The organism is Microvirga zambiensis WSM3693 (assembly GCF_016735695.1).
GTDB lineage: Bacteria > Pseudomonadota > Alphaproteobacteria > Rhizobiales > Beijerinckiaceae > Microvirga > Microvirga zambiensis.
This window is the reverse complement of record NZ_JAERQD010000048.1, coordinates 1-44,449: the sequence shown is the minus strand read 5'-3', so window position 1 is coordinate 44,449 and position 44,449 is coordinate 1. Positions and strand designations below refer to the sequence as shown.

General features: G+C 60.3%; 22 protein-coding genes and 6 pseudogenes. 17 read left to right on the top strand and 11 right to left on the bottom strand.

Annotated elements, in window-relative coordinates; translation table 11 throughout:
- Positions 1-228: 228 nt before the first annotated feature.
- A pseudogene (locus JKL46_RS26205) lies at positions 229-777 on the bottom strand (DDE-type integrase/transposase/recombinase); the annotation flags it as partial.
- 64 nt (positions 778-841) lie between these two features.
- On the opposite strand from JKL46_RS26205, the gene JKL46_RS26200 reads away from it, so the two are divergent.
- The gene (locus JKL46_RS26200; protein ID WP_425493304.1) at positions 842-1,891 is read left to right on the top strand and encodes an IS110 family RNA-guided transposase; all 1,050 of its coding nucleotides are present in this window, start codon (positions 842-844) and stop codon (positions 1,889-1,891) included.
- A 235-nt stretch (positions 1,892-2,126) separates the two neighbouring features.
- On the opposite strand, the pseudogene JKL46_RS26195 reads toward JKL46_RS26200, so the two are convergent.
- Together JKL46_RS26195 and JKL46_RS26190 are read right to left on the bottom strand one after the other, a co-directional pair.
- Positions 2,127-2,390 (bottom strand): annotated as a pseudogene (locus JKL46_RS26195) (transposase); the annotation flags it as partial.
- A 67-nt stretch (positions 2,391-2,457) separates the two neighbouring features.
- Positions 2,458-2,678 (bottom strand): annotated as a pseudogene (locus tag JKL46_RS26190) (IS6 family transposase); the annotation flags it as partial.
- 301 nt (positions 2,679-2,979) lie between these two features.
- Here JKL46_RS26190 and JKL46_RS26185 point away from each other — a divergent pair.
- The 7 genes from JKL46_RS26185 (at position 2,980) to JKL46_RS26155 (ending at position 27,893) form a co-directional block, all read left to right on the top strand.
- The gene (locus JKL46_RS26185) at positions 2,980-14,643 is read left to right on the top strand and encodes a hypothetical protein (protein ID WP_201838805.1); all 11,664 of its coding nucleotides are present in this window, start codon (positions 2,980-2,982) and stop codon (positions 14,641-14,643) included.
- Positions 14,640-22,127, top strand: coding sequence for a hypothetical protein (locus JKL46_RS26180; protein ID WP_201838803.1), 7,488 nt, complete (start codon positions 14,640-14,642; stop codon positions 22,125-22,127). The genes JKL46_RS26185 and JKL46_RS26180 overlap by 4 nt, the downstream gene beginning before the upstream one ends.
- Positions 22,128-22,169: 42 nt before the next feature.
- On the top strand, positions 22,170-22,763 hold the full coding sequence (locus tag JKL46_RS26175) for a DUF2778 domain-containing protein (protein WP_201838801.1): 594 nt from the start codon (positions 22,170-22,172) through the stop codon (positions 22,761-22,763).
- A 94-nt stretch (positions 22,764-22,857) separates the two neighbouring features.
- On the top strand, positions 22,858-23,586 hold the full coding sequence (locus JKL46_RS26170) for a hypothetical protein (protein ID WP_201838799.1): 729 nt from the start codon (positions 22,858-22,860) through the stop codon (positions 23,584-23,586).
- A gap of 375 nt (positions 23,587-23,961) precedes the next feature.
- Positions 23,962-24,741 (top strand): hypothetical protein, encoded by a 780-nt coding sequence (locus tag JKL46_RS26165; RefSeq protein ID WP_201838798.1) that lies wholly within the window; start codon positions 23,962-23,964, stop codon positions 24,739-24,741.
- Positions 24,738-26,009, top strand: a complete 1,272-nt coding sequence (locus JKL46_RS26160; protein WP_201838797.1) for a hypothetical protein — start codon at positions 24,738-24,740, stop codon at positions 26,007-26,009. The genes JKL46_RS26165 and JKL46_RS26160 overlap by 4 nt, the downstream gene beginning before the upstream one ends.
- A 537-nt stretch (positions 26,010-26,546) precedes the next feature.
- Positions 26,547-27,893 carry an IS701 family transposase gene (locus JKL46_RS26155; RefSeq protein ID WP_201838796.1) on the top strand — a complete coding sequence of 449 codons (1,347 nt, stop codon included), beginning with the start codon at positions 26,547-26,549 and terminating at the stop codon, positions 27,891-27,893.
- A gap of 301 nt (positions 27,894-28,194) precedes the next feature.
- Here JKL46_RS26155 and JKL46_RS26150 read toward each other — a convergent pair whose 3' ends face one another.
- Positions 28,195-29,076, bottom strand: a complete 882-nt coding sequence (locus JKL46_RS26150) for a lipase family protein (RefSeq protein WP_201838795.1) — start codon at positions 29,074-29,076, stop codon at positions 28,195-28,197.
- A gap of 199 nt (positions 29,077-29,275) precedes the next feature.
- Here JKL46_RS26150 and JKL46_RS26145 point away from each other — a divergent pair.
- Positions 29,276-29,770 (top strand): annotated as a pseudogene (locus JKL46_RS26145) (IS110 family RNA-guided transposase); the annotation flags it as partial.
- A gap of 72 nt (positions 29,771-29,842) precedes the next feature.
- Here the strand turns inward: JKL46_RS26145 and JKL46_RS26140 are convergent.
- Positions 29,843-30,556, bottom strand: a complete 714-nt coding sequence (locus tag JKL46_RS26140) for an IS6 family transposase (RefSeq protein WP_201838794.1) — start codon at positions 30,554-30,556, stop codon at positions 29,843-29,845.
- Positions 30,557-31,208: 652 nt separating this feature from the next.
- On the opposite strand from JKL46_RS26140, the gene JKL46_RS26135 reads away from it, so the two are divergent.
- The 4 genes and pseudogenes from JKL46_RS26135 to JKL46_RS26120 all read left to right on the top strand — a co-directional run bounded on the left by JKL46_RS26135 (position 31,209) and on the right by JKL46_RS26120 (position 33,592).
- Positions 31,209-31,718: a T6SS effector amidase Tae4 family protein gene (locus JKL46_RS26135; protein ID WP_201838793.1), complete on the top strand. Its 510-nt coding sequence runs from the start codon at positions 31,209-31,211 to the stop codon at positions 31,716-31,718.
- A gap of 108 nt (positions 31,719-31,826) precedes the next feature.
- A pseudogene (locus JKL46_RS26130) lies at positions 31,827-32,486 on the top strand (DDE-type integrase/transposase/recombinase); the annotation flags it as partial.
- A 97-nt stretch (positions 32,487-32,583) separates the two neighbouring features.
- Positions 32,584-33,282, top strand: a complete 699-nt coding sequence (locus JKL46_RS26125; protein WP_201838791.1) for an IS6 family transposase — start codon at positions 32,584-32,586, stop codon at positions 33,280-33,282.
- A 121-nt stretch (positions 33,283-33,403) separates the two neighbouring features.
- Positions 33,404-33,592 (top strand): hypothetical protein, encoded by a 189-nt coding sequence (locus JKL46_RS26120; protein ID WP_201838789.1) that lies wholly within the window; start codon positions 33,404-33,406, stop codon positions 33,590-33,592.
- A 94-nt stretch (positions 33,593-33,686) separates the two neighbouring features.
- Here the strand turns inward: JKL46_RS26120 and JKL46_RS26115 are convergent, their stop codons facing one another.
- The 4 genes from JKL46_RS26115 to JKL46_RS26100 all read right to left on the bottom strand — a co-directional run bounded on the left by JKL46_RS26115 (position 33,687) and on the right by JKL46_RS26100 (position 36,898).
- Positions 33,687-35,468 (bottom strand): hypothetical protein, encoded by a 1,782-nt coding sequence (locus tag JKL46_RS26115; RefSeq protein WP_201838787.1) that lies wholly within the window; start codon positions 35,466-35,468, stop codon positions 33,687-33,689.
- 3 nt (positions 35,469-35,471) lie between these two features.
- Positions 35,472-36,050 (bottom strand): hypothetical protein, encoded by a 579-nt coding sequence (locus JKL46_RS26110; protein WP_201838785.1) that lies wholly within the window; start codon positions 36,048-36,050, stop codon positions 35,472-35,474.
- A 150-nt stretch (positions 36,051-36,200) separates the two neighbouring features.
- Positions 36,201-36,383 (bottom strand): hypothetical protein, encoded by a 183-nt coding sequence (locus JKL46_RS26105; protein WP_201838783.1) that lies wholly within the window; start codon positions 36,381-36,383, stop codon positions 36,201-36,203.
- Entirely contained in the window at positions 36,380-36,898 is a 519-nt protein-coding gene (locus tag JKL46_RS26100) for a hypothetical protein (protein ID WP_201838781.1), read from the bottom strand. The genes JKL46_RS26105 and JKL46_RS26100 overlap by 4 nt, the downstream gene beginning before the upstream one ends.
- Positions 36,899-37,594: 696 nt before the next feature.
- On the opposite strand from JKL46_RS26100, the gene JKL46_RS26095 reads away from it, so the two are divergent.
- Positions 37,595-37,993: a PIN domain-containing protein gene (locus tag JKL46_RS26095; protein WP_201838779.1), complete on the top strand. Its 399-nt coding sequence runs from the start codon at positions 37,595-37,597 to the stop codon at positions 37,991-37,993.
- Between the two features lie 60 nt (positions 37,994-38,053).
- A complete protein-coding gene (locus tag JKL46_RS26090; protein ID WP_201838777.1) occupies positions 38,054-38,977 on the top strand; it encodes a recombinase family protein in 924 nt (307 codons plus the stop codon).
- A 149-nt stretch (positions 38,978-39,126) separates the two neighbouring features.
- Here JKL46_RS26090 and JKL46_RS26085 read toward each other — a convergent pair.
- A pseudogene (locus JKL46_RS26085) lies at positions 39,127-40,225 on the bottom strand (P1 family peptidase).
- 130 nt (positions 40,226-40,355) lie between these two features.
- Positions 40,356-40,613 carry a WGR domain-containing protein gene (locus JKL46_RS26080; protein WP_201838775.1) on the bottom strand — a complete coding sequence of 86 codons (258 nt, stop codon included), beginning with the start codon at positions 40,611-40,613 and terminating at the stop codon, positions 40,356-40,358.
- Positions 40,614-41,369: 756 nt separating this feature from the next.
- Between JKL46_RS26080 and repA the strand changes: the two genes are divergently transcribed.
- Complete coding sequence (gene repA, locus JKL46_RS26075) at positions 41,370-42,575, top strand: plasmid partitioning protein RepA (RefSeq protein WP_201838773.1); 1,206 nt, start codon at positions 41,370-41,372, stop codon at positions 42,573-42,575.
- The gene (gene repB / locus JKL46_RS26070) at positions 42,575-43,648 is read left to right on the top strand and encodes a plasmid partitioning protein RepB (protein WP_201838771.1); all 1,074 of its coding nucleotides are present in this window, start codon (positions 42,575-42,577) and stop codon (positions 43,646-43,648) included. Before repA ends, repB begins: the two co-directional genes overlap by 1 nt.
- The last annotated feature ends 801 nt before the right edge of the window (positions 43,649-44,449 follow it).

The window sequence follows — 44,449 nt, the reverse complement described above, 5'->3', positions numbered from 1 at the left end:
CGCAAGCGACCCTGTAGATAATGTTTGGGCCTTCCACCTGGGGTGTATCTCGTATTGAGGACGGTGAGGACCACGGCTGTGACCGCTGGATCCTGTGTTTGCTATGGGAGAGAACAATCCCGTTGACGGTGGAAGCCACCTGGCTCAATCTGACCGAAGCGCCGATCCAGCAAATCGACGCGCTGAGATCTGCTGGCCCAGTGCCCCTGCTGCTCCCCCACATAGGACGTTATCGGAAACAATCATCCCCGGCTTGCCACGTCGCTCGATCAGGGTTGTCAGCTCCCGGGCGACCCGTTTGCCTGAGATCGAGGTGTCGGGGATCGCCGCCAGGCACTCCCGTGTCATGTCATCGACGACGTTCAGGATGCGGAAGCGCCGGCCGTTCGCGAACTGGTCATGGACAAAGTCGAGCGACCAGCGCGCATTGGCCTTCGCCTCCACCAGAATGGGCGCTCGCGTGCCGACCGCCCGCCGACGTGCCTGACGTTTGCGCACGCTCAGGCCCTCCTCGCGGTAGAGGCGGTAGATCCGGTTGAGCCCCGCCGTCTCGCCCTCACGCCGAAGCAGCACGAACAGTCGCCGGTAGCCAAACCGACGCCGTTCCCGCGCCAGGTCGCGCAGGCGGCCGCGCAAGACGGCATCGTCCGGCCGGCATGAGCGGTATCGGATCGTGCTTCGGTCAGCCCCGATCAGGGTACAGGCCCGCCGCTCCGACAGGCCGAAGCCGGCCTGCAGGTGCGCGACGGCTTCGCGCTTCGCGGCGGGCCCTACCACTAATGGGATGACCTGCCTCGCCCTACCTCGTCGAAGGGGCATACGTGAGCACAGGAGGAAGACCGTGGCTAAGAATGAGCAAGTGAATGGCGCCGTCTATGGCGTTGATCTCGGGAAGACCATCTTCCACATCGTCGGGCTCGATGAGCGCGGGGCTGTCGTCCAGCGCTTGAAGTTCCGGCGGGAGAAGCTTCTGGCCTTCTTCGAGCAGACCGAGAAGGCGCTCGTCGGCATGGAGGCTTGTCCGGGTTCACAGTGGTTGGCGCGCAAGCTTCAGGCCATGGGGCACCGGGTGCGGATTATCCCAGCACAGTTCGTGAGGCCCTACGTGAAGTCGAACAAGAACGACACTATCGATGCTGAGGCCATTGCCGAGGCGGTGACACGCCCAACAATGCGCTTTACCCAGGTGCGCTCGACCGAGCAGGTTGACCTCCAGGCCCTCCATCGCATCCGGGACCAGCTGGTCACAAGCCGGACCCGGCTCATCAACCAGGCCCGCGCTTTCTGCATCGAGTACGGGATCGCAATCCGTCAGGGAGCTGGTCTCTTCCGCCGCGACCTGCCGCTGATCTTGGACGACGAGGCGAACGACCTGACCCCAGCCATGCGTCGGATGCTGCGGCAGATCTTCGACGATGTGATCCGGCTTGATCAACGGATCGCCGAGGTGACGCGGGAGGTGGAAGGTCTTGCAGCACGCGATGACCGGGCACGGCGCCTCATGTCCATCCCGGGCATCGGCCCTCTAGCAGCGACCGCCCTCCTGGCTGCCATTGGCGATGGCCGGCAGTTCCGACGCGCCCGCGATCTGGCCGCTTGGTTGGGCCTTGTCCCGCGGGAGCATTCCACTGGAGGCAAGACGACCCTGCTCGGCATCAGCAAACGCGGCAATCGTTATGTCCGACGCCTGCTGATCCATGGCGCCCGATCCTGTGTGATCCATCTTGATCGAGGCCGTGATCGTCTCGGCGGCTGGATCGATGCCCTGCAGGGTAGGATGCACCTGAACAAAGTGACAGTTGCCTTGGCCTCGAAGATCGCCCGAACAGCCTGGGCGATCATCACGCAGCCGGGCGCAATCTACGAGCGGCAAGATCCGGCCGTCGCCTGATCTGACGGTCTACGGAAAGCGAGGTTCGGGAGAGTGATGACGAAACAGTCGATCGGCGGATCGTAAGCCCTGTACAAAAAGGCGTGCTCCTGCACGAACCACTATCTGGGAACGATACGCGCGGATCTCATCATGGCCTGGCTGCAACCGCAGCTCACTTGCGAGAGGCCGGATACATTTAGGCGGACTACCATCGTCAGAACGATCAAGACCCTTGCCCGGGCGAGGCAGGTCATACATTTTTTGAGAGGAGATCGCGCAGAGCCGAGGCATCCAGCATGGATTCGGCTAACAGCTTCTTCAGTCTGGCGTTCTCGTCTTCCAGCGCCTTGAGGCGCTTGGCGTCCGAGACGTCCATACCGCCGTACTTGGCCTTCCAGTTATACAGGGTGGCTTCCGACATGCCGTGCTTGCGGCACAAGTCGGCCGCCTTTGCCCCGGCCTCCTGCTCGCGCAGGATCCCGATGATCTGTTCTTCCGTAAACCGTGAACGCTTCATGGTCCGTCCTTATGATGGGCCGGACTCTAACTCCAATTGGAGGGAAATCTCAGGGGCAGGTCAAGCACCACTGGCCCCGGACTTTGATATAGGTTTCATCAACATGCCATTTGCATGTAACATGCCACTTACGGCGATTGAACTGCTCCAGTAGGAGCGGAGCATAATGCACAGTCCAACGGTGGACGGTCGTGTGATCGACAGAGATGCCGCGCTCGGCCATCATCTCCTCAAGATCGCGCAGGCTGAGATTGTAGGCCAAGTACCACCGGACGCAGAGCAGGTCATCGATCGATCAAAATGCCGGCCCTTGAACACGCTACTCTCCGCTGTTGAGCCGGGCAGAATTAGCTGAAACTAACCGTTTGCGGATCCGCTTATTTTGATGTGCCATCGATTTTGCTCGTGCCAGCAACGGCGCTTATACTTAATTGCTCGTGACAGCAACGGCGCTCATACTTAAGGTCACATTTTAGTGCTTCGTAGTCCATCATCGACGCTGATGATTGGGAATCATGTTTTTGTTGGATATTTTCCGAAAAGAAGTTGAAAGAGAATCTCTCGAGGTGACCGTGTTGTGCTATATGTAGTGCAGCTTGCGAATAATTCTATCGCCTTCAACGGCGTCATTGACGCCGAATACTTTGTTGCCGCCGGCCTCATCGTCGCTGTCAAAAGCCCCGTCACCTCCGCCGAACTTACCCTTCGCGACCCTCTCAGCATCCCCCGGCAACTCCTAAGCGAAGCGGGCCGTGACTATCATCTAAAGTCCAAGCAAGAGCTCGCGAAGGAGCTCGCGGATCTCAAGAAGGCGGTGGCCGACGCCGCCGACTCCGCCGAGCGCGAGGCCAATGTAGTCCTGCTGAAGGAATTCCGCGCGCGCCGAGCCGCTTTGCGCGGGACGCTACAAAATATTGCGCTTACCGTTGAAGCTCATGGGGGTGCATCGTTCTTCGGCGTCCATACCGTAGGCAACGCCGCGCTCAGCGCCATCGCGGGCATCTATCCCGAGGCGCTATTCGAAGAAGGTGCTGCCGCCGGCGACCTCGTGTTCGTGGCGAAGGCCACGGCCTCGCTAAACATTAGTGTCAATGGTTATCAAGATGACGTCGGCGTAGCGGTTTCCATTCGCGTCACCCGTGCCGATGTGATCGACGCAATTCCTGAGTTCACCATCCCCGCGGCGGCATGGTCAGCCATGCCGAAGCTGGAGCTTGGATTTCCGCCCGCGCCGTTTCCAACGCTGTCCTTCGACGGTCTGACATTCCCCGGGCTCGATCGACTGTTCGCCTTCGCCATTCCGAAGTTGCAGGCGCCGCCCATCACCATCAACTGGAGCGGAGGTCCCCCGGAAATCTCATGCGCTGTGGCAGGTGGATCGCTCACCATCGCGACCGCGGCGGCGAAGGACGGCGACATAGCCTGGGAGACGACAACCCGATTGGCCAGGATCACCGGGTTTAGCTTTCGGCTAACGGCCGCGAGCCTCATGGTCACCGGCGAGATTGCGTCGGACAAGACAGCCCCGCCGATAAGGCGCACGATCGACGTCAACGATAGCCGCGTGCCGGTTATCCTGCGGGGCACGGCCGAGGTCTCCGCGGGCATGACGGGAACTTACAACCTAGCAACACGTGCTGGATCGCTTGGCCTCACCTCCACACTTAGCGTTTCGCGGTTGGAGATCGAGGCGCGCTCCGACCCCAGAGTCTTCCTCGCCATTAAGCTCAGCTATGTCACGACGTTCAATGGAACGAGTGGCAAGGCGTCGGGCCGCCTGACGGAACTCGCGGTTATCGAGCCGTATCCGATTGAGCTCATCGCAGCCGGCTTGCGCGAGGTTATCCCAGGCGTTTTGCGGCTCGTCGCGCTCATCAAGGCGCTCGACGCGCCCTCCCCTGATCTCCCGGACATGCCCGACCCGTCGCCGCTACTGAGGCGTCTCGCCGAATTCGCCGCGGCGATCGCCAGATGGGCGGCCGAGGCGGCGGGACAGGTCGCCAGCGCGCTTGCCGCGCTCGCGGAAGCAGTCGCGGAGATCATCACCCGCATCTTCGCTCTTCTCAAGCAGGCGGGCAGTACGCTTATCTCGCATATCGCTGTCGAAATCCGCCTCGACGCGGAGACGTTCGCGCTCCGCCAAATCTGGATCTCACCTCTTGGGCAGGACGACGACGGCGAGGCGGGCATAGAGACTGCCGTCGCGCTTGGTATAACCTTAAGAATACCCCGTAAGTGGAGGCCCGCGCTCGTATTAGATGTTAGCCAGACGCCGCTGATAGCATTGATCGTGCAGCCATCAGCACAGGCGGCGACCATTTCGACTGATCTCTGGTTCGACCGACCGGGCGCACCGGTCGAGGCTGTGCGTGATAGCAAACAGGACGGCCCTCCATCGGATCCGCTGATCACCGTCACCGCCGACCTGACTCAGCCGGCCGCTTTCGCGCTCGTGGCGATACAGGACGGCAAGGCGACGTTCTTCCGGAAGCTCAGTGATCCCCCTACTGTCGATGTCTTGAATGAAATTGGCATCGGACCGGTTAACTCAGCCCTAAACAAATACAAGCTCACCTTACTCAAGGGACCGCCCCTCTTCACTGTTTTCAAGGTCGGCGGAGCGGGAGACGATCTCAAGATCGGAGTGTCGCTCGCGAGCGATGCGAAGGATCGCGTCCTTCCCTTCCTGTCGGCACCAAGGCCGGATGACGCCGAGCAAGGATCAGGTGGCGGAGTTCTCGACAGCCTGAGCCAGTACATAAAGATCGCCGACCAACCTTTCGCGCCGGTCGTCAACACCAACTCTGTAACCTTGCCGATTCCGATCATCGTTAGCGTCGGGGGCTTCGAGTCGGCGACGACACTTATCCTCACGCTTGATCTGATGTCGCTTCATACATCCTTAAAGGCTGACAACAAGGTCGACATCACCGTCCCCGAAGCTGAGCTTGATAAACCGCGAACCCTGCTCGGCCTCGACGCACGCTTTACCTATGCCAAGGCAACCCCGCTTCCCGAGAATAAGTACAAGCTTTTTGTTCTCGACTTCAGTGGGGGCGACGTGCGCCTCTCGCTCGCCGAGGGCATAGATCTCGAGCTCTGGTACCGCCGTATCGCCAGTGAAGGTCGTGGCCTCGTTTTCAAGATCGAGGACTTCGCAATAGGTCGCCATGGGGTCGATCTCGAAGCGAGAGCCGATCGTGACGCCCCCGTAACCTTGGCGGGTGTCGAGGTGCCATTCCGCTTCGACGAAGGGGGTGTCTCGATCAAGGCCGGGCGGCTTACCTCCTTCGCCATCAAGGGTTCGGGGCAATTGCCGCCGGCTCTCATCGGCGAGGCGAATGTCAAGATCGCCATTGCCATGGGGCTCAAGGACGGGCGCTTGACGGTGCAATCGGCCGAAGCTCTTCTCGACAAGGGCTCAGATCCGATCGCCTGTGAGACGACCCGTTTTACCTTCACGCTCCAGAAGATCGAGCTTTTTGCGCGCGACTTTGGCGCCAGTGGCATTCATTTCTGGTTCGCTCTTACAGGCTCCGCCCGCTTCACGCCAAGTGGCGACGAGTTTGACGGCGGCCTCCTTCAGAATCTGGACGACCTCGAGATTGTTTTCGACAAGGCGCCGCTGACCACTAATGCCACGCTCCTGAGGAACTATCTCGACTTCCACATCGGCGTGCGTATGAAGCGCGCGGTGAATTTCTTCAACATCTTCAAATTCGAGCTCCGCGGCTTCGGATTGCACCCCTCCGTCGGGCGCTTCGGTGGGATGCCGGCGCTGTCGATCTCGGGCCAGGTGGAGTTCGTCAAGGCGGGCGATACGGTGAGCCCGAAGATTGACTTCCACAAGCTATGGATCGCTCCTCCCAGAGACGGAAGCGCGCTTCCACAAATCGCCTTCGACGGGCTCGGCGTCGAGATCAAGCTTGGCGCAGCGACGCTCGAAGCGACCGCCATCACCGTTGACGGCACGCTCCCCTCACTCGACCGCCAGCTCTCCTACCCCGAAGCCATCACGGCGCAAGGCTTCATGGCGCGCGGCCGCCTGCGCATAAAGGGCTGGGCGCCGCTCGCCGCGGCAATGGGATTTCTAGAACTCGATCGCCGAGAGAACGGTCTCCAGCATGCCTTCTTCGCTTTTGCGCAGCAGGAGGAACTGTCGATCGAGATACCGACGCCGATCGGCATGTTCTATCTCAGGGAAGTCGGTTTCGGCTTTGGCAAAAGTTACACGTTCGCTGGCCTCGTCGCCGCGGATTATGTGCGCAGTCCAGATCAACTGGTGGCAGTGCTCGATGATGTCTCAAAGCGCCAGGGCGAGCTCGCGACATTTTCCGCGTGGGCGCCGGAGCTCGAGGGAGACCGCTTTACGCTGGCTATGCGCGCCCTCTTCACAGTCGCGAGCGCCTCCAACTCCGGAAAGCTCTCGGACGAAGAAAGGTACCTGTCCAACCCGATTATGTTCGATGTCGCGGCGGCACTCCGATCCGATCTAACCTTCTTGATGACGGCGCGTGGCTGGATCGCTACCAATTATCATGCCTTCGTGAATGGCGAGCTCGAGGGCGAAGGCGCATCCGGCAAGGTCGTCGTCGCGCGCGATGACATTCGCACAAATCCGCCACTGCGCGGTTATCTCTATGTTTCGGCGCCACGCCAGCAGTTCCTCGGAAGGTTGGTCGCCGATGGCAAAGGTTACATCGGAAAGACGCCGGTCCTGCATCCAATACTGCGCGAGGCCATGAGTGGCGTGAGTTGGTCAGCCACGCTGTTCATTCAGCCAGGGCTGTTCCATTTTGAGATGGGCTGGCCCTACGAGCTCAAGTTCGAGTTCGCGAGGAAGATGGGAGCGGCCGAGATCGGAATACGCCTCGAAGGTGGCCTTGTATTCCGCATCGAGGACTCGGCGCTGCTCTATGGCGTTGCATTCCGCGGCTCGGGTTTCGCGCAATTGGGCGGCGAGGTCGGCGGGCGATCCTTCGGTGCGTCAGCGGTGGCGCGCGTGGATATGTATCTTGCCGCCAAGTTCATCGCCTATATCTCTTTGCGGGACCCCAACGAAACCCTATTCTACGGCGCCATCGACTTCGCCGTGACGGTGTCCATCCGCGTGCGGATCTGGCTCGAATTCGAGGTGTTCAGGGCCCGCATCCATCTTGAGATCGGGCTGTCCTTCAGCCGCACGGTAACGCTTGCCCTGGAACTCGCCATTTCTCCCCAAGAGTTGGGAGGCCGTGGCGTGGCCACCCTCACAGTGTCCGGTTTCGGCCGCACGCTCAGGCTCGGCGTCTCCTTGGGGATCAATGAAGGCGCGCTCGAGCGCGCCCGCGTCAAGGTCGAACGCTTTCTCGCCATTGGTCTCGACGCCACGGTGCCCGAGCCGGCCAAGGCTCTTGGTCCCGCGCCTCCGGCGTCCTCACCCGCGCAGGCCGCCGCCCAGGCTGAACAGCAGGCAGCCGTCGAGGAGAAGAAGCAGCAGGCGGCGACGGAAATCGCCGCCACCATCGAAACGTCCGAGATCAAGACGCCGTCGTTCTGGGCGGTGCTCTTTGAGGTCCCGGTCCCGGCGACAGACGATCGCGCTTTCGTCATGACGCTTATACCGCGCGATGAAACGCCCATGGGTGATCTGGGGCCTGTGGACGGCACCTTCTATCCACCACCGCCGCCGGTTGAATTGGACGATCCGAACGTGCCCAGCAGGCCTACCTTCTTTACCCAGCACGACTATGAATTGTCCAACATGCCCATCGACATCACCCGACTTCAGGGAACAGATGGGCTCGAGGAATCCGTTGGGAATGGCGGGCTGCAATTCGATGACAAGGCGGTGGTCGGCGTCAGCGAGGACAGCGCCGACGTCATCACATTGCCGAACATTCTCTATCACTGCTTCATTGGGGTCCAAAAGGCGGACCCGACCCTGAAATTTGTTGGCGACACACTTTACGGGGATAAGGTCCTCCTCAAACAGCCGCCACTCGCTGAGATCGCCGACACCCGTCAACGCCTGCCTCAGGATGAGGCCCGTGCCACGGAGACGTTGCGACGTGCCGCCCGTGATCAGATGATCGGTAAGGAGGAAAGCATCACCGACTATATACGCGCGGTCGAGGAACGCCGCTCAGGTATCATATCGGCGATCGGCGAGAGTGCCGCCGCTCTCGCCTCGGCGGCACTAGCCGGCGGGCCGAATGGCCAGCGATATACGTGGCCACGGCGCAGCAACGGCGTCGACGCGCGCGACCTCGGGCTCACATTTGTGGTCACCGAACCCGAACTCAATTCCCTGTTCCCCGGTATCGACAACCCCGACAAGCCAGTGCCATCGAAATTCGAAATCGCCGTGCGGTGTTCGAAGCATGGGCAGCCGCAAGACCCGAGACGCGTCCACCTTCTGAATCCGCCCGCACGCTTCTTCTCCGAGGCGCATCCAAGGCTTGCCGGACTTACCTGTGAACGCGGCAAAACCGGGATCGTGCTCGATTGGGACCTCGAGCCGCTATGGGAAACCTCGCGCGGCCCTTATCACGATCCAGAGTTCCTGCTGCGCCATTACCGGATCGAGCGGCAGGTTCTCGATGAGAACGGTGTCGTTTCCAGCTTCAAGCCCCACCCCGTCACCACGAAGGCCGCCGCTCCATTTCTCCTTTCGGAAAAGGGCCTTATTCAGCCCCTGCGCCAAGCGGCCCAACTCGTGGACGATCTCGCCGATATCGCCGCGGTCGATCCTAAGTTCGCCAATGTTCTGCTCCATCGCGGTGCCGATGCCCACTCGGACTGGGACACATACAAGGATCACAAGCTCCTCTACACCATCGTGCCTGTCGATATTGCCGGTTCCGAGGGACTGCCGACCCCGATTGAGTTCAGGCCCGAGAAGCCCGCGGCGACTGTGCGGCCGCTGCTCAAGGCCGAGATCATCTTCCACTACGAGCGTCTGGCTGATCCGATTGGGGGAGCGCATGAACCACCGCTCCTGCGCCTCTTCCTGCGCATCGACGACCCTCTCGCCCATCCGGCTGACAGCGCGTCAGGCGCGCAGCAAAGGCTGCCCGGAGAGAACACGGTTTATCATCTTTGCCTCCGTCGGGAGATAGCGGTGACAGGCGGCATCTACGGCGTCGACGCGCTAACGAAAGCGCGAGAGCGCCCGTCGCCGCAGGATTTCGCACAACCTGCCGCAGGCCGCGATCTCGATATATTCGTCGTGCTCAAGCAGCCCGAAACGGTCCTTCCCAATCTCGATGATGGACTCGGCCTTCGCTACACCGACGCGGATCGCTTCCAGCCGCTGGAGATCTGCAGGCAGACGAATAGCCCAAAATCACATCCGATCCGCGGCAAGGCGCGTTTCGAGTTGATCGGCGGTGACGGCAAGGGACCCGCGACCCTTGAGATGATCAGGGAACATCTCGGCGTCAATGATTCCTCAGGAATCAGCGCCGTGCGCGTCGCCGCTGAGCGCCGGAAGTTCGTTTCGCCGGTCGACCCGAACACCATTTTGGATACGCCCTCCGGCTGGCTCCCCGCCGACATGGCCCTCGTGGTGCTGGATCCCGACGCCAAACGCGAGCGCCCTCCGGTCGCGGTTGAGACTGTGGTGGAGACCTTCGAGCATCCGCGCCGGCTGCGCTTCGACGCACTGTCGCTTGAGGATCTCGATGGTCGAGCGGATCGCCTAGCGGTCGTTCAACCCGATCCGGACAAGTCTCTTGCGGACTTGATGGCGGCTGTAGCAGCGGCCGGCCAATCGGGACAGGATCGCCAGGCGAGGTCAGACGGACCGTTGCTGCGGCTCGTGGACCGTCAGCGGCGCACAGCGACACGCATCGCCTGGAACGCCAGACCTTCGATCGCCGTGACCGGAAGACCCGGTTTCGCCGACCCGATGAAGTATGAGAAGCTTATTGGTGGTTTCGACTTGTTTGAGACAAATCTAGCGGAGCTTCCGACCATTACGGATCTTCCCCGCTACGCCCGGCGCGTTGCCCGGGTGCAGCGCCTCCCCGAGACGTTGCGCGGCCTTGACCCCGCGGAGATCGGCGATTTCGGAAAGGTGGAAGCCTTCTATCCCAGCGAGACGGCGCGCGTGCTCGCTCAAAAGTCGCGCGCCGGCGGCGAAGGTCGCGCGCCTTGGTTCTCTCCCGCGGAGACGATCCTCGCTTGGCCAGAGATCGGCCCGCGTGTTTCCCTCGGACTCGTGCCTGTCCCAGCCGAACTCATGGCTGTCCTCGACAAGGGCCAGCCTCTCGAAATCGAGTTCTGCTTCAACAAGGGCGCGCCGCTAAGCCTCGACGGGACCGAAGACAGCGCCAAGGTAAGACTTCATTATGACGAAGACCATTTCGTCCAACTCATCGACATGCCCGGGATTCCCGGTCCCAAGCCTGGCACCGCGAGGTTCAGGCGCAAGGATGGAAGCAATTTCACTCCTGGCGCCCTCACGCACTTGTTGCGCTCGCTGTGGTGGTACGCCGACGACACGCACGCACAATCGATCAGGGACCGTTACGAGAGCAGGCCCTCGTCTTTCAAGAGCGTCACGGTTTCCCTCAGCGGCCAGAATGGATCACGAACGACGGGCAATGTCTCGATCGACGTGAATCTCGACCAGCCCCTTCATCCTTTCCTGGCGGACGTCATCGACTATCTGCGTTGGGAAATCCCCCCGGATAAACCGTCCTATCGCCGCTACGAACCGGTGCTTGACGGCCCGCCCCCCACCAAGGCGGAGACTTTCGAGGATTTCGCGAATGAGTTCCCGCCCGAGCGCGATCCTTATGGCTGGGCATTCCTGCGCACCGTCGGCCTCGCCACGGGTGTCAAACTCTTTGATATGGAGGCAGCCGAGTATGTAGCTCCGCAGCACGCGCTGAGGCTTGTCAACGCGGCGATAACAGCCATTGCTCCGCGCTACGTGAGCGCCGCCAATGTCAGGCCCTTCGTCGACGTCATGGCGCGGCCGGGTGGACTTTATGAACTCGCCTCATTCGACTCAGCTGTCCGCAAGGAGGTCACCGCAGAGGACACCCGCAACCTGCTTGCGCAGGAGGGCTTGTCGCTCATTCAGATATCGTTGCGGCCCTTGCCTGAAATGCTTCTCGACAAGACGCTTGTTGGCTATTGCCTGGTCAAATCCAACAAGGCCGGAGACGCCGTCATCGAGCCCCTACGATCGCTGGGCGGTGTCAGCGGCGGCGCTCTCTATGAGGTGCTCGACGTGGCTGGCGGCTTGGGAAGCTCACGCGTTGTCCGTGTGGCTCGAAGCGAAGACATAGTGGCGCGCACCGTCCTCGCGCCAGGTGAAGCGATCGAGACGAAGATAGCGATTTCCTCGCCGGGCCTTGGCTCTAGCATCGCCTTGGTCCGTGTCATTGTCGCCGGAACGGTCCGCTTTGACCAAGCCATGGCCAACCTCCAGAGCGAGGACCTCGTGGTCGAGCCCGTCTCCCGTCCCGCCGCCATAGTGCGGGATCCCGGCACTGAACCAGATCCATTCGGCCGCTTCGACTGGCTCGACCCGAATGTTCTCGATGTGCTCCACAAAGGCTCGGACAAGGAAGGCCTGGCTGTAGGACCCCAACCGAATGCGACGCTGAACATCAGGCTTTTGCTGACCTTGATCGCCCGCCGGTTCCCGAAGGTCGAGCGCGCAAGGCTGTATGAGGCTGAAACGCCGGAGGCGCGGCTTGATGTCTTGAAGCGACTCCAGCAGTTCAATGTGAGGTTCATGGACCTTGGCCCTGTCCATGCAGACGACGCACGAAAAATACCCTTCGCGCTCGCGACCGTGACGCGACCTGATCCTTGGCGCATAGCGCCGCGGGCCGACGGCAGGATGGATATTCTGATCGTACACGAGGATGCCTGGGCGCGGCGCCGGCGGTACGTGGTCCGGCCTTTTGGCCGCTACGAGAACATCGGCCACGCGACGCCAGACGATAATACCAGGATCGAGGTGCCCGGACTTGTCGAGATCGAGGCAAACGATAAAACCTTCGAGCACCGCAGCGTTGATGTCGTCCTGCCGCGGACCCATCCGATCCGTCCGCCCGTCATCCTGTCGGCGCGGCGGCTGGATGTCTGGCTCGACACTCCTCCGGGCGGCGACCCGAAGCAGCGACGCGAGGGCCGACAGCTTGAGATCGTGCTAGCCCGCCATTCCGAGGAAATCATTTCGGAATCGAACCGAGAAGTGTCGGACGGCTATCAGTTCAGTCATATAGGGCTGGAATTCTATCGCGAGTTCTCCGCCCCTCGCTGGGCTCGAGGCTTTCTGGCGGAAAAGGATTGGCCGCGGATCGGTGACCATGAACTGGTTACTCCATTTGGCGATGAGGGCGGCAGGCGCCCCCCGCCGCCGACACTGTCGTTGACCAGCGAGAAGCTTGCCGAGCCGAAGCTTCCGGCGGACATGCAGTTGCCGCTTCGCATCGCGGACGGTTGGAGTGGCATCTCAGCCGTCCGCACGGGCGATGTACCCTATTTCTATCGCCTGCACGCGCTCGCTCACGCCGCAGCTGGCGTCGTGGTCTCCGAGCCGTCAGCTGCGATGATCGCCGAAGGCCGCCCGACACCCAGGTTCCCTTGGATTGCGCCATACGTCGGGCATTCGCCCTGGCCGGTGCCCGAGGCGAGTTGGACCATGTGGATCGACGAACGGGACGAGAAGGCCGAAATCCGTGTCACGCTTCCCCTCACTCGAAATTTCGACTGCCTCTCGTCCGACGACTACGATCTTTGGCTCAAGGATACGACCTTCGACGCCAAGCGCGTTTTGCAGGTGCCGGATGCGATGGCCTCCTACGCGCTCGCTCTCGAGACCGACGCGACGGGCGGGTCGCGATCTGTCGTCGCCGAACTTTTCCCTAAGGTATCCGACGATAGCTCCGTCTACGCAGTGATCGCAGGCCTCACTCAATTCGAGGTCACCAACGTGGTCGAGACTTCCTTCATGGACAATCACTGGCAGGTGGTTGTGCCTTTCAGGAAGAAGGTTGAGACGCTCGCCGCCGCGGCCGCGCCCGTCATGACGCTCGGGGACGAGGGGCGCGCCTTGCTCGACAAGATGGAGATTGAAGTCGCCGGTTGGTCTCAGTGGGTCGCATGCGCGCCGAAAAGGCGAGCGCAGATCACAATCACACGGCCGGCGGGTACCCTCCACCCCGCCGGCGTGTCGACCATCGACTGGACGCCATTTATCACCGAGATCAACCGCCTGATCGCAATCTACGAAGCCTATCGCGAGGCCGATGCGGTCGTGACGGAACTCCGTCGACATGCTGCGGATCCCGAACCAGGCCGCAACCGGGATTATCACTGGCATTCCACACTAGGCCACGGGGATGCAGTCTCGGCGAGAGCTGGTGTCGAGGCATGGGCTGCCGGACTACCGCGCTCGTGGGAGACGGACGGTCTCTTGAAGCCAGCCACGGCTGGAGCCGAGAACGCATTTGTGGTTGAGCCCGTGATGGCCAACTCCGACTGGCTATTGCCTAGACCCAACGTCCGCGACGCCGCTGGACGCGCCGCCTTTTCTGACGTCCTGCGCCTACATACGGTGCCCATGCCGAGCACAACAGCAGCCGAGTTCAATGCCAAGATCTTCACCGCGATCCGCGCATCGATGTTCGCCGATGTGAGCAGCGGCGCTCTGGCAGATGAAACGAAACCTTTCGCCGGATTCGCTCCTCTGACGCGCATGGCGATCGATGACCTCGAACCCATCACGAGGCTCGATCCCCGGGACGTCGCTGCACCGTTCGAACTCCTGTTGAGTGCCGAGCTTGCCCCAAGCGGTGCTTGGGACGACGACAAGCGAGCAGCGCTGCGGGCACTGATCTCAACGCTCGAGGTAAGCGCGCTGCCTGGTCGCCTTCGCCCACTCTCGACACTTGAGGCAATCGATGCCGGCGAGGCGAACACCAGCTCGGACATCTCGCCCTTTACGCTTGTGATGCCGCACACGGTCAGGGCCGCAGTCATGGCTGAGCTCCGGGATTTCGGCAACAGACTTGGCTTGGCGCTGGACTTGGAGACCAAGGCCCTGACGATCCGCCGGCCGCCGAACGACGCCGAAATAGGCGCGCTAATCGATGAGCTAGACATGGCGGATAGGCTTAAAGGCGGAGCTGCAATCCTCGCGATGGCGCAGGATCAGGCGCTCGGGCCACACCGCAAACTGATCCTCAATCTCTACCGCGGCTTCGCGCTTCCACTGTCGCACGAGGTCGAGAGGAGCCAACCATGAGCGACTTTCGCGCCATCAAGGTCATGTCGCGCACGAATTATCAGCTTGAGCCGGATCTGGCATCTCTCTGGGAAGCTGATCTCGTCGTCGGCCTGTTGAATGCGAAGGCCAAGGTGTCTCCCTATCCGCTACGCGCCGCCGCGTTGAGGACGCTGGCCCAGGACTTCCAGGGCTCCACCCTCAGGATCACTGAGCCAAAGAAACATACGCTGACCGACTACCGGCAGCCGCGTCTTTTCCAGGCGGCAATTCGTCCCCGCATGGCGGGCGATGGCGGCGGCGACAACCCTCGCCTGCGCATCGGCGACAAAAAGAACCTCGTCATCAAGGCAGCCTCGCCCGCATACTCCGAGACAACGGTCGCGCCGCGGTTTGCGTTAAACGAGAAAGATACAAACGATATCGAAGCCGCGCCTTTGACACTCGATTCGGGCGCTATCGAAATCGCCATTCCTCGCACGGGTTCCGTGACCTTACGCAAGTGGCTGCAGCTGGGCATGGACGGCCGCGCCGAGAAATGGGCGCCCAATGACAAGGTGGTCGGCCTCTTCGGCAAGGGATCCGACATCGCGGTCCCGGTTGTTGTGGCAGAAAAGGCAGCGCGTGTCCGTCTCGCTCCCGATGGCATCGAGTTCGACGCAGTCGTCAAAGATCCGTTCGATGTCGCGTCAACTCCGCTCATGCTGACGCTTCTGTTCACATACGACACCTCGAGCGGCCTTGGCATGTTCATCTTGAAGCCAGTTGGTGGTAAGGACATGCCGACGTTGCGGGCGAGCTTTGATCGTCTGATGACGGCTTTCGGCCGGTTTCATCAATCGCCCATCGCTGTGAACGTGGCACCCGGGCCGTGTCCGATATTTTGGGTTTTGGCTAATTCAAGCGGTGTGCTCACCACCGGTCGGGACTCGATCCAGGTCGAGCCCAGCGCGCTACGCGTTACCTTGACCACCGAACGCACGGACAGTGCCGCGATACCTTCGGTATGCCGGATCAACGTTGGCACCGCGAGATTGACGCTAAGCGAGCTGACAATCGAGAGTCAAAGTGTGACGCTAAAACGGGCCGCAAGCGTCAACGTGTATTGGCAATCGGCGGCACCCGCTGTCCTTGATTTCAGTCTCGTCAAACACGCCAATCCGGCGGATCCGGTGCCGCTGATCGCCGAGACCGACGCGTTTGGCAAGGAGTTGCGCTCGTTGTACACCGCCGCCGGAGCATGGTCTGAAGATAAGGACGCGCCGCTCTATGCCTTCATCCCGCTCGAGCGCGGCTTCCTTCAGCTCCCAACGCTGCGGCACGATCCCAAGGCCGAGATCAAGGACCCGCCGCCGACCCCAGCGCTCAATGGCCTCGTCCGCATCCGCGCGAACGACATCAAGCCCTCGGAGCCTGACATCCAAGTGGTTGCGGCTGAATCAGCGTTGATCAGGCTTACCAAGACTAGAGTCGGGGCGAACGATTTAGCTGTCGAGGCGAGGCTCATCGGCGCCGTCGGCACGCTGTCGGGCACGCTCTTCGCGGCAGCATCAAGCCCAAGCCCCGAGAATATCCTCCCCCGATTGGATAGCGGCCCAATCGCCGCGAGACCCCTCGATCTGATCTTCGGCGACGACAACGCTGTTGGCTGGCAGGTCGATCATAGCCCCGTGAACACCGCCAGCCTCAGAACCACGCCGGCTGAGATCCGCGTCGCGATCACCGGTCCGGAGTTTCCGGATGATTCGGAGGTGGCCGGCTGTAATCCGAGGGTCATCGCTTGGCTGGCGCATCCGTCGATGGCGCTCCTCTCGGCGATGCCGGCGACACGCACACGGGCGAGCGCCGCCCTGCCGCTTGAAACGAGAGATCTGGTGCCGCATGAACATGTACTGAGGAAAGCAGCGCCCCTGACTTTGCGTGGGCGGTTCGGCGACGCATCGTCTCCCTCAATATTCCCGTTTCTCGGCGGACTTGCCGCGAGAACCGCGTCGCTTGGATGGCCCTGGCCCACGGACGACGGCAACGGCGCTATGGAAGCCAGCGAGGGCCTTAGCGCCGTTTCACTCGTTTCGCTCACACTTCCCGGCGTCGAGTTTCGTCCGCCTGACCCGAACGGCTTCAGCTTCGCATCGCTCGAGGGCTCGCTGCGATTTGACCTGCCGATACTGGGCGAGCTTTTCGCGTCGGCCAATCTCCCGAGCCCGCCGGCTGCGCTTGGCGCTTCGCGCCAAGCGAGCGACCCCGCGCCGACCGCGCTCCAACCGCTCAGTCTCGCGGAACGGTGGACCAAGAACGCTGGACGCTTGTCGCTCACGCGCACAATGAACGACCGCGTCACCGGCTGGCACAGTCTGGAGACGGTGGCCACAGTCGCCATCAAGGGCATCGCGGAGCCATATGTGTGGAATACCCGCGTATCGATCGGCGAGGGGAACGACGCGCTGCCGCTCGGCGCTTATCTGTTGAATGGCGAGCCGGCCGCGGGCAGCGTCGCGCTCGCCGGCCTACGAAAACACTTCAAGATCACTGACAGCGAACTTGTGGCCCTGCCGGATGCGACGGGGAGTGAAATTTCCGTCACCGGCTGGTCCGTGGCGTTGCGCCACGATGGCGATTATCAAATTGACACGCGCGGCATTGGGCAATCCCGAGTTCCCGACCATACTTCGTCGGGCGATGCCATCGAATGGCGCAGTGTGAAGTATCAAGAGACCACCGCGCCGGCCGAGCACCGGGTCGCGGCAAGCGCGCCATCACTACCCTTCGATTTCGACGGGATGGCTTGCTGTGTCCGATTTAGGGACCTGCCAATGGTCGAGGGAGGTGGCGGCTTTGCCTTCGACGTTTCATCTGGGATCGAGGGAATCGCGCGACCGGACGGCACTGTGTTCTGGCGGGACACGCTCCCAAGGGCCACCTATGAGTGGAGTGTTTTCGAGCGTGCCGCCGACGGTGTGCCTGGGTCGTTCGTCATCAAGCTGGGTCCGCTCGTCTTTCGCCCGCAGCGGCTGGCCAGCTTGACACTCAGGGGCGATCGCACCAAAGCGACACTCTCGGGGCTCACCGTCGTCGGCAATATCGAGCCGCCCGCTACGGCGCTGATAGAGGACGAAGAGGCGCCGTTCGTCGACGACGAACCCTATGCGAGCGGCAGTCCCGTTGCCTTGGAATTTTCGGTCGACCAAGGCAAGGCGACGCTGCTAACTGTGAAGGCCGTCGCGATCACCGCCGACGCGATCACCATCGGCGCGTCTCCCGCGACCGTAGCGTTCGCGCTTGAGGCGCTGCCACTCTACGGCCCCGAGCCAGCCAAGGCGGCGCCCGCAGATCGTCAACGTCTGTCGATGACGCTTGAACTCAGCCTCGCAGCCGCTGGAGGGAAGCTGGCGGCGGTCACGGCGAGCGGGAGAGTCAAGGCGAAGCTCTTTGGCAATTCGGTGGAACTGCTGTCCGGCGATGTCGGGCTGACGCCAACTGCGTTGACGCTCACTTTCGAAAACGCACCGGACCCGAAGCTTCGCTCAGGCCTCGCCATCGACAGGATCGTCGCTGGCTGGGGAGACATCAGGAAGGGCACTGAACCGACGATCAAGATGCGTGGGACTGTGTTCGTGTCCGCCGGTCCGGCGCACTCCCCCTCCTCACCTGCTCCAACCTTGGCCCGCTGCGCCCTGGTCGAATGGACTCTCGGCGAAACCGCGCGGTGGTTCGGGGCCACGGCAGCAGGAGAGGCCAGGATCGATCACAGCGAGGGCTCGCTGACCTTGGAGGTGACCCGGGATCTCGCATCCTCCGATCAGTTCCTGGCAGGATGGCCCCTCGATGGCGCGACGCTCAAACTCGCCTTGGCATGCGCGGTCGAACAAAGCCATCGACCCGAGAAGTGGCCGATCGCGAATCTCCTTGCCGGTTTTGCAGAGATCAGATGCAAGCGCGACAGCGCTCATCCACTGCTCGATATCCGCCACAGATTGTCGACGGACGATCATCCGATGGTGTGGGCCTCGACGCTGTCGGTAACGTCTCAGCCACTCGCCATCACGAGCGCGGTCGCTTGGCCGATCGAAAGCCTGAGCGAGGCAGCGCTCCCCAGTGGCTCCTTTGCCGCGAGGTCGGACGATTGGCGGGACTGGCAGACCGACATCACGATCGCGCACGACAAAGGGACTTTCATTCACAAGGCGGCAATCGGACTAATTGATGTCGAGCTCGAGGCAGGCCGGTTGAGGCAGACAGGCGACAGCATTGAATTGGGGCGCGCGTGGCCATTCACGGCGCTCGTCTCGCACGAGCTGCGTCGCGATGCCAATACGGCCTTCAAATGGACGACGCTCGACGAGGTTATGATCGCCAGCAGCAGCTGGTTCGTAAACCGGTGCATGGAGGCTTTAGAGCCGAACACGGCCTCCGGCCATGCGTTCGCGGCACGCTACCAGGATGACATCGCACTTGCCCAAGCCGATAAGCTATTCGCGCCGAGCGCGGGCGTACTTATCAGGGCATTGGCGCGGGCGGGAATACCCACCTACGAGATGGCGAAGGCGATAGCTAAAGAGGAGCAACCGAAGGGTCTCCTGATCGTCGGGGCGTCGCTGATTGACGTCGAAACCGCGGCCAGCGACGGATCCGCCCCCTCCAAAGGCGTAACGCTCGCAATGCCTTGGCTGGCACCGTTCGAGAGCGGCTCTAGCCTCGGCGTGCTCAGCAACATTCCTCAATGCCCCCTCGCGGCGCCGCTCAAGCTGTCAGTCTCGACCTACGATCTTGCTGGCGCCTATCCGCATCGGCTCGACACCGGGAGCGTGGTGCCGTTCGCGGCTGGTGACGGATCGGTCCGTACGCTGACGGCGTTGCGTGATCGTCTCGTGGGCGAGCCCATCACGCCCTTCACACCTGTCTCGCAGGCGATCATGTTCGGCCCGGAGGACGGCAAGCCCGTCGATGAGCCCGCCGACGCCAAGGCATGGCTCGCGCGGCCGATCTGGCTGCGCACGCTCGCCGCCTGGAAATATGTTCTCAAGCAGCCGGACATCGGGAAGGCGTTCCATGGCCGGGTGAGGACGATCCTGGTCGCCAAGGCGCCAGAGGATGCCGACGGCAAGTACCGCTCCTTGCGCCTCGCGGTCACACATCGCGGCGACGAGATCGCGCTCGCCGCCGCCTCTAGCATCTCAAGCGTTGCGGTTCCGCACGCCAATCTCGTCGTGCTTGCCGCGGATCGAGTATCAATCATTCCACTCACAAGTGGCGACGCATCGCTGTTGTCGGCCAACGCGGCGAGCGGCGCGGATCGAGGACGGCTGGCGCGCCTAACGTTCTCGGTTACGCCCGAGCCACTGGCTATTCTCGCCGCCCGGATCATTGACGGCGCAGAGGAGCATGGTCATCTCACTCATGAGCACATCGCGTTCCTGACCCGGCCGGCGATTCTGCGCGAGCTTCCTGAGTCCCGCGGCCTACGCAATGCCGGGCGCACGCTGTTTGCGTCCCCTGCTCTCGCCTGGCCGCGCGAAGCCGAGCGGCTCGCTGCCAAGGCGACAACCGCCATCGCGCTCGGCGAGCAGCGTGTTATCCAAGACAGCGATCACAGTTGGTCGGGAGAGGATCGAAGCTTCTCCGTGCCGGCCCGCACCTTTTCGCTTGACGAGAAGTTCGAGTCCGCGAGCGTGCTGGCGCTCGGTCAACGAACTTTGTTTCGGCGGTCCCGGGAGCGCCTGTTGGCGCCGGCGGACCGCGCCCTCATCCCGATACCGCCACGTCCACGCGTGCCGCTGCCAGACGCGACGGCGAAAGCGCTCATGCCTCTTCGCCTCGATACTATCGACGGCACGAAGGAGAAGGCCATCGCGGCCATTCAGCCAGGGCCATTCGAGGTCATCGCCACCGGGCGCCGGCCGGGCACCCTTGCCTTCCACCACGAAGGGCTCATCCTCGCGAAAAGCGCGACGCCCTTCGACGGCGTCGCGGCGCGTTATGGCCGACCAGGTGATCGTGGCCCAGCCGTGTGGCGCCAGACACGCGCGCCTCGATCGACCGTATTCCAGGATGTCTCCGATCTCGACCGCCGCCGCGGCACATTCCTCGCCCAGGACATCGTCGATGACGCTCTGAAGGGGAAAGGCGCGGTGCTGGAAAAGGCGGTGATCGCTGCAGGATCGCTCGCCGTGCTCCGCTATACGCCTGAGCCAGCGGATCGGACGAAAGCGATCATCCGCAGCCTCCTGATCGTGCCGGTCGCAGAATTTCTCGGAGTCGCGGAACTACCGGATACGATCGACCTTCGCGTCGAGGCACGAGACGATCCGTGGGCGGAGGACCCCGCCTCGTCCGATCCTATCGCGGTACTCGCCCGTCTCGGTTTCCTGAGCGGCGCCGCGACCGGCCTGCGCGCGACATTGATTGTCGGTTCGCGGCGGTTCGGCCTCTCAAGACTCGGGTGGGTCAGGCGCGTGACACTAAAATATCGCCAGGTGACGCTGTCCCTGTCGCTCGGAGCGGAACGGCAAGCGGCGGCACAGGCGTTGGGCAACGCGACCGGGGACACGAAGGTCTCGATTCTCCTCGATCCCGGCGACCCAGCGCCAGCGCCCAACCCCCACGTCCAGCATGGCACGGTGGATCTAGCGATCGACCAACGCGCCGGCTTGCTTCCCGGACCGAGCCGCGTCCTGTCGCTTCCCTTGCCGCTCTCGCCCGCGCTCCGCTCATCCCTGCCGATCAAGCCCGCGACGGCGGCGTTTGGCGATCCAAGCTATGACCGCGCTCTTGCTAGCAAAACGGTCAGCAATCGCGGCCCGGGCTCCGTGCTACTCGCCATCGATCGGATCGAGTACGACCCTTCCTCGGCGCTTCACGTTGCCGCTGGCGTTGTTGACCCCGGGCGAGACAATCCAGGTGGCGACAGGGATGTGACCTGGGCTTCCGTCCAGCCTTGGGGTTTTAGCCTCGGATTTGATCTGGTGCGCAAATCCGCGCCCGACTCGCCGGCGCTTCCCTTGCGGATCGCTTCCGTTGTAGCGACTGATCCCGATGCTACTCGTCCCCGCTACGCCGTCGACGGTGGCAAGGCATACGCGATCGCCGTCGCCGACCTACGGGTCTCTGGTGAAGCGATGCCGTTTGAGCCAGGCGATCGCATCATCGTCACGGCCTATTGGTTGGCGGTCTCAATCAGCGTCGCCGCCACGGTCGTGGCGGAACCGGTTCTCGCGCCACCGCCCTCGGTGTTCGGGGTCGCCACGCGTGACAATGCCTCTGGGCAAGAGCGACTGACGAGCGCGCTCTTCGCCAGCGCGCCTCTGCCGCAGTTCGTCGAGTATCCCGATCTCACAGGCGACCTTGCGCGAGGGATGGTGCGCAGGCGCGGTCTCTTCGTGTGGCAATTTGTCCCCCGCGTGCGCCTAGCCGGCGGGGAAGAGACCGCGGCCATCATCAAGATTGACAGAACAGGTGGCGGCCAGTCGCCGGACGGAATTGAGGACTTCCTCAAGCCAACATTCTGAAAAGCATACGCGGACTTTTTGACAAGGAGGATGAGAGAGACCATGTCCCGTAGGACAACCAAGAATGCCCAGAAGGAATTCACCCGGCGCGTCGGAGCCGACCTCATCATCAGCGCGCCAGTTGATTTGACGGCCGATGGCAGTGTCACAACCGGAAACGACCGCCTCACATTTGACGGTTATTCACTCGTGTGGCACGGCGCTAGTCCGAAGACGTTCACGGCGTTTTCTGGTCTTGCCGATGAATCGGCCAAGGAATCGGCTCCGGATGAGGGTCCCGTCCCGCAAGGGAAATATGCCATCGAACCTTCGCGAATTGAGAGATCCCCCGAACCCGAAACCGCCTGGGGAAAGAAACGCGTCGCACTTGAGCCATACCGTGCTACCGTCGACAGGATGACGGACTGTTTCGGCGCCGTCCGCACCAACATGTACATCCACGGTGGAACCGACGTGGGGACCATTGGTTGCGTCGAGATCAAAGACGACGCGGAAGAGAAGGCCTTCTTCGAGAAAGAGTATCAGCAAAACAGGGGCCTCGACGTGAATGGCGGAGGGACGGTTACAAAAGCGGAAGCTCCGGCAAAGGTCGCCGACTACCTCGTCAAGGGAATGGAAGCTAGCAATCTTGGATAAACGCGCACACACGTACGAGTGGCTCCAAGAGCCGGAAGCACCCGCGATTTGATCTATTGTGGAGTCAAACGCCGCAGAGAGTCCGGAGGATACCGTGTCAGGATTTGCACAATGGCTCATGCCGCAGAGCAGCGCAGAGAGCCCTGAACTGCATTCGCTAAAGGGCTTCGCCAAGGCCAGAGCAGAGGTGTGGCCGTACCACAGCGACCTCATCGACGATTACGTCCAGGTTGTGGCATCAGCAACCCCCGACGCGGACCGCGCCGCGCTCCTGAGTACATTGTTTAAAGTTTACCAGAAATGGTCATCCACTGCCGGGTCATCCCCTCCCCGCCAATCTTGGACGGCTAGCATCGGGCCCGGATCGGTGCTGCTGGCGGCATCCGGCGCCATCGTTGCGGGGATCATCGCATACGGGATATTCGCGGGCGATTTTCTCGCCTCGCTGGCCAAGCCTGAACACGCACGGGGTCTAATCACCTTCCTGTTCGCATTCTCGGCTATTGCGATCATCTTGGTCATTGCGATTGCGATTTTCTGGGTCAAGAAGGAAGAGATTGACGACCGCTTCGGGAAGGCCAAGGACCTTCTGACGATCGTTATCGGCGTCTTGGGTACGATCCTCGGCTTCTACTTCGGCTCGCTGGCGGGAGGTGAGAACGGGGACGCAAGAATGCCCAGCGTTGCCAATGTCACCGTTTCGAATCCGATCCTCACTGCAGGTGACAGGACAACGATCTCAGCGACAGTTCTGGGAGGCCCCCCTACCAGTACGAGATCGTGTTCTCGGATCCGACCGGTATCGTTTCGGCTCAAACTATGAACGTCTCTGCAAAGAGATCGGACGTTGGTGGGATCTCTGAGACTGTTTCGGCCCCGAAGACATCGAAAGCGCCAGCGTCAGTCATGTTCAGCATCATCGCGAAGGACGCGAAAGGTATTCAGGCCCAATCGTCCGGGACGCTGATTGTACAGCCCGCCGCAGTGACTGGGTCAATGCCACAGGCTCCGGGCAGTCTCCAGCCTCTAATAAACGGCCCCTCGGGAGCGACAGGCCTGTCTACCACCGAGGTGCCTGCGACACCGGGTCAGCCGACAGCAGCAAGCCTGGAGCCATAGACATCGCGCCGAGCGGCGCAGGCGTGGTCCGCGGCGGCATGACATTGCATCGACGGAGATGATGGTGGCGAGAGAGTTCTTGGATCGGCAGTTGGAACACTGGGCACTGGTTCGCAGGACCGACCAGCCGAACAGCCGCCTAGCAATCTTCGTCCATGGGTTCCGTGGCGGCTATTTGAGCACATGGGGACGGCTGCCGGATTGCCTTCGAGATTTCTCAGATAACCATCCGGTGTTCGGATCCTGGGACTACTTGTTCATTGGTTATCAGACGAGCTCCATCGCAAGCTTCCTGCGGATCGCCGAACTGATTGCCACCCAATGGCAACGAGCTGCCGAAGGAGAGCCGCCGTTTCTTCAGCGATATGCGAAGCTGGCACTGTTCGGCCACTCCCTCGGAACGCTGGGGGTTCGGCAACTCCTGTGCGCGACATCCAAGCAACCTTCCGGGTTGATCAGCGCACTGCATTCGGTTGTGCTGTTTGGTAGCCCACTCAACGGCAGCCCTCTTGCCCCATTTGGAAGGGCCTCAAGAGTTATCGATATGTTCCGCGGTCCGGCAGCTCTCCTGCCAAGCAGTTACGCCATTGCCGATGCATTGAGGCCGGACAGTCCACATATCGAAATGCTACGCACGTGGACGGCAACCATCCGCCAGTATGTTCGCTTGCCTGATCCGCTCGTAATCCAGGGGACCGACGACGCCGTCGTCGGCACCTCAGGGAGCCACATGCAACCTTGGGACGGCGATCGTCTGGGAGTAACGGCTCTCGACCACAGAGATCTGAGCAAGATTTATGATCCTGGATGCTGGGCCAACTCGTCCTTCGTCGACACGCTCCATGGTGCACTGAAATGACGTCCATGCTGAACCCGAGCCAGGAAATTGCAGAGCGGCTGAGGGGGATCCAGGTCGGACCTTGGTCCGATCGGGCCTTGCTCGCAGAACAGGAATTCGGGATTGATCCCTTTGGCTTTGAGATTTCAGGGGGCAGTCTCATTAATCTGACGGGACTGGACCTGAATCCGAGGGACAGTGAACGGCAAGCTGCTATCGCGGAGATCCTGAAGCCTCATTGGGAACAGCGAGTCCAGGCTGTCAATGCTCAAAGGCGTGACTCTCTCGACGAGGCGCTGGGTGTATTGAATCTCTACGAGCTCGCTATTGAGACCGGTTACCTCCGAATCTCCGATGTGCGGGACGATGCGCGAAGCCGACTGGTGCGGCTCCTCTGGTCGGAGGGGGCCAGACGCTACGTCCGAGACTATAACTTTCTAGGTGTAGCCATCCTGGCGAATCGCGTTGATGTGGATCTCGGGTTCGGTCCCGTGAACCTCCCTGGAGCCATCACTGGTGCCGAACAGCGTTTCGCCACCTTCCTGTCGGTCCTGAGATCCTGGTACGAGGTGGAGTCGGTCAATCAGTGGCTCGGCATGCTTGACGATTACCAGGTGATCGGTGGCGACCAGGAGGTTTTTGCCAAGTTCCTGGCCGGACAGGACGCTTCGACCCGGTATGGGGACTTCCTCCTCAGTCTCCTGTCTGGCGCTGTCGAGTTCATGAGGTCTCTCTCGTCGCTGACCAGCATCCTGTCTGTTGATGAACGTCCGTCGTATGGTACGTTTTTCGCATACTGGCTCGCTCGCTTCTTCGGCAACAGTTTCGGTCGAAACAGGTTTCAGCACCAAGAGAATCTTAGAGACTGGTCGGAGTGTATTCTTGCCACCAGCCTGCTTGATAAAGCGAGTGACGAGTTTCTTGCCATTAAGGAATGGATCGATGACATACAGGAGTTGTGGAAGGCGGCCGCTGATTTCATCGATTTAAATCGCAGTGTCTTCGCCAGTGAGCAGGAGTATCTGGTGTCTTTGAAGATCCACGCAGACCCGAACATGGGAGTAGTGGTTTTTCGACAAGACCGGGGCAAACCACTCAGTGTGGTCTTCGACGGGCATTTGAATGAAGTTGGTGAGATAACCGTGAGGGTTCGGGTCGGAAAATACGCTATTCACAATGCTGCATGGGGTACGACTTATATTCAGGTGGACGAGGCCTCCTACCCCGAGCTCTCGGTGCAATTGCCCCGACCAAAGTCAGGCGGAGAGCTTCGACAGGGGATGCACTAATGTGGATTCAAGACAGCAGGACCGGGAGCGAATGTCCATTTGGCGGGGATCCCGTAACTCGGCAACGCGATGCGGTAATTGTGAGTCTGACCATGGTGAGAAGATCCTCGCAACACTTGCTCTGACTGTACACGGCGTCGTCGCGAGAACGACAGGCGAGCAGCAAATACGATGTCGTTCTGGCTCGCTAATGCGGTAGTGACCGTACTCTGCCATTGCCCCCGTCTAGGCTCGGAAGAGGCGCCGGGTGCGGCAGGAGATGAGATGGCGTTGGAGATTAAAAGAGTTGTGCTCGGTGGAATGAACAGAGAGAAAGTACTGAGCTGACCTTAGTGGCCGGGAGTCCTGCATCATGCGCTCTCATCGTGCCACTCCGTAGGATGGCAGCTTATAGTGCAGCGGTTCGTGGAGACCCTGGGATTGTCAATGAGCTATGATCCCTCCATGACTGTCTTCGACAACTTGGCCTAGTACTACTGTGTCATAAAATGACGGGTCGGGGTATAGTCGGAAGTGCCATCATACGGAGGGCGTGTGATGAACCTTCCTATCCCGTCAGAGACGCGTGAGGCGCGGTTTGCCGCGTATGTTGATGCCCTTGCGGAAGGGCTCGGCCATGCCGACCGGATCGCCCCGATGCAGGCCTACTGTACCGGGCTCCTCCTGCCGGGTGAACGCAAGAGCATCGCGCCCATGGCAGCCCGGCTTGAACCCCAGCGCGCCCAGGCGGCCCACCAATCCCTGCATCATCTCGTGGCTCAGGCCGAGTGGTCGGATGAGATCCTGCTGGCGAGCGTGCGCGAGCAAGTGCTGCCCGTCATCAAACGGCATGGGGCCATCCGGGCCTGGATCGTCGATGACACCGGCTTTCCCAAGAAGGGCATCCATTCGGTTGGCGTGGCCCGGCAATACTGCGGACAGTTGGGCAAGCAGGACAGCTGCCAGGTCGCTGTCAGCCTGTCCCTGGCCAACGCTCACGCGAGCCTGCCGATTGCCTATCAGCTTTATCTGCCCAAGGAATGGGCGCTGGATCCCGAGCGACGGATCAAGGCCGGCGTACCGGATCCGATCCAGTTTCGCAGCAAACCCACCATCGCGCTCGCTCAGATCCGGGCGGCGCTGCTGGCGGGGGTGTCTCCGGCGGTGGTGCTGGCCGATGCCGCGTATGGCTCAGAGACGGCGTTTCGCACCGCGCTGACCACAATGGGCCTGACCTACATCGTCGGCATTGCGTCGAGCACAAGCCTGTGGGTGCCCGGCACCGGACCCCTGCCGCCGCAGCCCTGGAGCGGACGCGGGCGTCCGCCCACACTCCTGCGGCGGGATCCACAGCACAAGCCGGTCTCGGCCCTGAAGCTAGCGAAAGATCTGCCTCGAAGGGCTTGGCACGTGGTCACGTGGCGGGAAGGCTCCAAGGTTCCGCTGACGTCGCGCTTTGCGGCCGTCCGCGTTCGGCCGGCGCATCGCGACTACTGGCGCGCGACCCTGCGGCCAGAGGAGTGGTGTCTGATTGAATGGCCTGAAGGCGAGAAGCGGCCGACCAAGTACTGGCTCTCAACCGTGCCGGCGAACACCGTCCTGAGGGACCTTGTTGATCTGGCGAAACTGCGCTGGCGCATTGAGCGGGATTATCAGGAACTCAAGCAGGAGATCGGGCTGGGACACTTTGAGGGGCGGGGCTGGCGCGGGTTCCATCACCACGCCACACTGTGCATTGCAGCTTACGGGTTTCTGGTCTCCGAGCGGAGCCGGTTTTCCCCCTCAGCGCCTGTCCGGCTCACGACCAGTAAAGCGTCCCGCCTGTCGAAAGCCAACCAGCCTCGCGGCTGCGCCCATCCGCCCCGAACGTCACGTCGCCCAGTCGATCGACACCATCCGGGCTGAACTCATCTGCGCTCTCGTGCGAAGGCTCCCACGATGTCCCTGCTGCCACACAAAGTTTATGACACAGTAGTACTAGATGGCTTTCGGATGCGATGTCCGTAGTTGAGGCGCCCTTCTAGTAGCAGCGAAGGCACCTGAGGTCAGGTGGTGAGCCACGCACTCGAAGCCCGGACCGCTGGGAACATGGCTTGGGCGTAATACAAATCTTCAGCCTCGTCGAAGAGCTGACACTTTTCGCAATGCGTGTCCAGCAGCGGCCCCGTCAATGAGATCCGCTCCCTCGCGAGGCCGCAGACCGACGCTATCCCTGGATCGGGGCGGCCCCTGGCAAGGGGGACACGGGGATGCTTGTAGCTCCGAGCTCGGTTGTGCGGGCCGCGAGTGCCTCCAGCGCCCGACTGGCCTTGGCCTGTTGCAGCGCGGCGAGATAGGCATTCATGGAATGGTCCCTGAGCAGGAGCCGGATGTCACCGGAGTTTCTCGCTTCACGAAGGCGCCTCCTCCAGCCGATGTCGGAGCTCGCCTGGTCGCCGTCGAGCCAGATCTCCCGGCCTACGTGCCGGAACCCAAAAGGCGGCATGAAGGGAACGATGTCATAGCGATTGACGATGCGCGTCGTCCTGTGGCCCAAGTCGCTGTAGTGATTCAGGAATGCCCCATTCCCGACCGAGGGCGAGCCGAACGTAACGATCTCGGTGAGATTGTCAGTAACGTATTTCGGGAAGCGATGTCGCAGCTTGACGGCGAACAGGCACGCCAGCGCCCCGCCCAGGGAATGGCCGACAATAAGGAGAGGCCGGTCGAGGAGACATTCCTTCTCGAGGTGCAAGGTCATGGCGTCCAGGCATGGAAGTCTTGTTGTCTTGTCGATGTATTTGAGGGTCCGTTGGAAGCCCCTGTGGACTCTCACGTTCTCGGGATCGTCGCAATCATGAAGGCGTACGGGGAACGCCTTGCCGTTGGAAATGAACCAGTCGATTTTGTCGCGGGTCCCCCGAAATACGATTGTGGCTGATTTCGGCCCCCAGAAGAGACGCCCGAACCCTCGCTTGAAGCTGCCGTGCACAATCCTCTGCCCTGCGTAGGGGATCCCGTTTGACGTATACAGGGTCTGGTTGATGGGTCCTGCGTAAGAGGCCTTGCAGACCTTTGCTATTTCAATGTAGCGGTCGATGTCGGACACGGGGTTCTCTCCTGGCAACCTGGGATGCCTGATCCTAGGTCCACTCGGCCGCGATGGCATCTCAACCGGAAGAGTTATTGGCTGCGGTTCCTCAATGCTGGGAAGGCAGCTCGTTTTTAGGTTCCGATAGGGTGGACGCCCCCCAACGGCCTCGGTGTGCCAAAGTGGAGGTGTTGAGCACCACTTGAGGGAGGCGTCCATGGGAGAGGTTAGCACAATCGGCGTAGATCTGGCGAAAAACGTGTTCCAGGTGCACGGCGCCGATGCATCCGGCACGGTCCTGTTCCGCAAGAAGCTGCGGCGGCACCAGGTTCTGACCTTCCTTGCCGACCAGAAGCCCTGCACGGTAGTGCTGGAGGCCTGCGGCAGCTCCCACTATTGGGCCCGCGAGATCGGCCAGCTTGGTCACACGGTCCGGTTGATCCCGCCAGCTTACGTGAAGCCCTTCGTCAAGCGCCAGAAGAACGATGCGGCGGATGCGGAAGCCATCTGCGAGGCGGCTCAGCGCCCGACCATGCGCTTTGTGGCTCCCAAGAGCGAGCAGGCCCAGGCCGCGGCTCTCGTGTTCCGGGCCCGGGATCTCTTGGTCAGGCAGCGAACCCAGATCATCAATGCTCGACGCGGACATCTGGCGGAGTTCGGCCACATCGTGGCCAAAGGCCCATCTCATGTTTCTCAGCTCGTGCGGGCTGTCGAGTATCCGGACGGTACTGTCAAGTTGATGCCTAATGGACAAAGGTGGCGTGAGCGGAGCCGCCAAGTCGGTTCAAGCTATTACACGAGGGCAGCACCGGTCGTATCGCGCCAAGTGGAAGGCGTGCTCACGCGCAGCTCGGTACTCATACGCCGACAGACGATGACGGCGGAGCTGGAAGTGGTTGTGGATCAGGCTGTGGGTTGAGAGAAACTGCTGCGCGTGCCGAGCTGACTTGAATCGCCTCATGTGGCGCTCCCGCCGTCGGGTGGGCTGGTGCGAGACCTCGCAGCGGTTGTTCAGGTAGCGGCTTTGTCGATGTTCAACGCCCGGCAGGATCTCGCGTTTGGCAGCGCCATAGGACCCGAGTTTATCCGTCACGATCACTCTGGGCACATAGCGCAAATCTTTCAGCAGCTTGCGAAAGAAGCGCTTGGCGGCCTTCATGGTACGGCGGCTCTGCACCAGCACATCAAGCACGTTGCCATGCTGATCAACGGCTCGCCAGAGATAATGCAGCTTGCCTCGGATGCGAACAAACACCTCGTCCAAGAACCATTTGTCTCCGGGTTGCGGACGCCGCTGCTTGAGCATCTTGGCGTAGGTAAGTCCGAAGCGCAGGCTCCACTCGCGAATGGTCTCGTAGCTGACCGCAACTCCTCGCGCTGCGAGGACCAGCTCAACGTCACGCAGGCTCAGGCTGAAGCAGTGATACAACCAGACTGCCTGGTTGATGATTTCGGCCGGAAAGCGGTAACGGCGGTACGGATTGGACGTCGTGCTCATGGCCGAGACCCTGCCATAGGCGCCGACCTATGCCAACTTGACAGTACCGCGCCGCGGCCGTCGGCCGTGCGATCGCCGAGGCGGGGTGCAATCTCTCACCGGCGCCGGCCTCATGGAGATCGTGGCGCGAAGTTTCTGCGAGACCCTCGGCGGATCGGTCGCTCGGTCGAGGTGATTCCGGGCAGCGTCAAAGGCTTCCGCGACGCTCGCGAAGGTACGGTGACGCCCTACAGCCTCAGTCCAAAGTGCGAGACCTTGAGGCGCCATTCGGACTGTCAGGTGAGTGACTTCTGCCCATTCGGAACTCGCTGAAACAGGATCATTGGTCGCGACGAGGTGCAAAGAGCACAGGAACGATACTATAAGCTGCCGGATTAATGCCCGTATTCCCCCATTCCGATGCTCCCAACCTAAGCTAAAGCAATACGCCTCATTCGAGCCTATAGATGAATCCGCAATTGTGATTTATAATGCAATAGCAGGCCTCAACCACAACACGTAGTCGCACGCTATACTTGCGGTACGTAGTGCACACTATGATGAGGATCGTATCGATCCGAGCGCGGGGGCAGAAACGTCAGCCATTAGGCAGGTGAAAATCAGATAACGAGACCACTGATCGAAGCGGATAATAGCGTTAGAGGATTAGACCGTGAGCTCAACACAAGACTGGAAATACAACAAAATCCTCCCGATGTTTGGTGAGAACGGCTGCAGCATTTCGGGTTGCAGTTTCCACCACCCTTCAGGATGCGCATCGGCTAATGTACTCTGTTGCGCGCTGAACCTGTCCGATGCGATCATCAGAGCTGGCTACGTGCTTCCGGCTGCCCCCGATGTGAATTACTGCGATCATTCTGGGACATCTGGTAAACGCGTCCGCAATGCGGACGGGATGGCACGCGTGACTAAGGCGCAGAATGGCGGCAACATTGATGCCTCAACATGGGCCAACCGGCCGTCCTGGAAGGGAATCGTCTATTTCGAAGGCGGGTTGGCGCTTGAGTCGCTTTATGGAAGTGCGGCGCGCACAGAACTCGCGCCGAGCGTCTTTGCATCCATCTTCACAGCAACTGGCCATATCGACCTATGGGACGGAACTAAGGGAGTGCATGCACAGTACCCCGATGCCGCGACAATCTGGTTCTGGCGGCTCGGCTAGCTGTTTGGTAGCGGAACGTTGTTAGGATCGGGTGCGTTGGGCGATTGAGGAGTATGCTTGGCGCTTCAATGGCTCGCGGCGCCCGCCCCGTGCCTGGTGGAGGCTCTGATGCTGTCCGTCCATCCCCAAGCCCGCACCACCCCGGCTGTCCGTCTGGAAATTGCCCGCTCGTCAAAGTCCGCGGGCGTGCTGGCCAAGCGCTATAGCGTGAGCACCGAGACCATCCGGAAGTGGCGCAAGCGCGGCGTGCAAGACTGCCAGGACCGCTCCAGCCGGCCGCACAAGCTGCCCTGGAAAGCCACGGCCGAGGAGCGGGCGATCGTCTGTGCTCTACGACAGGCCACCGGCTTTCCGCTCGATGATCTGACCTTAGTGGTCACGCACTTCCTGCCGCATCTCAACCGCGATGCGGTCTACCGCATCCTCAAAGCTGAAGGCTTGGGCCGCTTGCCGCCCGCTCATCGGCGCAAGCGCGAGAGCGGCACGTTCAAAGACTATGACCTCGGCTTCGTGCACATGGACATCAAGCACCTGCCCAAGCTGCGCACGGAAGATGGCGAGAGCCGCAAGCGCTATCTGTATGTGGCCATCGACCGCTGCTCGCGCTGGGTGCATCTCGCCGCCAAGGACGACAAGTTGACGGGCAGCGCGATCGCCTTCCTCACAGAGGCGATCGGCGCTGCCCCCTTCCAGATCACCCACGTGCTCACCGACCGCGGCTCGTGCTTCACCGCCGATGGCTTTGAAGAGGCCTGCCGCAGGCTCCGTCGCAAATCCGAAGCAGGGATGAGAAAGGGATCCGTCGCAAACAGTTTGTTTCAGAGTTTCAGATACTCTGCCGGAAGTCTTGTTGGCGGAGGGCGGCGTGTTCAAGGGCAGGCATTTTGATCGATCCGTGATCCTGCTCTGCATCCGGTGGTATTTGGCTTATAACCTCAGCCTCCGGAACTTAGAGGAGATGATGGCGGAGCGCGGTATCTCCGTCGATCACGCCACGGTTGGCCGCTGGGTGGTTCGTTACTCGCCCGAGCTTCTCGAGCGCTTCAATCGACGCAAGCGACCCGTCAGCCGGAAATGGCATGTGGATGAGACCTACGTCAAAGTTCGCGGGCAGTGGCGGTATCTCTACCGCGCCATCGACAGCGAGGGTGACACGGTGGAATTCTGGTTCAGCGAGCGGCGAAACCTCACTGCCGCGAAGCGGTTCCTGCGCAAGGCGATGCAGCGGCACGGTCGCCCCGACAGGATCGTGATCGATGGCAGCCAGACCAATCGCGAAGCGATCCTGTTGTGTGATGTAGAGAGCGGTCTGCGGGATTGCTCCAGGCGCCGACTCAATCCAATCCGGATCCGGCAGAGCCGCTACTTGAATAATCAGATTGAGCAGGATCACCGTGCCATCAAGCGGCGAGTGCGGCCGATGCTCGGGTTCCAGTCCACCGCTACAGCTCGTGTGATCCTGGGTGGCATCGAGATGGTGCACATGATGCGCAAGCAGCAGGGGAAGTATGCCTGCCATCCGCAGCCGTCATTGGCCGAGCAGTTCAATCTGCTTGCCGCCTAAGCCTGAGAGGAGATCTCAGCTATCTTCGCGCCTCTGCTGCAAATTTGCGACGCAACCGAACCGGGATACGCGTTCCGGATGAGAAACTCTGGTGACCTTCTCGAAATGGCCGAGGTCAGTCATGCGTGACCTGCACCGTTCGGAGAGCGAGGCCCTGATGGTGTCGGAAATCGTATTTGCGAAGGATACCTTTGAAACGGAGATCATGGCGTTCACCCAGGCGAGGCTTGCCAAGGCCTCGCGTCTGACGACCAAACCAGATTATGAAGCCTCTGACAACGGAGACGATGTCGAGGCAAAGGTCACCTGATCATCAAGCTTATTCCGGAAACAAAAAACCACTCACAAGAACGTCTTTAGAGCGGTCTGCACATTTGCGTGTGTTCCAGATGTCGCGAATTTGGCTATATCGCTGACGTGGCAACGCCGTCCTCGATCTCAAATAGATCCACATTCAATGTCCGCAGCGCCTTTTCGTTTATCGATATCAGGTCATCCATCACGGACTGCACTGAACTGCCTTCACTCGCCGCGACGCTTTCGATAGCAGCTCCAGGCCCACCGAAAGCAACTGAATACCGGGCTAGCTGTCTCAATTCGAATCCAGATCCGAATATTGCTTTGAAGCCATCCCTGCCCATTGCTTCGATGATCCTGTTACGTCTCTCCTCCCGTGCTCCTGGAAATGCAACTTGAAGGTAGACTAAGTCTCTTAGCGCTTTGGCTTGGGAGAAGATCTGCACCTTCATCTCTGCCTTCCAACCCTCATTCCAAGTCTCAGCCCAGGATCCCATAGAGATTGCTTTTGCCATGGCTTTGACATGATCAAGAGAGGGAAGGTCGTCGAAGGCCGTTACGAGCCCTTCCTCATTCCACTCGCCATTCTTCAGGTTTCTGGCGGCCACAAGTCCCGTATGACCGAGGATGACGACTGCGTGTTGATCTCCGTGATATGATCTAATGAGTTCAACGGTGCCTGCATACTCACCGTCATCAGCCAACGGCACAGTGGGAAATTGGCCAATAAGCTTGCCTGTTTTGGCATCACGCACTTCTGCGACACCTGAGTTGGTCTCGATGTCGACCGGAGACATGGCATATCTGAGAACCAAGCGGTGCCTCATGAACTGGGGAGAGGAAACGTTGAACGAATGAGCCGTAATCCTCAGGCCATACAAAGCGTCAGTATACGAAAATGTCCTGTCCTTATCCTCCTCTCCAGATTTCCTTAGCTTCCCCACCATGGCCACGGCATGGGCTGCGGTCTGTTTGTAAAACTCCTGCCAACGATCCTGGAAGTGTTCAGTAATTTTGGAGAGGGTATTCTGGACGAGAATGGCATGTGCATCGGATAACGACAGGATGTCCTCGTTAAGGCGGTCATCGGAGAACCAGTAGTGAGTCAAGAAGATTAGGAAGAGATCGACATCTCTTAACGCTCCGTACTGACGCCGCAGAGCAAGATAGGCTCGCTTCGCCGAGAGATACCCCAGAAGATATGGCCTCGCTCCCAGATCGGTGATCAGAGGCTGGCTCAGCAAAAACTCTTTCTGAGCAAGCGCTTCCTCAGACATGCGGGCGGTTCTCAAGCGTTCGTTGATATGCCTTGCCCATCCCACCCGCGAGGCGTTGAGTGCATCCTTCTGGCTTGAACCCCTGGCCAGTGACTCCTGCATGGCATGAGCCCCATGCCTGTTTGCTTCCCTCATCAGGTAGAGAGGAACGGCATGTAACAGTGCGTGCGAGAGATATTCGGATTCGCCCCAGAGGAGATCATACTCGGCGAAGAGAGCAGCTCCCTCAATGAGTGGTTCGTACAATGTTTCCATCCAGCTCAGGACCAAGCTGTCACGAGCCGGAAGAGGAAGATCTGCAAGAGACTTGGATTCGGGTTCAGGAATTATGGCCTGCCCTGAGGCGCATAAGGCCAGCGCAGCGAGCGCATGCCCGACTGAATTGGCAAATGTGGCGTGGTGAGTGGTCTCGTGCAGAAACAGGCGAAGCAGCGCGTCTGGAACAGGAAGATTTCCGGGCGATGCCTCCGTGAGGTAATTCAACGCCTCGGATGATGCCAGTGAGACTGCGTTCGTGATCCTGTCGGTAGAGTTGCTTTGCTGATCTGCGGGAACCAACACGGAAGCGAGCGGCCCGATCGTGAATCTACGTTCATACGGCCTATATTGCATGGATCAGACACCGACGAGGGACCAATTGCCGTTCTCTTCCAGGCGTGTGAAACCGCGTAAGTTCCCCTCCTGGATCCTATTGCGCTCCAGGAGCGCCTCGACCGTTCCTGCGTCGACATCCTTGAGCTCACCTGCGATCGTCTCAGGGCTTGCTGACTTAAGCCTCCGCAGAACAGCAACAACGGCAAAGTCCTGAGGGGATAGCACGGCTCCTTTGTCGATTATGCCCTTGAACGTGCTGTACAGGCCATGCAGGCCATCGATCACGCCCTTTATACCGGCTGGCGTGGGTAGCGAGACGAGTCCCACGGCGAATGTGGTCGTTGCCTTCAACAGGTCAAGGAAGTTGCTGAGCGTGCCGAGTTGGTCGTTCCTGATGACATACCGGAATGTCCCGACAAGTGCGGGCGACTGGCCGGGCAAGGGCTCAGTGCCTCTCCCACGATCCACTTTTTCAACGATGTCGGCCCGTTCAATAAGCCCGGAAAGCTGATGGGCATTCAGACCGGTGTCCTGCGGGAGCAGCGCGACTGCTGCCTGCGTAGCGGACGTCCTATCACCGAAATCATGCTCCTCGGCCATGATCTCCTCTTCCGTCTATAGGATGGCCACAAATTTCAGTACTGTGCTATTCCATTTACTACATATTATCATGGTGCAGCGACCGGTGCTCGCAACGAATGTGAGTCACGCCGAAGAAGCCAAGGTGAAACGTTCCAATTAAATTGACAACTACGCTTTTGGGCGATCTCCAAGACATTCAGTAAGGATTTCCTGAAGGCGGACGAGCGCCTCGTCGGTCAGGTCTGCGAGCCTCGGGCTGCGGTTGCGCAACAGGAGTTCGCAGACGACGGTCCGTGTGCGCAGGTCGCAGGCATGGGAGCGGTAGCCCTGCCGCGTCAGCGTGCCGATCACCTCGGCCAGCGCCCCGTTGACCGCCGCGCGCCCGAACACGCGCCGGATGAGCGCGAGGCGTTTGAAGGGACCGAGGCGGTGGAAGTCTGACCGTCGGGCGTCACCCAGCGTTCCCGCTTGTAGCGCACCACCTCCGCGGTCAGGATCAGATCCCGCTGCACCACCGTCTTGTAGCCTTTGAAGCGCGAGCCGGTTGGCACCTCGACCTGCAGCGTGACCTCGCGGGTGACCCGATCCCATTTAGCGCCGCGGCGTGGACGCCGTCCCGAACCCGTGGCTCGCGGCTCGGTGGCTTTCTCCATACCGGAGGGCTTGAACGGTGGCCGCGGCGGCAGGTGCTTGAGCCTTGCGATCTCATCCTTCAGGGCTTGGTTGTCGAGGCGCAGATTGCTGTTGTCGAGGCGCAGTCGCTCGACCTCTTGCTCCAGTCTCCCGATTTTGCCGGTCAGATCCGTGACGAGCAGGAGCAGGGCCTTCTGGGACAGGGGCTTGGCGGAACCACCGGACGCGCTCATGCCTGGATTGAATCACAAATACCCGTTTGGCGGAATCCCTGCCCCCAATCTGCCCCGCTTACCCCGAAAGCTACGCCTCGTCCCGGAAGCTAATCGGTTGATATAGTTGGACGTAGTTGTAACAGAGGAAGCTAAACAGGAATTGACTACGGCGTGGCCTTAGGCCACGCACTATTCTCGCCGGCGGCATCGTCAATGGCTTCGTTTGGAATCTGATCGCGGAGGCTTGTGTCGGCCTCGTCTCATCAGGCGAGCCGCTAATGCCCTTGTTTTAAAAGCATTTTCGCTGGCTTCAGGGAAGTCTTGCCCTTGTTCGCTGGTTAACAGAATTGCTTAAAAGACGTCTTCAAACGATCGTTAGCAGGAATCTCCTATAATTGTACAAGTGATGGCTAAGCCACTTGAAAGCTGCGCCCTACGGGCTTACATACATACCATGGCACATGCAATTACCATGAGAGAGCTTCAAAAACTGTCTGCGGCATCGATCGAGCAACTGCCCGGAGCTGTTCCGGTGCAGAGCGACGGGCGGACAGTTGCACTGCTCGTTCCCCTGCGGCCCGCTTCTGAGGCGGCTCGCGCACGGTTTCGTCAGGCGTTGGCGAAGGCGCAGGCCCAACGCTCCTCTGAAGAGCAAGCGGCCCTTGATCGCGAGTTTGGCCCTTGAGCCGGCCACGCGTGGTTCCGGCGGCCTTGGTGGTCGACGCCAACATCCTCGTGGCAGCGGTCCTAGGGTCGACGACCGGCGCACATCTGGATCTGATCTCAGGGCGGCGAAGCCTGATCACCAGCGAGGAAGCGTTTGACGAGGCCCACAGGGTAATTGGGCATATCAGACCCAGTGATCTCTCCATTCTGGAAAGCCTGCTTGATCTGCTGACCATCATCGCTCGAGAGGACGTGGCCGACGAGGACAGAGCGGCGGCCGAAACAGCGCTCAGGAACGCGCCAGCGTCCCGCAACGGCAGCGTGACTGATGCTCATCTGCTGGCGTTGGCCTGGACCTTGGATGCCGACCTTTGGAGCCATGATCGTGACTTCGCAGGGACTGGCTGGCCCTCGTGGTCGACCTCCAACCTGTTGGCGGCGGTATAAGCTCCGAGCGATATCCTCTCTATGGTAAGCTCGAAAACCAGACCGAGAGTGGCAACTCTGATGGCCCCCTCCCCTACCCCAAAACGGCGCCTGATCGGCTACGCCCGCGTGTCGACCGAGGACCAGATGACGGACGCTCAGCTCCTTGAGCTCAAGGCGGCCGGCTGCGTCATGATCCATCGGGAGCAGGGTTCGGGGGCGTCCCGGGCCCGTGCGGTTCTCGCTCAACTGCTCAAGGAGATCCGGGCTGGGGATGTGCTCGTGGTCGTGCGCCTCGACCGGCTGGCGCGATCGGTGAGCCACCTGCTTGAGGTTATCGAAGGGCTGGAAAAGAAGGGCGCACATTTCAGGTCACTCCAGGATCCGATCGATACGTCAACGCCTCAGGGCATGTTCTCTTTGCAGGTTCTCGGTGCGGTGGCCCAACTCGAGCGATCGCTGATCTCCGAGCGCACCAAGGCCGGGCTACGGGCCGCCAAAGCCCGCGGGAAGGTTCTCGGCAACCCCGGGGTTAGGGAACACCGCCCGGAAACCATCCGCCGGCTGACAATTGCCCGAGAGAAGCGGTATCTTAACCCACTCATTGCCTCAGCCGATCGCTGGATGCCCACGGTAAAGCGGATGCGGCCTAGCCACCCCTGGGCCGACGTCGTTCAGGTTCTGAATGGATGGGGCCAGGATTGGACGGAGGAACGCCTTCGCCGCGCTGTTCGGAAATTGGTCGCTCAACGCATGGCTGATCCAGAACTGCTTCAGAAATCCCCTCCCCGTTCGTCTAACGACCGGCTCATGACATTAGTCGCTGGCATTGCTATGGCCGATCCGGATCTGTCACTGCGGGACATTGCGACCCAACTCGAACGCATGCGAGAACGAACCCCGCGCGGCGGGACGAAATGGAACGCCTCGTCCGTCAAGCAGCAACTCGATCGAGCGCGAAGGGCTGGGCTGACCGTGCCGACATCCCCGAAGGACGCGGCGTAGCGCCTCGCCGGGGAATATGGTTAACGCGCAAGGCCTAAGGTGAAGCGACCTATGCTCAGTGGGCAGCTGCCGATGGGCCGGAAAGGCTGCCATCAAGAGAGGCGTAGCGCCCCCAGGCCCCTCCCCGTTCTCTGAGACCAGGGCACTGTTCAACGTTTCACGTAGTCTCTGTGGGCCGGGAGTTGATGCTCCGTCAGGCTCTCAGCCTGCACAACGGCACGGGCCACGGCATGAGCCATCACGGTGGCGGCGATCGCCCCCAATGGCGGGAACATCGGCCCTGACAGATGAAGCCTTGCCGGTGGACAAGGCGAAGATCGTATCGCCATCCGACATCGTGTGCACCGGATTGATGCTGCGGGCAAAACCGTCATGCGCCATCTGGGCGATCTTGCTCATCTCGGCTTTGTTGAACGGTACGTTGGTGGCCACACCCCCGATCGTCGTGTAGCTGCCAGGCGACGTCACGACGCGGTAGCCGCCCATGATCTCCGCCATCGTGTCTCGGAACCCCCGCCCGTCCTCCCGCCTGGCACCGGCGAGGATCTGGCGAGTGTCGGGATGGTAGATATCGCCCACGGCATTCACGGCCGCGACAGCGCCGACCACGACGTCAGTCCCCGGAACTCGATGGCTGGCTGTTCCGAGACCACCCTTCATGGCGAAGGCTGACCCGAACATCTTGCCGACCGTTGCTCCCGCCCCAGCCCCAACATTGCCCTCTCGGACTGGACCCGACGTGGCGGCCAGAGCAGCCTGGTATCCGGCCTCAGCATCTGGGCGGATGGTGAAGTCGCCAACGCCGAGGTCCATCAGAATGGCAGCTGGCACAATCGGAACGACTCCAGCGCGCAACTTGAACCCGAGTTTGCGTTCTTCGAGATATCACATCACTCCGGTGGCAGCCTCCAGGCCGTAGGCACTGCCGCCGGACAGGAGAATGGCTTGGACCTGCTGGACAGCGTTGGTCGGATCGAGCAAGTCAGTTTCACGGGTGCCGGGGGCGGAGCCGCGCACGTCGACACCGCCCACAGCACCATCTTCGCACAGGATGACAGTGCAGCCGGTCGGCCGCCGGGTGAGGGTATGATGACCGATCTTGATCCCGGGCACATCTGTGATGGATCCGCTCATAAGCGGAGGACCCGACGGAGAAGCTGCCGGAGCAGGGGACGCCTTGGCCTGATCGGCGAGAAGTGGGGCAGCGGACAGGGCCAGCAGAGATTGGGTGAAGGTTCTGCGTCTCATAGTGCCTCATGCTCAATGATCGGTGTATGGCCAACGGCTGGAGCCTTGTCTGAGAGAAAATTGGATCAGGGACAGATTAGCGCCAGGGGAGGGACCTGATTGAAAACCAGGAGTTCTGCGAAGTGAAGCCCTACCGCCAATCGAGCCGAGGGACGTACCCCCGCCGCTGTTTGCGCCGCAGCCAAGTCTCGAGGGCTTCCATGGCGTCGTGCTCGGATTCATGCAGCTCGATCTTGCGCCTGCCGGCGGTGCCGACCCGACCCCACTCGCGGATCAAGGCAACATCGCCGAATAAGCTTGTCTCGACGGCGAGGACGTAGAACCGGGCCATGTTGGCGGAAGGGTCGCGTCGGTCGAGGGCCAGATACTGGATCTTGTCGTGAGGCATCCCTCAGTGTCGCGCTCATGCCTCAGGGCCGTCCAATTCGATGAGGGAATCGATCCGCGAGGGATGGATTCAAGATTTTGATAGATTTTCGTTTAAGCCCAGGCCAAGGCATATTGGATCACTGGTTCATGCCATTCGTGCTGGCGGCTGATGAAATGAGCGAGATCTGCACAGAGAGTATCGAGCGACTTACTCCTAAAAGCTGCGCAGGGGAGGGGCCGAAGGCGGTACAAGCAGTTTCTGGCCCTCTCCCGAGAATGGCGCAGTCGAGTATTTGCCGCGCCGCGTACTATTTGATGAGTTTATGTTGGTCACGACCAACTTTGAAATAAAGTTGCTCCGCTTATGGGCCGGAAGCGCTGCAGGTGGGTTATCCCAACGGCTCCCGAAAGTTATCACGGGGCCACTGAGGCTAAGTTGGTCGCGACCAACTTTGATACTCTATTTCGCTCACCGTGCAGCCGCTACTCACTGACTGATCCCCTGGAGTGCTTTTAGGTTGATTGCCCCACCCAACGGTCCGGCACAACAGGCTTGCCTCTATGACTATGGCGCTCGTTAAACCATGTTCCATGTTCCGGCAGGGGAGGGGGGTGCATATTCAAAGGCACCACAGTCGGGGGCCGGCAGTTAAGGCGAAAAATCTCCTCAATGGCCCAGTTCTTAACCTAGTATTAACTCCTATGAGGCGTAGTCGGATCAGCGCACTTTTAGCGATTTTCGCTCAATTCCGCGCAGAATTGCCCGAGGCCTCTTATGACAGCACAGCACTTAGTTGACCTCACCGCCCCAGGTCCGGCCAAACAGAGCCTCAGAAGGCAGATTTCGATTGATGCCAACGAGCTAGTCGCAAAGCTCCAAGCCCATCAGCAGCGAATTTTTCCGCCAAAGGCAAAGAAAACCCTGCGCCGGTTTTCCTCCGCCGAAGCCGCAAAGTTTCTCGGTATCCATGAAGGATATCTTCGTCAACTGGCGGCTGAGGGGAAGGTATCCTTATCTGAATCTCCGGTAGCGGGACGGCGGACCTACTCCATCGAGGAAATCAACCTCATCCGCGAGTTTCTTGAGAATACAAAATCGGCCCGCCGATACATTCCTCACCGAAGGGATGGCGAGAAGCTCCAGATCATTTCTGTCATCAACTTCAAGGGCGGAAGCGCTAAGACAACAACATCCGCTCATTTGGTGCAATATCTCGCCCTGAGAGGATATCGCGTCCTCGCAATTGATCTCGATCCTCAGGCAAGCCTTTCAACGCTTTTCGGCCACCAACCTGAACTCGACGTGCGCCCAAACGAGACGCTCTATGGTGCGCTCAGATATGATGACGAATGTGTCGGGATCGAGCACGTCATTCGCTCTACCTACATCCCAAATCTACATATCATTCCTGGAAACCTCGAGTTGATGGAGTTTGAGACCACTACTCCGCAAGCCCAGGACGTAGCGATGTTCTACACCAGAATTCTGCAGGCGCTGGACCCCGTATCAGAGATGTACGACGTCGTCGTCATGGATTGCCCTCCAAACCTAGGGTACTTGACCATGGCAGCGCTTTACGCCGCATCGGCGCTGCTCATTACTGTTCACCCGCAGATGCTAGATGTTCTCTCCATGGCCCAATTCCTCCGAATGACCTCCGATACCGTCGACATTCTGGCTAATGCCGGATCTAAGGAAGATTACGATTGGATGGGCTATCTGATTACACGCTATGAGCCGAACGACGGTCCACAGAACCAGATGGTCGGATACCTACGATCAATATTTGGACCGAGGGTACTTGAGAACACGATCTTAAAAAGTACTGCCATTGCGGACGCTGGCCTAACCAAGCAAACGATCTATGAAGTCGATCGGCAAAAGTTTCACAAGGGCACCTACGACCGTGCGATGGAGTCCGTTGATCTAGTTAATAGTGAGATTGAAGCGCGAATCCGCAGCACTTGGGGGAGGCAGTAATGGCACGTCAGGTCATGGTTGTTGACGACACCGCATCGAATGCAGAGCCACCGACAAATACAGTCGCCGAAATCCAGGCGAAGCTGGCAGAGACATTGGCTGACGATGGGTCGGCAACCAAGGCAATAGATTCTGACCGGCCCCTTTTGAAATCAGGTCCGTTAGCTGCGCTCAAGCGCGGGCCACTGCGCACCTCTCCGCTTGAGACAATCGCTAAGACAGCAGAGTCAGTCGAAAGGGTGAAGAAGTTAGAACAACAGCTCTCAGCGGGTCAGTCAGTTGTAGAGTTGAACCCCGATGACATCGACGCTTCATTCGTTCCTGATAGAATGGCTCCATCTGAAGAAGATCATCGAAAGCTTGTCGAAGCCATCCGCTCTGAGGGCCAACTTGTACCGATTTTGGTTCGCCCTCATCCTGAGAAACTTGGACGATACCAAATTGCCTACGGACATCGCCGTCATCGTGCCATCACGGAACTTGGCACCATGGTCCGTGCCGTCGTACGTGAGCTTACGGACGAGCAGCTAGTCGTCGCGCAAGGTCAGGAAAATAACGAGCGCACGAATCTTTCGTTTATCGAGAAAGCTCGCTTCGCATCTCGACTTCAAGAGCGGGGCTTCAAGCGCGAAGTTATTATGCAAGCGCTGAGCACCGACAAAGGCACTTTGTCAAAGCTCCTCTCGACGATCGGAAGCATTCCTACGGACATCATCGAGGCCATAGGTCCCGCCCCTAGCATTGGAACGAGACGCTGGCAGGAGTTTGCTGAAAAGCTATCCAGGCGCTTGCACGATAAGGCTCGTGCCGCAATTGCAAGCCCCGGTTTCTTCGACCGCGACAGTGATGGCCGGTTCGAAATGTTGCTTAAGTTGCTTGGCACCAACGAGGAGCGGGCACGCGCAGAGCCTTGGATTGCATCCAACGGCATTCGTGTCGCGCAAATCACAAGGTCGAGTGACAAGTTCTCACTCGTCATCGACCATAAGGTTGCCCCCGACTTTGGTGACTTTCTGTTATCACGAATGGAGTCTCTATTTTCGGAGTTCCACGCATCGTCAAAGCCTGAATAGTCAGGTGGAGGGATCCGACAGTGCGAGGCCTATCACGCCGCTGAGTCGGTTTGATTTCGCCTTCAACTATCCTCGACATGTCATCTGGAAGAGGTCCCTGAAACGTCAGGACCTCTTCCGGTTGGTGTCATATTTTTTTGAGGGTGGCGATGGCGCCCGGGATCACCTTCAAACAAAGTCATCCCGCCACACCATTTGGCTCAGATGTTGGGAACCGAAACAAAGGGGTTGCTCGCCCGTCGAACAAGATGAACTCTCGATTCACGAAACATGTCTACGGCCGCGAAACGAGGCGAGGGGGCATCAGCTTGTAATGATTGCCACTTCCCACGATTGGCCATGTATAGTCTCGAATGCCCGGTCCAAACTATCGTTTGAAGCCGTCTCTCAAGTCACTTTGTTAACCAGCCGGAGAGGGGAGAGCTTCCCCCCAGGTCTGGCAAAAATGGCCTAAAAACAAAGACTTTAGCGACTCGGCGGCTGCTCAATGGGGATCCTGTCCGCGGTTGATCCAAGCCGAGCAGGTGGTCATTCCAGCCCGGGCTGATGCAGTTTTGAGAGACAGCTTAAACTCGTCCTCCACATCGTAGTGATGACTTTCTTCACTTCTGCTCGTGCAGCTATGCTGTTTTCTATCAATAGCTTAGCTTATGATGGCTTCGTCGTTGTCCCGGTCAGCAGAGCAGATTGGGGCCAAGCCTCAGGATCCTTGGGCCACAAGAATGGCGAGCGGCGGAATTCTCGGCTGATCCCCATTCAGGCCGAGCCGGTCGCCGAGATAGGTGAAGAACGACAGCCGGA

Coding starts and splice junctions, on each gene's coding strand:
- JKL46_RS26175 (WP_201838801.1), top strand. CDS start 22,170: ATGTCCCGTAGGACAACCAAGAATGCCCAGAAGGAATTCACCCGGCGC.
- JKL46_RS26100 (WP_201838781.1), bottom strand. CDS start 36,898: ATGAGCGCGTCCGGTGGTTCCGCCAAGCCCCTGTCCCAGAAGGCCCTG.
- JKL46_RS26160 (WP_201838797.1), top strand. CDS start 24,738: ATGACGTCCATGCTGAACCCGAGCCAGGAAATTGCAGAGCGGCTGAGG.
- repB (WP_201838771.1), top strand. CDS start 42,575: ATGGCACGTCAGGTCATGGTTGTTGACGACACCGCATCGAATGCAGAG.
- JKL46_RS26110 (WP_201838785.1), bottom strand. CDS start 36,050: ATGGCCGAGGAGCATGATTTCGGTGATAGGACGTCCGCTACGCAGGCA.
- repA (WP_201838773.1), top strand. CDS start 41,370: ATGACAGCACAGCACTTAGTTGACCTCACCGCCCCAGGTCCGGCCAAA.
- JKL46_RS26140 (WP_201838794.1), bottom strand. CDS start 30,556: ATGAGCACGACGTCCAATCCGTACCGCCGTTACCGCTTTCCGGCCGAA.
- JKL46_RS26120 (WP_201838789.1), top strand. CDS start 33,404: ATGCGTGACCTGCACCGTTCGGAGAGCGAGGCCCTGATGGTGTCGGAA.
- JKL46_RS26115 (WP_201838787.1), bottom strand. CDS start 35,468: ATGCAATATAGGCCGTATGAACGTAGATTCACGATCGGGCCGCTCGCT.
- JKL46_RS26155 (WP_201838796.1), top strand. CDS start 26,547: ATGAACCTTCCTATCCCGTCAGAGACGCGTGAGGCGCGGTTTGCCGCG.
- JKL46_RS26080 (WP_201838775.1), bottom strand. CDS start 40,613: ATGCCTCACGACAAGATCCAGTATCTGGCCCTCGACCGACGCGACCCT.
- JKL46_RS26090 (WP_201838777.1), top strand. CDS start 38,054: ATGGCCCCCTCCCCTACCCCAAAACGGCGCCTGATCGGCTACGCCCGC.
- JKL46_RS26180 (WP_201838803.1), top strand. CDS start 14,640: ATGAGCGACTTTCGCGCCATCAAGGTCATGTCGCGCACGAATTATCAG.